Here is a 57,294-nt window from a genome sequence, read left to right as displayed (position 1 = left end):
ATTATTCCTTGCGGATTGGCTGCCAGAGATACTTTAAGATTAGAAAAAGGATTCTGCCTGTACGGAAATGATATAGATGATACAACGTCTCCGATTGAAGCCGGTTTAGGATGGATCACTAAGTTTGACAAAGACTTCGTTTCTAAAGATGTTTTCGCAAAACAAAAAGAAGAAGGAGTTACAAGAAAACTAGTAGGTTTCGAACTGACAGACAAAGGAGTTCCAAGACATGATTATCCTGTAGTGGATGCTGAAGGAAATGTAATCGGGAAAGTAACTTCCGGAACACAGTCTCCAATGAAAAAAGTAGGTTTAGGACTTGCTTATGTAGACAAACCTCACTTCAAATTAGGTTCTGAAATCTTCATTCAGGTAAGAAACAAGAACATTCCTGCAAAAGTGGTAAAAGCTCCTTTTGTATAATCTGTTCAAAAGATATAAGAAATAAATCAGCCCCGCAATTTTTGCGGGGCTGATTTTATAAAATTTTAGTCTGAAATATATTTTACCAAGGAAGCTCCATTTTCAAGATTCAAATTGAGCCTTTCAATGAAAAAGCGGACATCTTTTATAAAGTTGTCTTTCAGATATTCTTCTTCTATATCGTGCCCCCAGCTGATTCTTTTATAAAATTCAGGATTTTCTGCTAATGCATGTTCCAGTTCAATCAGTTTCACACGTAAAGGTTCTATACTTGTAAAACCTTCGTATTCTTCAGTATAATCCCAGAAATCCAACAAAGTAAGATCAACATTTAAAACTCTTTCGACTTGCCTTAACAGTCGATCTTCATCACCTGCATCAACATCTCCATCTCCTGTCATTATTAAGTTTAAGCCGTTTCTATGATCAAAATGGTAACGATCTCTAAGCTCCAAATACTTTTCAAATGGTTCTTTCACATCAAAAATGAGATAGATCTCTAATCCAAATCCCATATACGCTATATCACACCAAAGAACTTCTGCAATTCTTCAACGTTCTTCTTATCATTTCCTACGAAAATCTCCTTATCTGTCACAAAAACAGGTCTTTTAAGGAAAGTATAATGATCCAGCAGTAACTCTTTAAAATCTTTCTCTGTCAAAGACTTTACATCCAGCCCTCTCAATTTAATCTGAGTGGATTTTTTACTGAATAATGCTTCGTATGATTCTGTTTTCTTATGCATTTCCGCCAATTCCTCTTTTGTGATGGGCTCTTTTTTAATTTCGCGAAGTTCCCAGCCTGTAAGGTCAAATTGGGCTAAAATTTTTCTACATGTATCACAAGTGTTGAGATAAAATACTTTCTTCATTACGGGTTCTAAATCTGTTATGGGTTAAAATTCTCTTTCACTGAAAGTTTCGTCTTTCAAAAGTAGGATTTAATCTAAAACTTTGGAAATTATTAAATAACTTTATTCAAATTTTATAAAGATGCAGAACAAGCCTATTACTTTTCAGTTTATTTCGGAGCCTTCAGATGTTAATTACGGAGGAAATGTACATGGAGGAAGTGTTATGAAATGGATTGACCAGGCCGGTTATGCATGCGCGACAACCTGGAGTGGTAATTATTCTGTCACTGTTTATGTAGGCGGAATTCGTTTTTATGATCCTATTAAAATCGGGGAAGTAGTAAAAGTAGACGCTCAGGTGATCTATACCGGAACTTCAAGCATGCATATTGCCATCAATGTTTTTTCAAGAAATTTAAAACAGCCCAACTTTGAGAAGAAAACACATTGTATTATCGTATTTGTAGCTGTGGATGAAAATGGAAAAAAACTCCCTGTTCCCAAATGGACACCGGAAACAGAGGAAGAAAAACAGCTTGAAATGTATGCCAAACGCCTGATGGAGCTGAGAACGCAGATTGAAGATGAAATGAAACCTTTTTTGTAAGAGCGGGTTTCGGGATGCGAGATTGCAGGATTTGAGGTTTAAGGTTTTGGGAAACCAGTAACAAAAAACAACCAATCACATGATATGAAAAGTTTTTTTACTTTAACAGCATTGCTTGTAACAGCTTTGGTGCAGTCTCAGACACACCGGTTTATTTATGAACTTCAGTATAAAATGGATTCTACCGAGGCTGGATATGAAAAAGTAAATATGACCCTCGATATCACTCCGAAGGAAGTAAAATTCTATGGAAAAGATCTCGCCATCAGAGACTCTCTGAATAAAAAATTCGGAACGAACTTCAGCTATACTGATATGACCGGACAGGTAGTTAAAAGAAAGATCAATTCTTTTGATAATGAAAATTTCATCAATATTAAAAACGGATATTATACATTTAAAACTATAGATAAGATCAATTGGACGATTGCTGATGAGATAAAAAAGGTAGAAAACTATACTTTACAAAAAGCAACTACAAAATTTGGAGGGAGAAGCTGGACGGCCTGGTTCTGTAAAGATATTCCATTTAATGAAGGGCCATTTAAACTGCGTGGATTGCCCGGTTTAATCTTTGAGCTATCAGATGCTAAGAAAAATTTCCTTTATACGCTCGTTAAAAGCAGAGAACTTCCGGAAGTTTCCCCTACTTCAGATTTCCTGGAATCCAGCTTTGGTAATAAAGCAATTCCTATTAACGAAAAGCAAAAACATAAGCTGCTTATGGAGTTTTATAATGATCCTTTTGCTTTTGAAAGAAATAATATCAGCAAATCCAATAATGACCTTAGAATTAATATCAACGGAAAGGAAATTCATAATGTTGATGAACTGAATACGCAAACCAAAAGCATGCAGGAGGTTATCAGAAAATATAATAATCCGATTGAAATCAATAAGGCGATGCATTATCCGGTATATTAAAGCTATGGTTATTTTAAGTTTGGGCTAAAGCCAATGGGATTTAAAATTTATTTGGCTGGGCTAAAGCCCACCCCTATTGAATTTTAACAACAATATCTTTTATCTTTTATCTTTTATCTTTTATCTTTTATCTTTTATCTTTTATCTTTTATCTTTTTACCATAATTCATATATTTGCATCATCAAAAGGAAATGGTGTTCTTCCTTACCCAACCGCTTTACAAAAGCTGATGACGCCTGATTAAAAGATTATTAACAAATAACTAATCAGGATTACTATGTCAAAAAGTCAAAGAACACCAGGTAAAAAAGCAATTTTTCATACTCGTTTTTTCTTCAGAAAATTTCCGGCAGTTCCTTATATTTTAAAATGGCTGTGTATCAGTATCATCATTGGTATATTGGTAGGAACAGCTTCTGCAGGATTTCTTCAGTCTTTAGAATGGGCAACAAACTTCAGAGAAAATCATCTCTGGCTGATTGCTTTACTTCCTGCTGCAGGATTTCTGATAGGGCTTCTTTATTATTATTTCGGAAAAGATGTGGAGGCTGGAAATAACCTGTTGATTGATACCATCCATGAACCCAAGGGAATTATTCCTTTCAAAATGGCTCCTTTTGTCTATCTGGGAACAATTGCAACGCATTTTTTCGGAGGTTCTGCGGGCCGTGAAGGAACAGCTCTTCAGATGGCGGGTGCCATCGCGGATCAGCTCACCAGGCCTTTTAAACTTGACAGAAATGAAAGAAAAATATTAATTATTGCTGCTATTGCTGCCGGATTTGGCTCCGTTTTCGGAACACCACTGGCAGGAGCCGTTTTTGGTCTTGAAGTTTTTCTGATCGGAAGGATTCGTTACAATGCAATCTTTCCGGCATTTGCTTCCGCAATTCTGGCAGACTGGGCTACCAATCTATGGAATGTAAAACATACCCATTACCATATTGATTTTATTCCGAAACTTGAATTTTTACCAATTCTATACAGCATTCTGGCAGGAATAGCTTTTGGAATCTGCGCGGCCGCTTTCAGTAAAATCATCCACTGGATGGGCTCTGTCTTTAAATCAAATATCAAATACCCTCCGCTTCGTCCTGTAGTGGGAGGAATTATTATAGCACTTGCCGTTTTTGCGATGGGAACAACCCGTTATATAGGACTGGGAGTTCCTGTGATCATAGAATCTTTTGAAAAACAGCTTCCACTGTATGATTTTGCTTTAAAAATGATTTTTACCATTGTTACCCTTTCAGCCGGATTTAAAGGTGGAGAAGTGACACCCCTGTTCTTCATTGGTGCTACCTTAGGCAGTGCTTTATCACTTTTCATCCCATTACCGTTCGGATTATTGGCAGGAATGGGATTTGTAGCCGTATTTGCCGGAGCTACCAATACTCCTTTGGCCTGTATGCTGATGGGAATTGAATTATTCGGAGCAGAATGCGGTGTATATGTAGCTATTGCGTGTGTCGTTTCTTATCTTCTTTCCGGTCATAATAGTATTTATACAAAACAAAAGATTGGAGAGGCAAAAAACAGAAGATTTGAAAGTCAGCAGGACAAGTCTGTTTCGGATTTTTTATAAGGGATTTCGAGATGCAGGGTGCGGGATGTGGGATGCGAAGTGCGAGGAGCGGGGTCACAATTATTTGTTTATTTTGTTGCTGGATGCGGTATGCTGGTTTTTATTAGTTCTCAGTTCTTCATTTATAACATCTTAAACCTGAAATCCCGAAACTCGCACCACGAATCCCGCACCACGAAACCCGAATCCCGAATCCCCGATCTCTCAAATACTAAGACTCCGAAACTCGCAACACGCATCTCATTACCCTCAAACCCTCCCACTCTCAAACTCCCTTCATCATTTCCAACTATAATTCGTAATTTTACCCCATGTTCGATTACAGATTAAAAGTTTTCCATACGGTGGCTACCCGATTAAGTTTCACGAAGGCTTCAGAGGAGCTTCACATTTCCCAACCCGCTGTTACCAAGCATATTAAAGAGATTGAAAATCAGATAGGTGCTAAGCTATTTGACCGTAAAGGAACTTCTATCCAACTGACTCAAAGCGGAAAAATTCTGTTTGAACATGCCGAAAAGATCAGAAATATCTACCGTGACATGGAATTTGAGATCAGTCAGATCAGTCAGCAGCATAAAGGAAAACTGATTATCGGGGCGAGTACAACCGTTGCACAGTATATTTTACCGGAGATTTTAGCCAAATTCAATTCGTATTATACAGATATTAAGATTGAATTGCTGACAGGAAATACAGAAACAATCTCAACGCTTTTAAAAGAAGAAAAAATTGATCTCGGTATCATTGAAGGAGAATCACAGTCTTCTTATTTTGAATATAAAACGTTTAAGCCCGATGAAATTGTTCTGGCGGCAAAGTCAGACCATCCTCTTACTCATAAAACTTTAAACTTAAAAGATCTTTACCAACTGGATCTGGTCTTCAGAGAACAAGGTTCCGGGACGCTGGAATTCATCCAAAACAGGCTTAAAGAAAAGGAAATCAATATCCATGAATTGAATACTGTCATGCAGCTGGGAAGCAGTGAAAGTATCAAAAATTATCTTCTTCATTCGGAATGTATGGCGTTTCTTTCTATCAGTACTATCTTAAATGAACTGAAAAACAATATACTTACGGTCATTGACATTAAAAATTTCAGTATTGAAAGAGATTTTCATTTTATCCTGCCTAAAGGCGAACAATCTGAACTGATCAAACTTTTTTTGAGGTTTGCAGAATAAGCAATAAGCAATAAGCAATAAGCAAAGATATAACTTTTAGTTATCCAATATAACAAAATACGATTTACTTTGTAATACTATTTTCCGGACTTTTGATACTTATTTTAAAAGTTCGCATTATGAAAGATTTCATTCAAAATGAAATAACAAGGAAAGTATTTTTTATTGTTTTGGCTGTATTATGCCTTACACCTTTTATATCTTCTCCAATTGCTCTTGCTTTGGGATTTGCCCTGGCTGTTTTTATCGGAAACCCTTTTGAAAAACACCTTCATCAATATATTCATTTACTGCTGCAGATTTCAATAGTAGGTCTTGGATTCGGGCTGAAACTTGATGAAGCGCTTCATGCCGGAAAAACAGGCTTGATGCTGACTGTTGTAAGTATTGTCACCGTTATGGTTTTAGGATATTTTCTGGGAAAATTATTTAAACTGGAAAGACCTTTATCTTATCTTCTCTCCGCAGGAACTGCTATTTGTGGCGGGAGTGCTATTGCTGCTGTTTCCCCCATCATTAAACCTAATACAAAACAAATTTCTCTTGCACTGGCTATTGTTTTTACCTTAAATTCGGTTGCCTTGTTTGTATACCCTGCAATAGGACACCTGCTGAATCTTTCACAGGAGCAGTTTGGACTTTGGTGTGCTGTGGGAATTCACGATACGAGTTCTGTAGTAGGTGCTGCCAGCAAATATGGAGATGAAGCCTTGAAAATAGCAACTACTGTTAAATTGGCTCGTGCTTTATGGATTATACCTGTTTCACTGATTACCATGTTTATTTTTAAAAGTAAAGATTCCAAAATAAAGATTCCGTGGTTTATCGGGTATTTCATTGTGGCGATCCTTTTGAATACTTATTTCCCATTTCTTGACCGCTTCAGCACTTCAATTACTGTTCTGGCAAAATCCGGTCTGAATCTGACCTTATTTTTGATTGGTTCTACCCTTTCTATTCAAACGCTGAAATCAATCGGATTAAAACCTTTGGTTATGGCAATTATCCTATGGATCATCATAAGTGTTGGCAGTCTTCTTTACATTATCTATTAAAAAGAGCAGAACCCTTTTGGAATCAAAAGGGTTCTGCATATTAAATGTGGAAATGTTTATTTCTAATTGAAATAATTTCTTAGATCTCCCCACAAGTATAAACCTGTGGACAGCCCATATATATTGAGCAATAGTCAGGACCAGTTACAGCACCAGAGCAGCTACATCCGCAAAGAGATAAATCCGGCTTACCGCTTACTCCTCCAGTAATATTTTTTAAATCTTGTTTTCTCAGTTTTTTAGCATTTTTCATAATGTTCATGTAGTTTAGTTTTGATTAAAAATATAGTTTTAGTTACTTCTCAAAGTTAAACAAATATTAAACACTCGCAACAAAAATCAGAATAAAATTTAATAATTTATTGATTATAACTTCATTGTTATATTCAAAACAAGGATTACCAGCATCTTATTTATTAAACAAGTTAAATTATTCTGTAAATTCAAGATCTCTGTCGTGGGTTTCAGAAATGGTAAGTGAAGAGTAAAATGCAAGCCCGAATACCACTACTCCTACTATGGCAGCACTTTCTACAACAGGGAAATGCCCTTTAAGGGAATCAAAAGCGAATATCATTACCGGCACCAACCCTCTTACCATATTGGGAACAGTTGTGGTTGCAGTATTTCTTATATTCGTTCCAAACTGTTCTGCTGCCAGTGTCACAAACATGGCCCAATATCCTGTTCCAAATCCCAGCCATACACAAAACATGTAATATTTTGTTTCCGTATTTGTATTACCAAATAACATGATTGCCACCCCAACCAGAGTAAAGACCAGCATATAAAAGATGGCCATTTTTCGTGATTTTAAAGCATGAGAAATAAACCCGCTCAACAGGTCGCCGACAGAAATACCTACATAAGCCCACATAATTGCTTTTCCGGGGTTGATATCTTTTATGCCCAATTCAGGGGCAAACTGATTGGCTAAAACAGCCAGAATCCCTATGCAATACCAGGTAGGTAATCCCACTGCAATGCATTTTAAATACCTTATCAATCTGTCTTTATTGGTAAAAAAGGAGAGAAAGTTTCCTTTTGAGATGTTTTTATGCTCAAGATTCTTATAAATTCCGGATTCCGATACGCTTATTCTCAGTATCAATAACATAATTCCCATGATCCCACCGATAATGTAAGAAATATTCCATCCTCCGGCCAGCTCTACGGTAAGCTGAGCTACAACAGCACCCATTAATCCAAAACCTGCAACTACTGAGGTTCCGATAGCTCTTAAATTCTTCGGCAGACTTTCAGAAACCAGCGTAATTCCGGCTCCGAGCTCTCCGGCAAGTCCAATACCCGCAATAAATCTTAACCCGGCATATTGGTACACTAAATGCTCTTTCGGAAAATAAGGAAGAAAACCACAGGCAATATTGGCTAATGAATAAACCAAAATAGATCCAAACAGTACAGAAAGTCTTCCCTTTTTGTCTCCAAAAATTCCCCAGAATACCCCTCCTATGAGAAGTCCTACCATCTGGCAGTTCAGTATGAAAGTTCCGTCTGCATCCGGATTAAGCCCTAATGCTTTTAAACTTGGAATTCTAACGATACCGAATAAAAGAAGGTCATAGATATCTACAAAATAGCCTAGGGCAGAAATAATAACGGGAATAGAGAAAATGTACTTCAGTTTTGAAGACAGGGACAGTTCTTGCATTTTTAAGTTTTGATAAAAATAAAAAACCTTTCAATTTCTTGAAAGGTTTTTATCAAATATCTTTTTCTGATTATTATCTGGCAATATTCACAGCTCTTGTTTCTCTGATTACTGTTACTTTTACCTGTCCCGGATAAGTCAGTTCATTCTGGATTTTCTCAGAGATGTCATAAGAAAGCTGAGAAGCTACTTCGTCATTTACTTTTCCACTCTCTACCATTACTCTCAGTTCTCTACCTGCCTGAATTGCATAAGCACTGGATACTCCATCGAAGCTTAATGCTGCAGATTCAAGATCTTTTAATCTCTGAATATAAGATTCCAATACCTGTCTTCTTGCTCCCGGTCTAGCTCCAGAGATCGCATCGGCAACCTGAATGATCGGAGATAATAACGATTTCATTTCAATTTCGTCGTGGTGAGCTCCGATTGCGTTTACAACTTCAGGGTTTTCACCGTATTTCTCAGCCCATTGCATTCCTAAAAGGGCGTGTGGTAATTCTGATTCCTGCTCAGGAACTTTACCGATATCGTGTAAAAGACCTGCTCTTTTGGCTAATTTAACGTTTAATCCTAATTCAGCAGCCATGGTTGCAGCAATGTTGGCTACTTCTCTTGAGTGCTGCAGTAAGTTTTGTCCGTAAGAAGAACGGTATTTCATTCTACCTACAATTTTGATCAGTTCAGGGTGTAATCCGTGGATTCCTAAATCAATGATGGTTCTCTTCCCTACTTCAATGATTTCCTCTTCGATCTGTTTTCTAGTTTTTTCTACTACTTCTTCGATTCTTGCCGGGTGAATTCTACCATCGGTTACCAATCTGTGAAGGGATAGTCTTGCAATCTCTCTTCTTACAGGATCGAAACATGAAAGAAGGATAGCTTCAGGAGTATCATCAACGATAATTTCTACTCCGGTTACTGCTTCTAAAGCACGGATATTTCTACCTTCTCTACCGATAATTCTACCTTTTACTTCATCGGATTCAATGTTGAAAACGGATACTGAATTTTCGATAGCCTGCTCGGTTCCAATTCTCTGAATCGTTTGAATAACAATTTTTCTTGCTTCATTCTTGGCATTCAGCTGAGCTTCTTCCATGATGCTCTGAACATGTGCCTGCGCTCTTGTTTTTGCCTCAGCTCTCATAGTTTCCACCAATTCTGCTTTAGCTTCCTCTGCAGTATAATTAGAGATTTTTTCTAGTATTTCTACTTTTTTGGCAGTAGCTATATCTAATTCCTGCTGTTTTCTGTCCAGAATTTCGTTCTTCTTAGCATAATCTGCAATCTGCTTGTCCAAGTCTTTTTCAAGCTTTCCAGTCTTGCTAAGTTCATCATTCAGCTTATGCTCTTTGTCTTTTGTTCTCTTTTCAACTTCCTGCATTTTCTTTTCGCGGGATTGAATGTCAGCGTCATGCTGTGATTTCAATTCCAGGAATTTTTCTTTAGCCTGAAGATTCTTTTCTTTCTTTATGGATTCAGCCTGAACATTGGCTTTTTCTATAAGGTTTTCGGCATTTTTCTTGGCATCATCTATGATGAATTTTGCTTTAGTATTCAGAGAACTTCTGGAAAAAAATATTCCCACTACAGCTCCGATTACTAAACAAACAACACCTACTATAACTTCTATCATAATTTATATTGAGTTTTAATTGTATTCATATCCTTGTTCAATAAAAAAAGCCCACAATAATCCAGAGATTGAGAGTAAACTCCTAATCAACACGATTTGAACTGATTTCCACTGTCTGTAATCCGGAAGTCCGGCACGCCATTCGATGGACATTTGTTCGGTAATTGTTTAGCGTTGAGTTTACCTTTAATGTGTTAGAATTATTGTAGGCAGTACTTTTCAGGAAAAAAAATCTATTTCCCGATTTCATTCAACGACTGATTAATCTGCGTTAATCTTTCGTTGGTTGAATTAATATTTTTTTCGTAGTTCAGAGAAACTACTTCTGCATTGGTTCCCAGTTTAAGGGCACACATTGCCAAAGCATCCTGTTTATCTCTTACATCGAAATTCTGTTCAAAATCTTTAATCATATTCTCGATCTGCTTCCCTACTTTACGCAAAGTTTCTTCCTCTGCTGCCGGTACGTTCAGCGGATACACTCTTCCTGCAATGTTGACGGTTATTCTCCTTACCTCCATTATAATCCACTGTTTTGAAGCTGAGCAATACAGAAATCAATTTCTTTCACCAATCTGTTGATATGGTTTTTCATTAACCTATTGTGTTCAGGATTTCCTGATATTGCTGAATAAAGTTTTATATTTTTTTGTTCTTCTGCTAATACCTGATTCTTTCTTCTTTCCTCATCATATTTCTTCTTCAACTCTTCATGCTCAAAATTTAATTCTTTTAAATTTTCCGTAAGATTTTTATAGTTCTTTTGCAGAGTCGAAATCTTTCTCTCTAATTCTGAAAAATTGTTTTCTAAATCTTGAAGCATTTCAGGTTTGTATATTCTAACTAAAAGCAAAAATAAAAAAATAATAACACTAACAAAAATAAAACACTCTATATTTTGATATAACAATAAAAAAGGAGGCACCAGTGCACCTCCTGTGTATTTTTTGACACAATATTTTTATTCAAATTTCAGAACGAACATTACCGCTCTTGTCTGCAGTGTAGAGATCGCAGATGACCAGTAAGGAGGTGTAGTAGCATTATCCGCCACTTTCTCGTTGTTCATGAAGAATGTTCCTCTTACGGCAGGAGTCAGCTTAAACTTGTTGAAATAAAACTGAATTCCCATTTCTGCAGACCATGCAAAGTTGTGCGTTGTAGATCTGTAGATTCCCTGCATGTTGTCATCTGTGGAACTTGAGTTAGACTGAAGGTTTACAACATAGTTCACCCCTGCAGCAATGTAAGGCCTTGAATTGTACCATCTTTGACCATGAAGTTCCAGAAGTACCGGAATATCAATCAAGGTAGATTTAATTTCTCTTACTTTATCCTTTTCCTGTAAAGGGAATGGCATAAAAGGAGGATTGGTTAAAGATCCACCCGCATAAATGTCATTGGATTGAGTATTAAAAGTCAACTGTCTTTGTGCAAACTGTAACCCTGGTTCTACTCTTACATCAAGATAGTCATTCAGTCTCCATTTTGCAATAAGCCCGGCACCGAAACTATAACTTTCCTTAGAGGTAACAAGGTTTTCATTATCATTCATCCCATATTTCGGATGCAAAACAATGCGGTAATCCAGTCTGTTCCCGTTCAAATAAAACCCCCAACTGAATTTCTGTTCGTCGAAATCTTCCAACTTGTCCATTCTGTTTCGGGTTCTGAATTGCGCGTTTGCAAAAACGGCAACATTTACTGAGGTTAAAACCAGTGCTTTTAATAGAAATTTATTCATAGGTTACTTTGTTGCTTTATAAATTGTGGCTATACCTAAACTTAATTTTTTATATTCAACTTTCTTAAATCCCGTATCTAAAAGAATTTGCTTCATCTTCTCCCCGAAAGGAAAAGCATTTACAGAATCCGGAAGGTATGTATACGCCCTATTATCCTTAGAAACCAATCTGCCGATGGCAGGCAATATATTTTTGAAATAAAACATATAAAATGGCCCCATGAAACCCTCAACCTTTGAAAACTCCAGTATATAAACACTTTTGTTATCTTTAACTACTCTTCTTAACTCTGCCAAACCTTTGGTAAGGTTTTCAAAATTCCTTACTCCAAATGCAACGGAAACAGCATCAAATCTATTGTCCTCGAAAGGTAAATTTTCTGCATCTCCTTTTTGCATGGAAATTTTGCCGTCTAATTTAAGTTTTTTTATTTTAATAACGCCAACATTCAGCATTTGTTGTGATAAATCTAATCCAACTACTTTAGAACCGGTTCCTTTTTCAATAGTAATTGCCAGATCTCCCGTTCCTGTAGCCACATCCAGCACTTCCTGCGGATTATCATTTTTCATCCATCTTACCAGTTTATTTCTCCATAAAACATCAATTTTCATGGATAAAACATGGTTCAGAAGGTCATACTTCGGTGCAATGTTGTCGAACATATCCTCTACCTGGCTTTTTTTGGTAGCCTCTGAATTGTAGGGAGTAACTTTGGTGATATCTTTTGTCAAAACTTAAAACTTGTAATATTCTTTGTAATAATTTAGGTAATCCTGCTTTCTGAAGATTTTGGATCGTGATTCCACTTTCTGGATATTTTTGATCACTTTGTCATAGTCTTCATCTACATTGTAATAAAAATCTTCTGTGTAAAGCTTATTGAAGCGTCTTGCTCCTCCGTAATAATCCTTTCCGTCGATAACCGTTTTATCAAGTGCTGTCAGCAACGAATCTTTTTTAAGATTATATCCGTAATACTGATCATTTACGTAGTAATCCTGATGGGTAATATTAATCAGACCACGAAGTTTATTGACTTCAAATGCTGAATCGTAAAGCATTTTCTTGTTCTGATCAAAAACCTGAATAGAGTTTTTCCCTTTATTCAAATCCACATGCACATACTGCCCCGCTGAAATAATTCCTTCAGATCCGTTATTGATCTTAAAGTAATACGTATTCGGGGTAGGATTATCTACCACATAATAATTCTTCTTGGCTAAAAAAAGGAAGTAGATCCCAAAGGCAACGATAAACGCCACAGCTGCAATAAGTAAGCCTTTTAAGGACGAGTTGTTTTTCATAGATTGTAAAGTACAATTTTTGCAAATTTAATAATATTTTTAATTCTCCGTTATTAATATTAATTATTAACTTTGCATCTTTAAAAAAATCATATAAACGAATGCCGAATACGATCATTATTGGCTCTGGATCTTATATTCCGAACAGAGTTATTGGTAGAGATTACTTCATGAATTCCGAGTTTTATACTGAAGACGGAGTAAAGATTGAAAAGCCTGTGGAAGAGACCATTGCGAAATTTGTAGAGATTACAGAAATCGAAAACAGGAGATTCATTGAGGATGATCTTTCCAATTCACAAATCGGTTATGAAGCTGCAAAAATCGCCCTTGAGGATGCAAAAGTAGACGGCGAACAACTGGATTATATCATCTATGCAAGCAATTTCGGGGAAGTTACAGAACATGGATATGCTGATTTTATGCCTACAATGGCAGCGAGAGTAAAGAATAAACTGGGAATCAAAAACAGAAAATGCGTAACATATGATATGCTTTTCGGATGTCCGGGATGGGTGGAAGCTATGATTTTGGCGGATAACCTTATTAAAGCTAAAGTAGCTAAAACAATTCTTGTTATAGGAGGGGAAACTTTAAGCAGAGTAACAGATCCACATGACAGAAACAGAATGATCTTTGCAGACGGTGCAGGAGCTGTAGTAGTAAAAGCAACAGATGAAGAGAATGTAGGGATTATTGCCCACAACACGATTTGTGACAACGGACCTGAATTAAATTATCTTGAAAACCAACCTTCCATCAATAAACAAGTAGATCAAAAACGCCTATATGTAAGAATGTTAGGAAGAAAAATCTATGAATACGCTCTAAAAAATGTACCGGTTGCGATCAAGGATACCATTACTGATGCCGGTCTTTCTATTGAAGATATAGACAAAATCTTAATTCACCAGGCAAACGCTAAAATGGATTATGCTATGATTGAAAGACTTCACAGACTTTATGATGTAAAAGAATACGATCATGCCATCTCTCCTATGACGATCCAGGATCTTGGAAATACTTCTGTAGCAACAATTCCTACTATGTATGATTTAATAATTAAAGGAAAAATGGAAGGTCAATCGTTTAAAGATAATGGTAACATTGTAATGACTTCGGTAGGTGCCGGAATGAACATCAATGCTATCGTTTATAGATTTCCTAAAAAGTAATATTTAAACCATTAAAATATAAAAGCACAGGGAAGTTTATTCTTTGTGCTTTTTTTGATCAGACATGCAAAAGAATTTTTTAATCATCGCCGGAATCTTCCTTTTTTTGGAAGTGTATATTTATCAGGCCATCAGAACACTTACCGATAATTTCTGGATCAGAATCGGATATTGGATAATTTCTTTGGTTGTGTACGGGATTTTCGCTTACGAATTCACTCACTATCAGAGATCAGATAGAAGTATGGCAAGAACCCAGATCATGATTTCCTTATTTTTGATCTTTATCCTTCCTAAAATTTTCATAGTTCTGTTTTTATTAATTGATGATATTATCAGAACCGGAGGTTATTTAATCGGCTTCGCCAAACCCTCCGAGAATTTCTTCCCGGAAAGAAGAAAGTTCCTGAGTCTGGTTGGATTAGGAATGAGCGGAGTACTTTCTGCTCTTTTCATAGACGGAATTACGTTTGGAAAGTACAGACATAAAGTAAGAAGAGTAAGAGTAAATTTTGCTAACCTTCCGAAAAGCTTTAAAGGATATAAAATCATTCAGATTTCAGACGTTCACAGCGGGAGCTTCTCAGATCCGGACAAATTACAGCATGCGATTAACCTGATCAACGAACAGAAACCTGATCTGGTATTATTTACCGGAGACATGGTGAACAATGTTGCAGACGAGTTCAAACCTTTTATTCCCTTGTTTTCAAAAATTAAGGCCAAAGACGGAAAATTAGCCGTGCTAGGAAACCATGATTACGAAGATTACGTGACCTGGGAATCACCTGCAGCTAAAAAAGAAAACCTTGACACCTTAATCGGCTATGAAAAACAAGCTGGTTTCGACATGCTGAGAAACGAACACAGAGTCATTGAAAAAAACGGAGAAAAACTATACATTCTGGGAGTAGAAAACTGGGGATTAAAACCATTTCCTCAATTCGGAAGAATAGATGATGCTTTAAAAGGAGTGCCAGAATCCGCTACGAAGATTCTGATGAGCCACGACCCTACTCATTTTGATTATGTGGTTAAAAAGCACCCTTCAAATATCCACTTAACTCTTTCAGGGCATACCCACGGAATGCAGTTTGGTTTAGATCTTAAAAACGTAAAATGGTCACCCGTACAATACAAATATCCAAAATGGGCTGATTTATACGAAAGTGAAGGGAAACTATTATATGTAAACAGAGGTTTTGGTGTATTAGGATACCCAGGAAGAGTGGGTGTACTGCCGGAGATTACGCTTTTTGAGTTGAGCTAAAGGTCCGGGGTTCCGTATCCGGTACTGGTTATTGGTTGTCTGGTTGTGAGTTGTTTTTGTTTCTGGTTACCTAGTGCGTTAAACTCTCAAACTCAAAACCCCTGCTATCTGCGACCTAAAAAATATAATCTTTCATACGGGAAGTAGCCATTTCCCTGTCATTGAGAAAAGTAAGGAGGGCATCTAATTTGTCCTCCATTTTTTTGCCCGAAAATAAGCTCCGGTAAAAAGGAATATCAAAACGGTATTTTTTGAAATCTGTAAACTGCCATGTGTTCAGATAGATCAGTACAAATTCTTCATTCTGCAAAGTTTCCAGCACCATGTTCTGGTAATATTTCATCGGCAGGATCTGAAACACGAAATCATTATAAGGAAGCTGACTATACGGAGAAATACTTTCAGGGACAATACTCAAACCATCCTCTTCTGTAATTTCGGTATCTCTTTTGAGTCTTTTAAAAGGAAAAAGAATATTGGCATTATCGATATTGGAGACGTAATTAAATTCCATCAGCTTTAAAGTTTCCTGAGCAACTTTTACATCTTTCTGACGAATTCCTCTGATCTGTTTTTCCAAAAGATCCTGAATATTCTTCTTGGCATTTTCTATTTCTTCAGGATTTGATCCTTTATTATAAAAAGCAATTTCATGCCCTTTGGATGAAATTGCTTTTATTAAATTCTGAAGTTTTTCGGTAAGAGAAACCTCTACAAAAAAACTTGATTTGATATCATGAATATCTAAAACTCTAAGAATCGCTTTGGTATTATCTTCGGTGATTTTCAATCGCTCTTCATCAGTAATTTGAGAGCCGTTTTTTACTTCAGCCTCAATACAAGTGATGTTAAAAGTTAATAATACCATTTAAATTAAAGTTTATATAAATACTGTAATATATTAAAAATCAGATGTTAAAAGTAAAAACAATTAAAGTATTACTTTATATTATTAATCCTTTCCTAATTTTACTTTCAGATTTTTAATCATATCTTTTGTCATTTCCGAAATTCCGAAATCATAAGTCAGACCCCAGTCTTTTTTCGCTACTGAATCGTCAATAGATGCCGGCCATGAATCTGCAATTGCCTGTCTGAAATCCGGGTTATAATCAATCGTAAAATCCGGAATTTCTTTTGTGATTTCTTCTGCCAATTCTTTTGGAGTAAATGACATTCCACCTAAATTATAAGAAGAACGAACTGTCAAACTTTCTTTTGGAGCATCCATTAATTTCAAGGTTGCATTAATGGCATCATCCATATACAACATCGGCATTCCTGTATTTTCGGAAATGAAACTTGTATACTTTCCGTCTTCAATCGCTTTGTAGAAAATCTCAACAGCATAGTCGGTAGTTCCACCTCCCGCAGGAGTCTTCCATGAGATCAATCCAGGATATCTGATACTTCTTACATCCACACCATATTTGTCGAAATAGTATTCACACCACTTCTCCCCTGCCATTTTAGAGATCCCATAAACAGTTGTTGGATTCAATACCACATCCTGTCCTACCTCATGCTTTGGAATTCCTTTTCCAAATACCGCGATAGAACTTGGCCAGAAGATCTTTTTAAGAAGTCCTTCTTTAGCCATTTCACAAAAGTGAAGCAATGGTTCAAGATTCAGCTTCCACGCAAAAACAGGCTGCTTTTCCGAAGTTCCGGATAAAAGTGAAGCAAGGTGATACACTGTCGTTATCTCATAATCATGAATCACCTGTCTTACCAATTGAGTATTGGTAACGTCCATTCTTTCGTAGTGTCCGGCAGAAGTAATTCCTTCCTGCCATCTGTCCAATCCTGAAGCAACAACGTTTTCCGCTCCGTGAATTTCAACAAGTCTGTTCGTAAGTTCGGTACCAATTTGTCCCAAGGCACCTGTAATCAGTATTCTTTCCGTATAGGATTCCATTTTTCAGATTTTTTTTTAGAATTGTACAAAAGTAAAAAAAACATGCCAACCATAATAAAAAAGGTGTATTTAAAAAACATAGCCCTGATAAACTACAGATATTTCAATTAGATAATCTCAATGAAAGAAAAAATCAAATGCAATGATCATCAGGCTGTGATTAACTGAAAATTCAATAATTTTGTTGTAAAGAAAAAACAATCATATGAAGAAGATTTTAATTGCTTCGATGCTTTTGGCAGCTCAGCTAAGCTGGGCTCAGTTCACAGATATCAATATTATCAAAGAAGTACAGGTAAAGAAGAAAGGTGTTGTCGTCTCTGCACACCCGTTAGCCAGTGAAGCGGGAGCTAAAATCTTAAAAATGGGAGGAAATGCCTATGATGCCGTTACTGCAACACAATACGCCCTTGCTGTAGTTTATCCTCAGGCAGGAAATATCGGAGGTGGCGGATTTTTGGTAGGTGTAAAAAATAACGGTGAAAAATTTACGCTGGATTACAGGGAAACTGCTCCTAAAAAAGCCTCCAGAGACATGTATATTGATAAAAAAGGAAAAGCAGATACTGATCTTTCCCAGAACGGAAGACTGGCCGTAGGTATTCCCGGAAGTGTAGCAGGATTCTTTGCTACTCTGAAGTACTGTAAGCTTCCTATGGAAAAAATCATCCAGCCTGCTATTGATCTTGCCGAAAAAGGATTTGCCATTACCGACAAGGAAGCGGAAATGCTGAATAATCAAAGAGAAAAATTTCAGAAGCATAATAAATCTTCGATCATTTTTGTAAAAGAAACTCCGTGGAAAGCCGGAGATCTTTTGGTTCAGAAAGACTTAGCTGAGACATTGAAACTGATCCAGAAACAAGGTGCTAAAGGTTTTTATGAAGGAAAAACGGCTGATCTTTTAGTTGCCGAAATGAAAAGAGGAAACGGAATCATCACTCTTGAAGATCTTAAAAATTATAAAGTTGCTGAAAGAAAAGCGCTGGAATTTGATTATAAAGGAAGCAATGTTGTCACGATGCCTCTGCCTTCAAGCGGCGGAGTTCTTCTTGCCCAGATGCTCAGAATGGCTAGTTTTGAAAACCTTGAAAAGTATCAGCAAAACTCTACAAAAGCAGTTCAGATCATGACTGAAGCAGAAAGAAGGGCTTACGCCGACAGAGCAGAATATATGGGTGATCCGGATTTTATTCAGGATAAAACCTCTTATCTGATCTCGGATGAATATCTGAAAGGAAGATGGAAAAGCTTCAGTTTTGATAAGGCAACTCCAAGTGCAGAAGTTGGTAAGATTATAGAACAACCTAAAGAATCTATGCAGACTACTCATATTTCCGTATTGGATAAGGATGGAAATGCAGCTTCTGTAACCACCACACTTAATGGATACTATGGAAGTAAAGTTCTTGTTTCAGGAGCCGGATTCTTTTTAAATAATGAAATGGATGATTTCTCTATCAAACCCGGAGTCCCGAATATGTTTGGAGCAGTAGGTGGAGAAGCTAATTCAATACAACCTAACAAGAGAATGCTCTCTTCGATGACCCCAACCATCATCCTTAAAAACGGAAAACCTTATATGGTCGTGGGAACACCAGGAGGAACTACAATTCCTACTTCAGTGTATCAGTCTATCGTGAATGTAGTGGATTTTAAACTGAATGCGAATATTGCGGTGAATGCACCTAAATTCCACCATCAATGGTTACCAGAAACTATCACCGTGGAAAACAATTTCCCGGAAAGCACTATTTCTGAACTGAAAAGCAAGAATTACATCATTGAAAAGACAAAATATATTGGTAAAACAGAAATGATTGTCCTTGATGAAAACGGAAATATTCATGCTGTCGCTGATGGCCGTGGAGATGATTCTGTAGCAGTGGAATAATTTATATTTACAATTATACAAATAATATTAGCTAAAGCTTGATTTTTAAAAAGCAAATGCAGTTTCTAAAAATCAAGCCTTAGCTTTTATTTATAAAGCTACTACAAGAGATTCTTTTCAATTACCTTCGTTATGTTACTAAATAAATTTCCAGTTGATGTCTTTAATAAAAAAACTCTCATTGCTGAACGATCTTTAATTTTAAACATTTTCTGCTTTATCTAATTCTGCCAGGATTTTATCCATTATTTCTTGAGTGGTAAAATAAATTACATCATTTTTTGAATCATCATATTTTTCATTTTCGTTTTGAACTAGTAATTGGGTTATATCAGGCACTTTATCTTTGAATATTAAACGAACAATACCTCCATATCCTTTTGGAATGACACCAATATTATCTCCTTTTTTTAAAGAAACAAAGTCTAATTCTGCATCAATTTTTTGATAGCCTTTAACATCCTTCCTTCTAAAAATGATATTAAATTTTGTTCCAACAACAAAATCAAAATCACTTCTGTTATTATCTAAATAAAGTTGCTTTTCTTTATTTATGGTAGGTAAATCATAATACTTAATATCTAATTCTGAATGTGCTCTGTGAGAAAAAAGAAAGGGGTTACAAACTAATTCAGTTTCATTTAACTTTTCAAACATTTCATTAGTTAATATATTCATAATTTTATTTTTTAAATTTAATAATCTTTTTATAGAATTCCTGTGCTTCTTTAGGTGTTAATTTTTTTGTCTCTTCTAATAACATATTACTGCCAGGAATAGAGTTACTTGTAATTGTTTTAGGAATGTCAATCCCATATAACTCATTAACTAATTTCCTTGCGTCTTCTATAGGAATCTCCCTTACAACGAAATCAGATAATTTTTCAGGTGAAGTATTAATTATAACTTCTAATTCTTTACTAACTCGATAGTTAGCAGATTGTAAATTTAAACCTTTTAAATCTTTTGGAACATAAACTTGCAAAACACCTTTTGTTCCAGGCTTAGATGAAGATTCTATACCAAAGATGACAGCTCTTATCGGGTCTGTAGAAGTTGAAACGCCATACTCTATTGAATTACTATTACCTGTAAAGAGTTCTCCATTTATACTTCTTGTTGTTCCTCTGAAGAGAACTTGTATTCCTACTTTTTCTAAATTCTCAGCCATTACATTTTGGTCTACTTTCCCCAAAAAATCTATAAGTTCCTCTACAGTTTTTATTTTCCTACCGCTTAGAATCCTTGATAAAATAGCAGCACCTCTTGCAATTCCTGCTCCAAACTCGGGTAACAACCCTGCAGCAATATTATTCAGGATTATCCAAAACTCTTCATCTATTTTTTTATTAGTAAAATATTCAGCAACAAAACAAGGAATATATAATTCTTTACCCTCCTCAACTACAACTTTCATAGGACTAAAAGGGTTTTCACTCTTATTTCCAATTTCCTTTTCAGCATAATACATTGGAAAAGAATCTTGATTATGAGCAAATAATGCAGTACCTACCCTATATTTTTTTTCTCTTTCTAAGTAATAAGCAAAGCCGGTGTATCTTATAAATGGATCATTAACTTCACCAGAAGGTTTGTATTCCTCATAATCAACGTCAAATTTCCATGCCTGTTCGAGTTCTTTATTGGTCCAGTTTTTAAGACCAATTCTTGAAAAAATTGTAATTAATACTTCAATATGTTTATTGCTGAATTTTTCAAATATTTGACGGACAATTTCAGGGTTTTTATTGATTTGATTATACCACCAATTCGCATTTTTTACACCTTTCAGCAGATTAATAATTGAAATATTTTCATTGGTACCAGATGTATCAATAGCTTTTTCAGAAAGGGAAACAAAATCCTTCCAAAGCATTTCATCGGTAAGATCTTCCAAAACAAAATCAGGAATGTTTTCGTATAAGGCATCAATGAAATCAGGATTGTTTTTAGCAGCTGCAAAAAAATATTTATAATATCGGATAATATCATTTTTCATCTGCTCGGCTTGTGAATTACCTTTTATAATTCGCAAAAATTCAATAAAAGTTTCTTCATTCCCAGTATAAAGCTTTATGGCAATGTATTCATCATTCAGCTTAAAATCATAGAGAGTTTCAGTTGCATCCGTTTGTGCATCAGAAAACTTCTTATTCTCTCCATCTTTATAGATAAAGTTAAGATTATAGGTTACTTTATAATTGTCAAAATAAACTCCAAAATTATAAGAGTTGCTCAATAAGTTTTTTCTGGTATTCAGTTTGGATACGTCAAAAAAAGCCAGAGTTTCTTTATTGTTCTTTTTATATACAAAAGGTTTGTTATTTTTAATACTGCTGAATACAGGAATACCGAATGAAGAAGAGCCTGAATAAATAGTTTTATCTTCCAATAAATATTTTTCTGGCTCAAATAAAAAGCTTTTTATCAGTCCTAACTTTTCTTTTAAATCTTTTGCCAGAAGTTCATAGTTAATCCCTCCTGTATAAAAGTCTCCAGATAAAGCATCATAATCTTCGGAGGTAGGTTTATAAAAAAGACTATTTTTACCAAAAGGTGTGCTTAATGCAAGCTCATTGGAAATTTCATCAAATGTTTTGTTGGTTCTTATTCCCTCAAAAGGATCTTTACCACTTCCGTAAATTCCTTTTTCAAGTTCTGCCAATTGTATGATACGACTTCCTCGAAGTATTTGCTTACTTTCTTCGTCAAAATCATCAATGTCTTCTAAAATATTTTCCATAAAATCATGTTTTTATTATTTGTTTTTTCTGAAACGTTTCTAAAGCAAATGTAAATGGAAGTAGCGACAAGACTTGACGTGTTAAAATAATCTCCTATACTTTTTTAGTATTATAAGAAATCGCATATTTTTTAAAATTTTTCCGACTCTAATGTCTAGCTCAGTTTATCCATAGACAAAACTTCTCAACAGATTCTTTTCAATGACTTTTGTCATGTTTTTAGATAAATTTTCTTAATTTTCGCCTTTAAAAAAACAAAACGACTGTTCTTTGAAAGCAAAAAAAATACACAATCAGCTTTATTTCCAGGTGATTATCGCCATCATTGCAGGTATTCTTCTGGGAAAATTTTATCCTGAGTTAGGAGAAAAGATGAAACCTTTGGGAGATGGATTCATCAAATTGGTAAAAATGATTATCGCTCCGGTAATTTTCATTACGCTTACGTTAGGAATCGCCCACATGACCGATTTGAAAAAAGTTGGCAGAATTGCAATCAAAGCAATGATCTATTTTTTTACCTTTTCAACTCTGGCTCTTATCATAGGGTTATTAGTAGGAAATATTCTTCAACCGGGTCATGGTTTAAATATTGATCCTTCTACTCTTTCGGGTGATGTTTCACAGTATCAGGCAAAAGCTCATGAATCAACACTTACGGGATTCATTATGAATATTATTCCGGAGACATTATTCAGTCCGTTGGTGGGTGAAAATATTCTTCAGGTACTTTTGGTAGCAATTTTAATGGGAGTTGCTTTGGTTTTAACAAAAGAAAAGAGCCAGAAAGTAACCGATTTTTTACAGGATCTATCAACTCCGGTATTTAAGATCGTTCATATGTTGATGAAACTGGCCCCGATAGGTGCTTTCGGAGCAATGGCTTTTACGATCGGTAAATATGGACTACATTCTGTTCTGAATCTTATATTCCTCGTAGGTACATTTTATATTACATCAATCCTGTTTGTGATTCTGGTATTGGGAGCGGTAGCATGGTATAACGGATTTAATATTTTCAAACTCCTTTTCTATCTTAAAGAAGAACTACTTCTCGTTTTGGGTACAAGCTCATCAGAATCTGCTTTGCCCGGAATTATGGAAAAACTTGAAAAGGCAGGTTGTTCACGCGCCATTGTAGGCCTTGTGGTTCCTACCGGATATTCTTTCAATCTAGACGGAACTAATATTTATATGACCCTGGCCTCTCTCTTTATCGCGCAGGCCTTAAATATTCATCTTCCTATCGAAAAACAACTGATGCTTCTTTTGGTGGCTATGCTAAGTTCAAAAGGGGCAGCTGGCGTTACAGGCGCCGGATTCGTTACCCTTGCCGCAACATTGGCAGTAGTTCCTGAGATTCCGATTGCAGGAATGACTTTGATTCTTGGAATTGATAAGTTCATGAGCGAATGCAGAGCTCTGACCAACGTAATTGGGAATTCTGTAGCTACCGTAGTAGTTGCCAACTGGGAAAAACAGCTTGATAAAAAGCAACTTCAATACTGCCTGGATCATCCGGCTGAAGTGGAAAAGAAACTGGAAGTGTAAATAGATTGCAGATGGCAGGTTTAGGTTGCAGGAATTGGGAAATAATCAAGGTTCAAAGTTCAAGGTTGTGTGTAACACGTAACCCGAAACCCAATAAACAGCAACTAGTAAATCGGAAACAAAATTAACCTGCATCCAGTACCATAAAGCTTTAAATCAAAATACTTAAACTCGCGGGTTGAACTTTAACATGGATTGGTGATTTGATCTTATTGAATTCACCGTCCAGATGCCAGTTTTTGGTATTGACCTTAAATGATATTTCAGAGACTGGAAGATAGGTTACATATTCATCATCTTTCAGTCTTTTAGTAAACATTCGGAAAGCAAAAAGTGCTGAATAAGTAAGTGGAAACTTTTTTACCAAAACCATGTCAACCAGTCCATCACTTTTACTGGCTTTCGGAGCAATATAGGCATTGTTACCAAACTGACGGGTATTGGCAATGTTCATCATCAGATACCTTCCATTGTACTGTTGATATTCTTCATCAAAAAATTTCACCTTGATAGGTTTGTAATTGAAAAAGGTTTTCAGGGAAACTTTGATATAATTTTTGAATCCACGGCTTGTTTTTTCAAATTCCTTAACCACTTTACCGTCAAATCCTGTTCCCGAAACATTGATGGATAGCCTGTCGTTTACCGTAAAAGTATCAATCTTTCGGGAGTTTTTAGCTTTTATTTTTTCTAAAAGTTCATCCAGATTTTTACTGAATTGTGTTTCATTGGAAAATCCATTTCCTGAACCTGCGGGAAAAATTGCCAGAATTTTATCTGTGTAAATAAGATTTTTGGCTACTGTAGAAATAGTACCATCCCCTCCGATAGCCACAAAAATATCAACCTCTTCAAAATGGGACTGAATAAATTCATCTGTTCCTGGAATAGATTCTGACACATAGTACAATGGGTTATTAACCTTTGTTTTAAGTTCGTTTAAAAACGGCTGATAATTTTTTTTGGCCGAAAAAGGATTGATAATAAAAGCTACTTTGTCCATTACCACAAAATTAAAAAATGCTTCCAAAACTGGAAGCATTAATTTACTTAATTTTCATTCTTTCTTTAAATTCTGTATTTAATGTACCTTTCAGATCTTCCCATGAAACCGGAATTGTAATGTCTCCGGCAGCAAAAGCAGCAATTTCATACGGACTGTAGTGAAAATACAGGTTTTTATCATCAAAATAAAAGTTGTCTGATGCCGGAATTTTATCCACTAAAAGCATTTCTGAGTTCTTCACTTCTCCGTCACCATCCATTGTACCACTATTCATTTTATCAATATTTTTCATCAGAATGGCTTCAATTTTATTTTTAGGCATTGAAGTAATGTCTTTCAGTTCTAATTTTTTGTTGTTTTTAAGATCAAAAACCCTTTCGGAAAATCCGTAGTTATCATGTGCTCCTCCTTCATACCCGCTTCCCAGATACTGAATATGCATATAACCGTTAGAATTAGAAATAAGATTCATATGCGAGCTTGAATACCAGTTTTGAGCATAAGTAACATCTGAAACCCAGTCTTTATTATCATTTTTTACAGAATTGAAATAATTAGTTTTTTCATTATCCAGATAAGCCTGAAGACCAGCTTTGGAAAAATCTTTAATCTTTTCATTCTGGAAATAGATGCTGTCTAACAGTTTTTTATCTTTTAAAGTTGGAAAAACCAAAAGCTTTGAAGTAAAGCTCACTTTTAAAGAATCCGTAATTTTTGTAGAGTCATTGACTTTCACAGAGTCTACTACAAATTCTTCAGTGGCTTTGTTTTCTATTTTTTCTGCTGATCCTGCTGTTTCATTTTTTTTACAGGCAGTAACAGCTAAGAAAGAAGATAGTGCTATAACAGCAATCGTATTTTTCATAATTCTATTTTTGGGGTATCAAATACAAAAACCATTCAAAAGATGAATGGTTTTTGAAAAAAAAATATTTTTTTATTTAAATCCTGTTAACTATTACTTTTTTACAAGACTGATTACCTGATTTTCAAATTTAGAAGCAACGCCCCAGATTTGTTTGAATGCAGGGTAATATTCTTTCGGATAGTCTGAGCTGTTAATTTTTGTGGTGGTCGTTACCTCCAGCTTATTTCCTTTTTGTACGATAGAATAGGTGTATTCTATTTCTTTATCTTCTGTGACGATCTTTTTTTCTTTAGGCATTTCCTCAATCACGTATCCTTCCGGAATTTCAAGAGTTACTTTTTTTATTTTGGTAGAAGGTGATCCAAAATCGATGGGGTATTTTCTGGCTTCAGTCTGATCAAATTCATTGGAACTTTTACTTAAAAACAACATTGGATTAATAATCATTTTCTTCCCTACTCTGTCAATAAGGTTGGACGAAGAGAATTTCATAGTGCTTTCAAAGTCGCCATTTTCCAACACTTTCGAATTGATATCCGTGAAATCCATTGAGAAGTTTTCTTTATACTGCTTCTTGTATTTTTCTGCGTTATCATCGTAGTTGTCTTTAGCATACATCGCGTATGCACCTGTATCTTTATCCGAATAGGTACCGGAAATACTACCGTCATCATTGATTTTGGCATTCGCTGTAAGATAAGTATTGCTTGATTTTACATTGGACATCTGAATCTGCAAAGCCTTATCTTTAGTCACAAGGATTCCATATTGATTCCAGTTTTTTAGAGGTATTTCATCCAATGAAGATTGTTTGGAGGTAGCATCATAAATATGCAGCTGCTTATCTATATCAATTGCTGCCAAAACAAAGTTCATATTGGAAATATTAGGGGACACCATATTGATCAATCCGTTCTCTACCGTAGAAATAATCAACGGATCAGCTTTAAGACCTGCTTCGCGAAGCATCATAACAAGGAAAAGATTAATTTCTGCGGCGTTGCCGGTTTTAGTTTCCAAAAGTTTTTTGATACCGTCTTCTGTATAAACCCCTTTGTCCTTATTCCATGTAAAGGTTTTCTGAACGTATGAAAATATTGCATTGGCTTTTTCAAGATCTGTTTTCATTTCCGAAACTCCTGCCGGAATATTTTCTCTTGCCAGTTTTGTTCTTTTTATTTCACCTCCAAAATCATCACTATCATACAGTCTCTTTGCAATCTGATCCCATGAAGATGAATACAATTTAAGCTCGCCGAAATTAGTAGAATTTAGCTCAGCACTGATTTTTGTTCTGAAATTTCTATCGTTTCTTACAAATTTTTCAGTTTTAAAACCAGTCAAATTCTCATAAGCAAATCTATAGGTTTTATATTGAGCACCATACAGATATCTTTCTTCCATTTCTCTATACTTAGGACTGATTCCTCCCGTATAGTTTACATTATAAGACATATTGATGGGTGTATCAAAAACATATTCTGTATTCAGTGAAGGAGTATCAGATTCTATCAATACCTCTGGAATCATAAAGCGGAACGGAGATATAATTTCATATTGATATTCTATGACAGATCCATTTTTCACACTTGGAAAAGCAAATTTTGTTAAAGTAACATATTTATTCTCTTTACTCTTATATTGAGAACTTTTTTCCACTTTTACGGGAACTGTAACTCCATTTTCAAGATTATAGGTAAAAGCTTTGAACTTTCCCAGTGATTCTCTGTTGGTTCCAACATTATAAATAGGAATCTCAAGATTTAACCAGTCTTCAGCTTTATCTTTATTATAAATCTTCACTCTGTAAAAATATCTTTTGTGGAGATTTCCCGTATTGGAATCCACCATAAAATAAGCAGATTTGTATAAAATTTCGGCAGGAGCATTTTCATCTAATAAAGATTTTGCTTTCGACAGATCTGCCTCATTAAATTTGGGAGGGTTCAGAAATTCATATTTCTTCTGAGCACTGATCAATATGGTATTGGCAGAGCAAAAAAAGCAATACTATAATTTTTTTCATGGTTATATTTTTGTTATTAAAATTTTCGAATTATCCATATTCAGAATCTTTTTTCTGAAACTTATATAATCGTTATATTTTTCTTTTGGATATAATCCTTTATTGATCTGTACTTTTCTGACCACCTTTACCTGTCCTTCACTTTTAACAAAACTTAGTTTGTAAGATCCAAATTCAGAAGTGATGCTTGAATTATCAGGAGTTTCATCCACCTTATACCCCAAAGGAAGTACATAAGCAATTTCATATTCGTCCTCATAAGACATACCGACTTCAAAAGGAAGCTCGCGGGTTTCATCAGTTTTAAAGACAGCATCATTAAAAATAGGCACAGATCTGAACAGAAGGCTGTTTCCAGCTTTTTTGGAGAAATTATTGGTCTTAAAATCAAGGTCGTAGGTAATAACAGCATTATCTCTGTCATTGTTAAAATTTTTCATTTCAACCTTTTCAAAATTTAAAACATTAAACCTCTCTTTTACCGCATCATTTTTTTCAGTGGGATTAAGACTGGCAAACCTCAAATTATAATCATATTGATTTCCCGTATAGGAAAAATTTCCAGTCCCGATAATACTGTTGTCCTCATTAAGGTTAACTCGCAATATTTGTTTTTCTTTATTTTGTTCAGCTTTATAAACCGGTGTATTGATAAGTTCTATTCCCTTCGGAGTTACAGCAAGCACATTTCTGTCTGTGGTATTATAGCTTAAATGATTAAAGGCTATTTGTTGAGAAGTATTTTCAAGCCAGATATTTCCTTTTTCAGTCGGAATCATCAGAATAGCGTGATTTCCTCCCATAGAAGGAAATTCGGGATCAAAAGAAACCTGTGAGGAACTGGAATTGATCACACAGTATTTAGATGGAATTCCTGCTTCATTCAATAGAATTCTCATATAATTCGTTAATGCTTTACAATCTCCATATCCTTTTTTGTGGACTTCATCCGGCTGCATAGGAAGCCAGCCCCCAATTCCTAATCCTACAGCGATATATCGGGTTTTGTTCTGCATGTACTGATAAATTTTCTTTACTTTATCTTCTACAGATCCCTGTAATTGTAAAGATGCTACTTCAGCTTTAATAGCTGGAGTAGATACCGAAACTGGTTCTATTAGATCTTTATAGTACCAGGTTCCAAAATCCGTCCAGTTATTTAAAGTCCCTTGTTTTCCTGCAAGGTTAAATTTTGTTAAAGCAAAATTTACTGAAGGTAAGATTTTAACAGGCTCCGGAATCATAAAAGCATCATCAATGGCAGGTACATTTTTATAGGAATAGGTCTTATCATTTTCACTTCCGCTTTCTACAACAGACGCATAGTTATACTTTGAAGGGTATATCTTGGTACGCAGTTCAATTCCTGATGTATTAATGATTTTGAACTGAGCCTCTTCCAAAGACATTTTAATAGAGTGAAACGGTACAAAATCCTGAATAAAGATCGTATTCTTATCTTCGCTTTCATAAGAAAAATCAACAGTATAAGGATACTGAACTGATGTGTAAGAAAATACCAGAATTCTGTTATCAGAATAGAAAACTCCCTGAGGATTATTAGCAAAATCTTTAAAATCCGACTTTGAAAAGCTCTTAACCTTTTTTCCTGCTTCATCATAAATCGTAACTTTTATATTAGAAATACTTTTTGCTTTATCATAAGGTATATACGCTACAGCTCGTTCATCACCATCTTTATTTAAAACTGTAGTCACAGTATTATATTGGTATTTTATTTCATCAACTTTGTTGATCTGAACCGTTGTAAATTTTTTTCGTATAACAACGTTAGCATTTTTCTTTAAATTCTCAGGAATGGCAGAGGCAGGATAGCTCTGTGCGAAATACAATGAGGCGGTAGATAAAGCCCCCAAGACTAATATTTTCATCATAGTTATTAAGATGATACAAAAATAATAAAATCTTAATAACTGTTAAAAAAAATATAAAAGGCTTCAACATGTGAAGCCTTAACCTATTACTTAAAAAAGTACTATATTAAATGTACCTATAAGAAAATGAACACATTATCAACTTTTCATCATTAATTTTGAAAAGTTAAAAACAGAATATTTATACTCATTCTATATTGGGAGAAGGGTGTACCTATTCTGTGGCATGAAGGGATAAACTTCATATTATCTTCATTTCAAATTTAAAATAAATTACAATTCATGCAATTTAAATAATGTAGAATTAATAATAGGAAGAAGTACAATAAATTCTACAGCTTAAAATTATTTATAAAAAAAGACCTCAAAAATGAAGTCTTTTAATTTTTTGGTTTCTTTTTTAATCATTCGGGACCAGTTTACTATCAAACTGATCACTTCCGAGTCCCAATACAGGAATAAAAATAAATCCGAAAAGGAGAATGAGAATCGTGTAAAGAGGAGTTTCTTTGGCAAAGCCTTTGGCTAGCCTGTCATATACAACCCAGCATGCATAAATGTTTACCAGTGGAATAAAGAAAAGAATGATCCACCAAATTGGTTTTTTCACAATTTCCAGCAATACGATGGTGTTATAAATAGGAATAAAGGCAGCCCAGGCATCTTGTCGTCCTGCTTTCTGGAAGATTTTGTACATGCAATATCCATAGAAAATATAGCAAAGTAAGCCGAAGAACATCGTTCCGATCCCCAATCCTGCAGCTACTGCTCCAGAAGCCGCATCTGCCCCGTTGTAAGGGTCTGTTTGTAAAAGAGTTAACATATTATTGTTTTTTTGGTTTATCCAAATATAAAAAAAGCTTCTAAATAATTAGAAGCTTTTTTTGTTATATTTTTAAAAACGTTTATGCATCAATTTTGGCATATTTCGCATTTTTCTCGATAAACTCTCTTCTTGGTGGAACCTCATCCCCCATCAGCATAGAGAAAATACTGTCTGCTTCCACTGCATTATCAATGGTTACCTGTTTAAGAATTCTGTGTTCAGGATTCAATGTAGTTTCCCAAAGCTGTTCAGGGTTCATTTCTCCAAGACCTTTGTAACGTTGTACTTCTACTCCTTTACCATCCGGAGCCATGTCTAGAGTAAACTCTTCACGTTCTTTTTCGTTATATGCATATACTTTTTTGTTCCCTTTCTTTAATAGGTATAAAGGAGGTTGAGCAATATAGATATATCCATTCTCAATAAGTTCCTTCATATATCTGAAGAAGAAAGTAAGGATCAATGTAGAAATGTGAGATCCGTCAATATCGGCATCGGTCATGATAACGATCTTGTGGTATCTCAGCTTAGCCATATTCAATGCTTTGCTGTCTTCTTCTGTTCCTACAGAAACTCCAAGAGCTGTATAGATATTTCTGATCTCTTCATTATCATATACTTTATGAAGCATAGATTTCTCTACGTTCAGAATTTTACCTCTTAAAGGAAGGATAGCCTGGAAGTGTCTGTCTCTTCCCTGCTTAGCCGTACCCCCTGCGGAATCTCCCTCTACAAGGAAGATTTCAGATTCTGCCGGGTCTTTAGAAGAGCAATCAGATAATTTACCTGGAAGACCAGAACCTCCCATGGGAGATTTTCTCTGAACCATTTCACGGGCTTTCTTCGCTGCCTGTCTTGCTTTTGCTGCCAAAACAACTTTCTGAACGATCAGTTTTGCCTCAGAAGGGTTTTCTTCAAGGAAATTGGTAAGCATTTCCCCAACAATTTTATCAACAGCTCCGGAAACTTCAGAGTTTCCTAGTTTTGTTTTAGTCTGTCCTTCAAACTGAGGCTCCATTACTTTTACAGAAATCACAGCTGTTAATCCCTCACGGAAGTCATCACCTGTAACTTCTACTTTCTCTTTCTGTGGAATACCCAGATCATCAGCATATTTCTTAAGCGTTCTTGTTAAAGCACGTCTGAAACCTGCTAAGTGAGTTCCTCCTTCATGAGTATTGATATTGTTTACATAAGAGTGAAGATTTTCATTGAAAGATGTATTGTAACGCATTGCTACTTCTACAGGAATATCATCTCTTTCTCCTTCCATGAAGATTACATGTTCCATGATAGACTCACGGTTACCATCAATGTAAGCAACGAATTCTTTTAACCCACCTTCTGAATGGAAAACTTCCGAACGGAAAGATCCGTCTTCTAATTTCTCTCTTTCATCAGTTAATGTAATGGTAATTCCTTTGTTAAGGTAAGAAAGTTCTCTTAAACGGCTTGCTAATGTATCGTAATTGTAAATTAACTCTGTAAATATACTATCATCCGGCTGGAAAAACTGCTTGGTTCCTCTTTTTTCGCTGTGACCAATCTCCTCAACACCTGTCTGGGCTTTTCCTCTTGAATAGATCTGCTGGTAAACATTTCCATCTCTGTAAACAGTAGTGATCATCTCATTGGAAAGTGCATTCACACACGAAACCCCAACCCCGTGAAGACCTCCTGAAACCTTATAAGAGTCTTTGTCAAACTTACCTCCGGCTCCAATTTTTGTCATTACCACTTCAAGGGCAGATTTCTGCTCTTTTTCGTGGAAATCAACCGGGATACCTCTACCGTTATCACTTACCTCAATTCCGTTTCCTTCCTTGATGCTAACGAAGATCGTGTCGCAGTACCCTGCCAATGCCTCGTCAATAGAGTTATCTACTACTTCATAAACCAAGTGGTGAAGTCCTCTGACTCCTACATCACCAATGTACATTGAAGGACGCATACGAACGTGTTCCATTCCTTCCAATGCCTGAATACTACTAGCTGTATATTGTTTTTGACTCATATTAAAAATTAAAAATCCTGCTGTATGCAAAGACTCACAAATATCGTGATTTTTTTCGAGGTATGAAAGTTAAAAAGTGTCAAAAAAATGTAGAGTTTTCTTATTAAAAACATAAGAAAAAGGAAGTCAATAAAAGATTCAAAATTAAAAGGTATTGCTGAAATAGCAACTGTTGTAAATCATATTCAACATCAATAATTTATGCTTAAATTTATTAACTGAAAAGTTGAAATTATGGATGATTTTATAGCAGCACGCGCTCAGATGGCTCTCTCTCTGGGCTTTCATATCATATTCTCTTGTGTGGGTATGGTGATGCCTTTTTTGATGGCTTTTGCCCATTGGAAATACCTAAAGACCAATAATGAAGTATATAAAGGACTGACAAAAGCATGGAGCAAAGGGGTAGCTATCCTTTTTGCTACCGGAGCAGTTTCAGGAACCATGCTTTCCTTTGAACTTGGACTTCTATGGCCTGGATTTATGAAACATGCAGGTCCGATTTTCGGGATGCCGTTTTCTCTGGAAGGAACAGCCTTTTTCATTGAGGCTATTGCTATCGGTTTCTTTTTATATGGATGGGAAAGATTCAATAAATGGTTTCACTGGTTCTGCGGATTTCTTGTAGGAGTAAGCGGGCTGGCTTCCGGAATTCTGGTGGTAGCAGCCAACTCATGGATGAATTCTCCCACCGGTTTTGATTATATTAACGGACAGTACCTTAATATAGATCCTATCAAAGCAATGTTCAATGATGCGTGGTTTCCGCAGGCTCTTCACATGACGGTTGCGGCATTTTGTGCAACAGGATTTGCCGTAGCTGGAGTACATGCCTTTATGATTATGCGAAAAAGAAATGTTGAATTTCATACCAAAGCTTTTAGAATTGCCGTAGGATTTGCTTTGATTGGGGCATTCGGAGCACCTCTAAGCGGTGATGTTGCTGCAAAGTCAGTAGCAGAAAGACAGCCTATCAAACTGGCAGCTATGGAAGCTCATTTTGAAACGGAAAAAGGGGCTTCATTTGTGATTGGAGGAATTCCTGATGAGGAAAAAGAAGAAGTGAAATATGCAGTGAAAATTCCGAAAGTTTTAAGTTTTCTGGTGAGCAATGATTTCAATTCTGAAGTAAAAGGTCTTAAGGATTTCCCTAGAGATGAATGGCCTCCGATTGCTGTGGTTCATTATGCTTTTCAAATCATGATTTTCTTCGGAGTGATCATGATTGTTATTGGAGCTATTTATTTATATGCTTTCTTTTTCAAAAAAGAATGGCTGAATAAACACTGGCTATTGAAAACATTTTTAATAGCAACACCTTTTGGATATATTGCGTTGGAAGCCGGATGGACAGTAACGGAAGTAGGAAGACAGCCCTGGATTATTTATGGAATTATGAGAACAGTTGACGCTGTAACTCCTATGCCGGGAATACAGTATTCATTCTATTTTTTCACGGCTATTTTCGTATCATTATCATTGATCCTTGTTTTCCTTTTAAAGAGACAGATTCAAATGGTACCGAAGCTTTACGATCCTACCGATGCTCAGTTTAACGATAAAAACAAAAAATCATGATTTACATTGTAATAGGTTTTCTCTGGCTATCCATTTGTCTTTATATTATTCTGGGAGGAGCTGACTTTGGAGCAGGTATTGTAGAAATGTTCACCAATAAAAAAGCCCGCCATAAAACCCATGAGATTATGTATGAATCTATTGCTCCTGTTTGGGAAGCCAATCATATGTGGCTGATTATTGCCATCGTTATCCTTTTTGTTGGCTTTCCGGAGATTTATACCACTATGTCTACTTATCTTCACATTCCTTTAGTCTTAATGCTTTTAGGAATTATTGCAAGAGGAACAGCTTTTACGTTCAGGCATTATGATGCTGTAAAGGATAACTGGCAGGTTTTATATACCCAGATTTTTTATTATGCGAGTCTTTTAACTCCTTTCTTTTTGGGATTAATTGCTGCTGCTACGGTTTCACATTCTATCAATCCTGATGCTGTAGGTTTTCTGGATTTGTATGTATTCAGCTGGCTGAACTGGTTTGGGGTTTCTGTGGGCTTATTTACTGTAGCCCTTTGTGCTTATCTTGCTTCTATATTTTCATTAAGAGAAACACGTGATAAGGCCGATCTTTTGTTAATGATCAGAAAATCCAAGCAGACCATGATCTTTGTTGTGGTCACAGGAATATTGGTATTCGTAACTGCTTATATTTCAGATATTCCCCTTTTGATGTGGGTATTTTCAAAGCCTTTGGGGATTATGGCGATTGCTTTTGCCACCATTGCCTTGTTGCTTATTCTAAGGGCGATGAACCGTCAGAAGCTGCTTCCTGTACGTGCTTTGGCAGGATTCCAGATGGTGATGATTTTAGTAGCGGCAACGTATCAGCACAATCCGGATATTATTTTATTAGGAAACGGACAGCATCTTTCATTACTGGAACATATGGCTCCTGAAAAAACTATCGCCGCATTGGGATGGGCATTGATGCTGGGCTCATTGTTTATTCTTCCTTTCTTATTTTATCTGATGGCTTCTTTCAGTAAGTTGAGAAAATAAGATATGCAGACTTATAAAGACAAAACACAACTCATTGAAGAGCTAAAGAAAAGATATCTGCTCTATGATCAGGAATTTAATGATATCAAAGAAGAGGAAAAAGATCTTAGGCAGCCGGGAGTTGATAAAACTCCATCACAAAATATTTCCTATCAATTGGGTTGGACTCACCTGCTTTTACAGTGGGAATCTGATGAAAGCAAAGGAATTGAAGTGAAAACTCCCACTCCTGAATACAAATGGAATAACCTGGGAGGATTGTACCAGTCTTTTTATAATCAATATGGTTATCATACTTTACAAGAACAAAGAAAACTGCTTCGAAATCAGGTGGATGAAATTATCAACTGGATAGAAAGCCTTGATGATGATATACTATTTATTCCTGGCAAAAGAAAATGGGCAACGACTCCCGCCCAGTGGCCGGTTTGGAAATGGATTCATATCAATACCGTGGCTCCGTTTAAAAACTTCAGGGCACAGCTCCGGAAATGGAAAAAAGAAAAAGGTACAGCATAGCACTGTACCTTTTTTTTTATTTATGTTTTCTGAGAAATCTTAAGCCAGTTTCATCAAAAGATTTTCGTCAATTTTCTCTACTTTCACAATATTGTTTTTTGTCAAAGTCTTGGAAGCTTTATCCCATTTTTTACCGGATAACTGGCTTCTTTCTTTTACTTCAGCCAAAGCCATTGGCCCTTCCTGAGAATTAAGGATTTCAAGGATTACTTTTTCATCCTCGCCCAGTTCAATTTGTGGGACTGCTTTTTCAGGTCTCATCTGAGGGAAGAATAATACTTCCTGGATAGAGGCATTATTCGTTAAGAACATGATTAATCTGTCCATACCGATTCCTAATCCTGAAGTTGGCGGCATACCGTATTCCAGCGCTCTTAAGAAGTCCTGATCGATAAACATCGCTTCATCATCTCCTCTTTCAGATAACGCCATCTGAGCTTCAAAACGCTCTCTCTGATCGATCGGATCATTAAGCTCTGAGTAAGCGTTAGCGATTTCTTTACCGCATACCATTAATTCAAAACGCTCTGTTAAGCCTTCTTTGCTTCTGTGTTTCTTTGTCAGTGGAGACATTTCAATCGGATAATCCGTAATGAAAGTCGGCTGGATGAAGTTTCCTTCACATTTCTCACCAAAGATCTCATCGATTAATTTTCCTTTACCCATCGTCTCATTTACTTCGATACCGATAGACTTGGCAAAATCGTATAATTCCTTCTCAGTTTTTCCAGTGATATCGAACCCTGTAAATTTCAGGATTGCTTCTGTCATGGAAACTCTTGGATAAGGAGCTTTGAAATCTACTTCATGTTCCCCAAAGGTAGCTTTTGTAGTTCCGTTTACCTGGATAGCACAGAATTCCAGTAATTTCTCAGTGAAATCCATCATCCAGTTGTAATCTTTGTAAGCTACATAGATTTCCATAGCGGTAAACTCAGGGTTGTGAGTTCTGTCCATTCCTTCATTTCTGAAGTTTTTAGAGAACTCGTATACTCCGTCAAAACCACCTACGATCAGTCTTTTCAGATATAATTCGTTGGCAATTCTTAAATATAATGGAATATCTAATGCATTGTGATGCGTGATAAACGGTTTTGCTGCTGCTCCACCAGGAATTGACTGTAGGATTGGTGTTTCCACTTCAAAATATCCTGCATCATTAAAGAATGTTCTCATGGCATTGAACAATTTTGTTCTCTTCACGAAAATTTCTTTTACCTGTGGGTTTACCGTTAAATCTACATAACGCTGTCTGTATCTTAATTCAGGATCTGTAAAACCATCGTGTACTACTCCGTTTTCATCAGTTTTAGCCTGAGGCAGCGGACGTAAAGCTTTTGTAAGAAGCGTAAAGTTTTTCACTAAAACCGTCTTCTCTCCTACCTGAGTGGTAAACAATTCACCCTCAATACCGATAATATCACCGATATCCAGAAGGTGTTTGTACACTTCATTATAAAGTTCTTTATCTTCACCCGGACAGATCTCGTCTCTGTTGAAATAAACCTGGATTTTTCCTTTAGAATCCTGCAATTCTGCAAAAGAAGCTTTTCCTTGAATTCTGCGGGACATCAATCTACCAGCGATCTTCACCTGTTTACTTTCAGAAAAATCCTGTTTTATAGATTCTGTAGTATCTGTAATTATATACTCATCCGCAGGGAACGCATTAATCCCCATTTCAGTAAGCTTATTCAGCTTTTCTCTTCTAATGATTTCTTGTTCTGATAATTGCATTTCTTATTTTTCTAAAAGCGTACAAATTTAGGCATTTTTGACATGACCGTCAATGGGTTTTTGCAGAAATTTTAAAAAGTGGTAAAGATGCGGGGTATTGGGGTTCGGGATACGTGTTTAGAGATCAAAGATTTGAATGATTGTGCTATAACATTAAACTTTGAACTTTGAATTTTAAATCAACCAGCTTTTTCTGTCTTTTCGAGGAATAAACGTCCACGCCAGCATTCTGCTTACTTTTTGTCCCTGAGCCATATCGATGGTTTTCACCTCTACAGCATTTACTTTCTTTAAAAGATTGTTGAGTTTATTGAGATTGTCTTTTTTGGAAACCAGACATGTAAACCAAAGAATCTGTGATGAAAACAATGTACTTTCATTGATCATTTTAGTAATAAAAGCAAGTTCCCCACCTTCACACCAAAGTTCCGACTGCTGTCCACTAAAGTTAAGAAGAGGTTTCGTTTTCTTTGATTTACTAAGATTTTTTGTTTTTCTGATATTCCCTTTCATGGCAGATTCTTCAGAATCATGAAAAGGAGGATTGCACATGGTGAAAGTAAATCTGTCTTCCGGACCAATGATATTGGTAAAGATATGATCAGCATCAGGCTGGCTTTTTAACTGAATAACAGAAGAAAGATCTTCATTTTGATCCAGAATGTGTTGAGCATTTTTCAAAGAATCCTGATTGATATCCGTTCCCAGCATTGTCCAGCCGTAAGATCTGTGGCTGATTAAAGGATACACAAGATTAGCTCCTGCTCCTATATCCAGACCTTTTATAGAATTTCCTGTCGGGATTTTATTAAGTTGTTCACTTAATAAATCAGCAATATAATGGACGTAATCTGCTCTTCCCGGGATGGGTGGACAAAGATTGGTATCGGGAATATCCCAGCCTTTAATGTTGTAGAAATGTAAGAGTAAGGCTTTATTGAGCAGTTTAACTGCTTGAGGAATGCTGAAATTAATGGTTACCGTCTGATAAGCATTCACGAAAACATAGTGTTTCAGTTCCGGCACACAAGAAATAAGCTGATCAAAATCATAGGGATTACGATGCAGATTTCTTGTGTGCAGACTGGATTTTTCAGCGGACATATTTTATTTCTTCTGACTTAAAATATATTCCACCATTTTTTTTGCATCTTCTTTAGATACCTGTGGATGGGCAGCCATAGGCACACTTCCCCATACTCCACTTCCGCCCTCTATAATTTTGGAAGCCAGCAATTCCGTATCCTTTTCAGTATACTTTCCTGCAATTTCCTTATAAGAAGGTCCTATCATTCTCTCATTAACAGAGTGACATCCTGAACAGTCCAAGGTTTCGATGATCTGATCACCTGAAAGTTTAGATTGAACTGGTTCTGAAACAACTGCCGTTTCAGAAGAAGATGCCGCTTCTGCTGTATTTTCTTTTTTAGAACAGGAAATGATCATAAGACCTAAAGTTCCTGCTAAAAGTATTTTTTTCATTATTTCTTAGCTGTAGAATCTGTTTTAGCAGCTTCAGGTGCAGGAGCAGCCGGAGTTGCAGCAGCTGGAGCAGCAGTTTTAGCCGTAGAATCAACAGTAGCTACTTCTGGCTCTGGAAGCATCGTGTTTGTGTCCTGTAAAGAGTGATCTACTTTTTTAGAACAGCTTGCTAATAATAAACCTCCGATAAATGCGATTGCTAATACTTTTTTCATTTTTTTCTAATTTGGAAGCAAAAATATAAAAAATAACCTTTTAAACTTATGACAAATGTTTTCTTTGAGAAATATTTTTGGGATCGGAGCTTTAATTTAACAATAAAAAAATAATTCAATACATAGGGAGATTTAAAATAGGTTATTATTTTTGTATATCGGATAATCCGAGCCAAGACCAAAATATAAATATGAAGCTTATGGCTAAAAAAAAATTGTTGGCTACAACTTTCTTTGTTGTATCCTCATCCCTCTTCCTTTCGTGTGACAATTCATCTAACGAACCACAATCAGAATATTCTGATAAAATTGAATCGGTGACACTTTTAAAAACAACTAAATCATGGGATGGAACGGTATATCCGGCCTATCCTACCACACAGCCGGAAATCACGGTTCTTAAAATTGCCGTACCTCCGAATTCTGCATTGAGTTGGCATAAACATCCTGTGATCAATGCAGCTTATGTAGAAAAAGGTGAAATTCAGATTGAAAGAAAAAAGGATGGAAAAACGCAATGGATAAGAAAAGGTCAGGTGCTTCCTGAAATGGTTAATACCAGCCACAGAGGTAAAACCGGAGACCTCGGAGCAACGCTGATTGTTTTTTACAGCGGAACTCCTGACATTCCTTTATCTGAACCGGTACAGTAAATAGTTCAAACGCTATGTTCGCAAAGTAATTATCATCAAACTCTATTTTGGGTTCACAAGGGCACTTTCATTTAACTAATGATATTGTATTTTACTGAGTGTAAAGCCGTTGCGAACGTTTTGAAGTTATTTTAATAACATCTTTGCGAACATAGCGTTTAAATAAAAGATTATTATAGTTATCTTTAATCCATGGTTTTAATTTCAAAAATTCTGTTTTTCACCAGTCATCATGGTTTTTATACTGTGGTTCTGTTGCTGGTATTCTTTGTAGGGCTTTCGTATATGACCAAAAAAACCTGGCTTTTAATACCTATCATTCCACTGGCTATATTAAATGGTTTTGGCGGACAGTTTTTAAACGCATGGTTTTTAAATAAATATGGAGTGGAAAGCACAGCTATCATCACGTCTGATGTAGAAACCAATTCTACCCTGAATGATATGTACATCCACGATTATGAGGCTATTGTGAAGAAACAGGACGGAAAATATACCACTACTTTTTTCTCCACTACTACTGCAGCGATTTATCCCATCCGAAATTCAATCAGAATACCTGGTGACAAGGATATACCAGTAAAATACATCCCGGGATATGAAAAAAACATTGTTATCCTTTATGACCAATCCAGGGAAGGAAAAATTGTATTACAAAATGAAAAACTGGCTCCTGTGAATTCTGCAAAAACCAAGTATGAAGCAGACAAAACGAATAAGGAATTCATTGAGGAGTATATTACTACATTGGAAAACTACGTAAAATACTACAATGATGAAGCTTATAAAGAAAAAATCAAGGAATTAAAACAAGAGCTCAAGCAGCTTAAATAAAGGATTTTTATATTAAATTTTAGTATTTTCTGATATTTTTTAGTTTTTTTATTAAAAAAATTTCTACATTTGTCCCATGTTAAAAATGAACAACAATATTTGGTGGTGGCTTTCAAACTCTTCGTCGGGTCTGGAGGTATTGTCATGTTGTTAACTACAGCAGAAATAATCAAAAAACAATATATAGGCTTTGACGGATACCGTTAAAGCCTTTTTTTATTCCTTAATCTCACAAAAAACAATAAGATGTTGACCAACACAATTACAATAAAAACTGTTTCGAAAAAAACACTGGGAGACCTTCATACCCCCATGAATATTTACCTTAAGATCAGGGATAAATTCCGTGACACCATTCTTTTGGAAAGTTCGGACTCAAAAAGTATTGATAATAATTTTTCCTTCATTGCAGTGAATGCCATCGCCGGAATTGAAGTGAAAAACCTCAACGAATACGAAATCAAACTTCCTGCCTCTGCTCCCGTAAAACAATTTATTATGGAACGAAATATCACAGATATATTTGAAGAGTTCCGAAAAATTTTTAACTGCAAAGAGACCAATGATCCGATTGAACAAACTGCTCAGAGTCTTTTTGGATATACAAGTTTTGAAGCGGTACAGTTCTTTGAAAACATCAATCTTAAACCACAGAGCAAGGAAGTAGAAATCCCTGTGATGAGATACAGATTGTACCAATATGTAATTGCTATCAATCATTTCAATGATGAAATGCATATTATTGAAAACTTTATCGATGGAGTAAAATCTGAACTTCATCTGTTGGAAAATCTTATTAAAAATCAGAATACTCCGGTTTATCCTTTCGAGAAAACCAGTGAGGAAACCTCTAATATTACAGATGAAGATTATCTTGAACTCGTAAAAACAGCACAGAAACACTGTATGCGTGGAGATGTTTTCCAACTGGTTTTAAGCAGAAGGTTTGAACAAAAATTCAAGGGAGATGAGTTCAATGTATACCGTGCTTTGAGAAATATCAACCCTTCTCCTTACCTATTCTATTTTGATTACGGAAATTACAAACTATTTGGATCAAGTCCTGAAAGTCAGTTAATCATTAAAAATAATAAAGCAATTATTCACCCGATTGCCGGAACTTCGAAAAGAACCGGAAACTTTGAAGCGGATCTTGAGTCTATAGAAGTGCTAAAAGCTGATCCCAAAGAAAATGCAGAACATACCATGCTGGTAGATCTCGCTAGAAATGATCTTGGAAAGCTTGGGAAAAATGTAACGGTTACTAAGCTTAAAGAAATCCAGCTTTTCTCTCACGTTATTCATATGGTAAGTGAGGTGACTGCAGATGTTGCTGATGACATCAATCCTCTGGAAATGGTTTCCGCTACTTTCCCTCAGGGAACATTAAGCGGTGCTCCAAAACATAAAGCGCTTCAGCTGATCAACCAATACGAAAAAGATTCCCGTGGATATTATGGCGGCTGTATCGGAATTATCGGGTTGAACGGAACCTGCAATCAGGCCATCATGATCAGAACCTTCTTAAGCAAAAATAACACGTTATTTTATCAGGCTGGTGCCGGCCTTGTGGCAAAATCTGTTCCTGAAAGTGAACTGCAGGAAGTCAACAACAAACTGAATGCTCTTAAAAAAGCCGTAGAAAAAGCTGAAAAAATAGTTGAAAAATAAATCCGTCAACCAGCAAACAGCAACAAAAAAAATAGCAACTCTCTAACAAAAAAGCAATGAACAACAATATAAACACTCAACAACCACAGCTTAAAGTTCTCGTTTTCGATAACTATGACAGCTTTACCTATAACCTTGTCCAGATTATCGAAAGAATTCTGAATCAAAGAGTGGATGTGGTAAGAAATGATAAAATTACCCTTGAAGAGATTGGAAAATATGACAAAATCATCCTTTCTCCAGGTCCCGGAATTCCTGAAGAAGCCGGTATTTTATTAGACCTTATTAAAGAATACGCTCCTACAAAAAGTATCCTTGGAGTGTGCCTGGGTCAGCAGGCTATCGCTGAAGCTTTCGGAGGAAGTCTTATTAACCTTTCTGAAATTTTCCATGGAGTAGCCACCACTACTGAAATAGTAAAAGAAAATACTAAAGTTTTCAAAGATCTGCAATCAGGATTGGAAGTAGGAAGATACCACAGCTGGGCAGTCAATCCGGAAGGTTTTCCGGAAGAACTGGAAATCACAGCTGTAGATAAAGACGGAATGATCATGGCTTTGCAGCACAAAACATATGATGTACACGGAGTTCAGTTTCACCCTGAAAGTATTTTAACACCGGAAGGAGAAGTAATCATTAAAAACTTTCTGTTGTCATGAAAATCTTAGAAATCCCTTCAACAAACATAAAAACGCCACAAATGAAAGAAATACTGCAATATCTGTTCAATCATAACACACTCTCAAAATCAGAAGCAAAAGCGATGATGATTGAGATTGCACAGAATAAGTTTAATGCCGCAGAAATTACTGCTTTTATAAGTGTCTTCCTGATGCGGAATATCACCTTGAAAGAGTTGGAAGGCTTTAGAGAAGCACTATTACAGATGGCTGTTCCTGTAAAGATCGACACCAATGATGCCATTGATATTGTAGGAACCGGAGGTGACGGAAAAGACACCATCAATATCTCAACCCTGGCCAGCTTTGTAGTAGCCGGAGCCGGACAAAAGGTAACAAAGCATGGAAATTACGGAGCTTCCACCACTACTGGTTCATCGAATGTACTGGAAGAACTGGGATATCAGTTTAAAAACAGTTCAGAACAATTGAATGAAGATCTTGAAAGAGCCAACATTTGCTTTTTACATGCTCCTTATTTTCATCCTGCTCTGCAATCAGTTGGATTATTGAGAAAATCTTTGGGATTGAGGACATTCTTTAACCTTTTGGGTCCATTGGTAAATCCGGCAAAACCAAAATTTTCCATGATTGGAGTTTATAATCTGGAAATTGCAAGAATTTATCAGTATCTTCTTCAGAAAGAGGAACGTGACTTTACTCTGGTCCATGGTCTTGACGGATATGATGAAATAAGCCTTACTGACGATAGTAAAATCATTACAAAAAATGGTGAAGAAATCTATTCGGCAGAAGATTTGGGTTTCAATCCGGTAACACTGGAAGATATTAAAGCAGGAAGTTCTATTCAGGAAACCGCAAAAATATTTATGAATATTCTGGAAGGAAACGGTACGGAGCAGCAGAACTCAGTAATTCTTGCCAATGCTTCAGTAGCGCTGCACAACACCCATAAATTCGGAACGTACGATGACTGCCTTCTGCTTGCTCAGGAAAGCCTGCAAAGCGGAAAAGCATTAAACAGTTTTAATCTCCTGATTAATTAAATTCATTATTCACTTGCGAAGCAAAATTCAACATTGACCAAACTTAAACACAAAAATGACTATACTGGATCAAATTATTAAACGAAAAAAAGAGGAAGTTGCTGCTGCAAAATTGCGCATTTCTCTTGACCGATTAAAAAATACAGCCTTTTTTGGAAGACCAACCTATTCACTGAAAGAATCCATCAAAAATAAAAGCGGAATTATCGCTGAGTTTAAAAGACAATCTCCTTCAAAAGGAATCATCAACAATAGTGTACAGCCTTTGGAGGTAGTTTCTGCTTACGAAAATTTCGGAGCCAGCGGAATTTCAATCCTGACTGATCATGATTTTTTCGGAGGAAATTTAAATGATGTTCTGGATGTAAGAAATGAGATTACCATTCCGATTCTGCGAAAAGATTTTATGATTGATGAATATCAGTTTTATGAAGCCAAAAGTATTGGAGCTGATGTAGTATTACTGATTGCTTCATGTCTTTCACCAGCTCAGGTACAGGAATTTACCGAATTAGCTCACCAACTGAAATTGGAGGTTTTACTGGAAATTCATACAGAAGATGAACTGAAGCATTTCAATTCAGAAATTGATTTGGTAGGAATTAATAACAGAAACCTTAAAGATTTTAAAGTTGATCTTCAGCATTCCGTTCAGCTGAAAAACCAGCTTCCAAAAGAAGTTTTGTCTGTTGCTGAAAGCGGTATTTACAGCCTTGAAGATTTTCAGTTTTTAAAAGAAAAAGGATTTGACGGTTTCCTGATGGGTGAATATTTCATGAAAAATACAGATCCGGCCAAAGCTTTTGAAGAATTCGCTTCTCAAATTTTAACTCAATAATAATCAACAATGAACCTGCAACCTACAACCTCAAACCTGCCATCTCGCCTGAAAGTCTGTGGTCTTACAAAACCGGATCAGATTCAGGAATTGATTGCTATGAAAACAGATTTTCTCGGTTTTATCTTCTACGAAAAATCACCGAGATATGTGTTGAACCATCTGAGTCTGGAAGAGATCTCATCTATTAATCATCAGGGAAAAGTAGGTGTTTTTGTCAATGAAAAAGTAGAGATCATTGTAAAGATCGTTCAACATGCAGATTTGAATTTTGTACAGCTTCACGGTGATGAAAGTAATGATTTTATAATGGAGTTAAGACAAAAACTGAATCCTGAGGTTGGAATCATTAAAGTAATCAGAATAGGGAGTAATACGGAAGAAAATCAAAATAAAATAACACAAATTCCTGATCTGAAACCTATCGCCTACTACCTATTCGATACTGACAGCAAAGCATTTGGCGGAACGGGAAAACAATTCGACTGGAATATTCTGAATGAATTTGAGATTCCTCTGCCCTACTTTTTAAGCGGCGGTATTTCTGAGGAAAATATAGGGAATATGGATACATTGAAACAACAACCTTTTGCTTTGGATATCAATTCGAAATTTGAAACAGAGCCCGGAAATAAAAATATTGACAGCATAAAAAAGTTTAAAACTTTATATCAGCAAAATAAATAACACATAAAAACACACAAGGATGAATATACATTTGCTCAAAAAGACATTTTACAAAACCTTATTTCCCCCTAAATTCGGGAATGAAAAAATCCAGAATCTGTATCACTTTGTTTCACAGAACGACAGTAATACAGAACATTGGGAAGTGGGTGGATTATTGTCTGATTTCATTTGTATTATTAAAGATTTTGAAGAAACAGATATTCAGTATTTTTTTGAAAGAATCAGCTTATGGAACAGCTATTATCTGGTGATTATTTCAGATAAATTTCTGGAAACTCATGTCAGATCAAGTATAAAATATGACTTAGGATTAATTTATGCCAAAATATTTCTGTTATATGAGGATTCCGATCCTTATTTTATGATTGATAATCTGGAAATTGCCATTACCATGTATCAGTCTAAAATAGATAAAGCAACCTTAATTGATTTAATGCATAAAATAGAATTACTGTACTATAAAAAACTGATTACCAAACAGCAAAATGATTACCATCTCACATTTATTAATAGTTTAAACCCATGAAATATCAGGTAAAAGAAACGAAATATTTAACAGAAGCCGAAATAAAACACATCCTGGAACTTTGGGATATTTCTGCATGGAACACCATGAAATCATCCTACTTCCGCTCTTTTTTTAAAGACTCGGAATTTCATTTTCTGATGGATACGGATGAAAGCATATTGGCCATTATGAGAGTGAATTTTGATTTCACCTTACAAATAGCAGACACCGGTTATTCCTTTGCGGAAGCCGTAGGGCTTGTTTCTGCTCATAAAAAGAAAGGGTATGGAACCGCTTTGGTGAAACATTTCAAAGAAAATGTTACTCAGAGAAATCTTGAGACAATTGGTTTCTGCCACGCTGATCTTCGTTCCTTTTATGAAAAATGTGACATAGAAATCCTCCATGACAAGGCCAAAATGATCAAAGAAAGTATCGGCTCGGAGTGGGTAAATTCTGAAGATGATGATATTTTGATTTTTCATACCTCACAGAAAAGAAAAGAGCTGCTCAACCAGCTGAGTGTGCAAAACAACGCTTATTTAATGAATAAAGAATAAAAAATGAATTATAAAAACCCCGATGAAAACGGATATTATGGAGAGTTTGGAGGTGCTTTTATCCCCGAAATGCTCTATCCTAATGTAGAAGAACTGCAAAAAAACTATCTTGAAATCATAGAATCTGAAGATTTTCAGGCAGAATATCAGGATTTACTGAAAAATTATGTCGGAAGAGCTACGCCCCTCTATTTTGCTAAAAACTTAAGTCAAAAATACCAGACACAGATTTATTTGAAACGGGAAGACCTCAACCATACGGGAGCTCACAAGATCAATAATGCTCTGGGGCAGGTTCTGTTGGCAAAACGTCTTGGAAAAACCAGAATCATTGCTGAAACCGGAGCAGGACAACATGGTGTTGCCACAGCTACAGCGTGTGCTTTGCTTGGTCTTAAGTGCATTGTTTATATGGGAGAAATTGATATCCAGAGACAAGCCCCAAACGTCGCAAGAATGAAAATGCTTGGGGCAGAAGTTGTAGCAGCAACTTCAGGATCAAAAACTCTTAAAGATGCCGTAAATGAAGCGTTAAGAGACTGGATCAACAATCCTGTGACGACTCATTATGTGATTGGAAGTGTGGTAGGACCTCATCCTTTTCCTGATCTTGTGGCAAGATTTCAAAGTATTATTTCAAAAGAAATTAAAGAACAGCTGAAAGAGAAAATCGGAAGGGAAAATCCGGATTATGTGATTGCCTGTGTGGGCGGAGGAAGTAATGCTGCGGGAACTTTCTATCATTTTGTGGAGGAAAAAGAAGTAAAAATCATTGCTGCTGAAGCCGGAGGGATGGGTGTAGATTCAGGAAAATCGGCTGCGACTACATTTTTAGGAACCCTTGGAGTCCTTCACGGAAGCAAAAGCCTTGTGATGCAGACGGAAGACGGACAGGTTATTGAACCCCACTCTATTTCTGCCGGACTGGATTACCCGGGAATCGGGCCTTTTCATGCGCATTTATTTAAAGAAAAAAGAGCAGAATTCTTTAGTATTAATGATGACGAAGCTTTACAATGTGCTTTTGAACTTACCAAACTTGAAGGAATTATTCCTGCATTGGAAAGTTCTCATGCGCTGGCAGTTTTAGACAAGAAAAAATTTAATGAAGATGATGTTGTCGTTATTTGCCTGAGCGGACGTGGAGATAAGGATATGGAAACGTATCTGAAGAATTTGTAAAATGTCGGATGTAAAATGTACAATGTACTTTCTCACCTGAGTTTAATACTATTTTCTACATTGTACTTTGTACGTTATACTTTAATACAATAAAAAATGAAAAAACTAAATATATACTTCACAGCAGGAATTCCACAACTGGAAGATACCGCTGATATTATACAACTGATTCAGGATTCCGGAGCAGATATGATTGAAATCGGAATGCCTTATTCTGATCCTGTAGCAGACGGCCCTGTCATTCAGAAAGCTCACGAGGTGGCTTTACAAAACGGAATGACTATTGAAAAACTATTGTCTCAGCTGAAAGCGATCAAAGACGAAATCAGAATTCCGATTATTCTGATGGGTTACATTAATCCTGTTTTGAGCTTCGGATTTGAGAAATTCTGTTCGGCTTGTGCGGAAAGTGGTGTTTCAGGATTGATTCTTCCAGACCTTCCTCCTATTGATTTTGAGAAAAATTATCAGCATATCTTAAAACAATATAATCTTAATTTCACTTTCCTTGTAACACCGGAAACCTCCGATGAAAGAATGATCTATCTGGATTCATTAAGTTCAGGATTTCTGTACGCAGTAAGCTCTTCTTCCACTACCGGAAATGAAAATGCGGTTTTAAAGAATGAGGACTATCTTTCCAGGCTCGCTGCTCTTCCACTTAAAAATCCGGTGATGATTGGGTTTGGAATTAAATCGAAAGAAGACTTCGAAAATGTAACGGAAAAAGCAGATGGCGGTATCATCGGAACTGCTTTCGTAAATATTTTACTTCAGGATAGAGACTGGAAGAAGAATGCCATAGATTTTATCCATTCCATAAAAGGGTAAAATTCACTAAATTTGTATATCAAAAATTGAAATGAATACAAATCAAAATAAAGCAGTAGAATTTGAAGATTTAGGAATCAAAGAATATCAGCCAGCCTGGGATTATCAGGAACAGCTGATGAAAAACATCATTGATACCAAAATAAAAAACAGAGATCTTCCTGCAGAACAGCATAGTATTACTCCCAACCACCTTCTTTTCGTAGAGCATCCTCACGTGTACACGTTAGGAAAAAGCGGACATGAAGAAAATATGCTTGCCGGTATTGATAAGCTGAAAGAAATTGAGGCTACCTTCGTGAAAGTAAACAGGGGTGGAGATATTACTTATCATGGTTATGGACAAGTTGTAGGTTATCCTATTCTGGATCTTGAAAACTTTTTCACGGATATTCATTTATATATGAGGAATCTGGAAGAAGTGATCATCAGAACCATTGCCGAATATGGTATTAAAGGAGAACGCTCGCCGGGAGAGACCGGAGTATGGCTGGATGTGGGAAAACCATACGCCAGAAAAATGTGTGCCATGGGAGTGAAAGCTTCCCGTTGGGTAACTCTTCACGGCTTTGCACTGAATGTGAATACGGATATGCGTTATTTTGAATACATTATTCCATGTGGGATCAAAGATAAGCAGGTTACTTCTTTAAAAAGAGAGCTTGAAAGAGAACTGACACCAGAAGAAATGGAAGAACTGAAAGCAAAGATCAGAAAGCATTTCGCGGATGTTTTTCAGGCAGAATTGATTTATAAATAGTCAAGTTTACTTACAATAAAATGAGCCCGGCTTCAATCGTTGAAACCGGGCTTTTAGTTTTATGATAATGTTATTTTTATTCACCTTGACTATCCACAACGTTTGTTATTCAGTAGGAATCCAGACTGCAAGGTTAAAAAAACATTATTTTAATTTTTTTTATTTTTCTTGAATATTTCTATAAAAATGATCATTTTTTCATCTTTTTAAATATTATAAAATCAATAAAACAACAGAATAATGTATTTTTTTCAAAAAAAATATTGCATATATTTTAATTTTTATTACTTTTAATGTCACAAATAAGTGAACTATCATAATTAAAATGTTCACTGAAAATTAACCACAAAATATAAAAACTATGAAAAAATTTCTGTTATCCATGATGGTATTCGTGACGGTACTGTCAGTGAATTCCTGCTCAGATTCAGCTGCCAACCAGGATCCTAATCTTGTTGCCAAGGAGTCTAATGAAATCGCAATGAAAGATTTCGGCAAAACTGTTCCGGTAGGGATTGAAAAAGAAGATGGAAAATTTAAAGTTTCATTTATGGTTTCCGCACAGCCCTATCAAATTAAGGATACCAAAGAAAATGCAGGATTTATCTCCATGATCAAAGAAGCAGTAGAAAATGAAACGCCTGTTCAGGTTTTCCTAAAGGTCAATTCTAATGAAATTGCTAAGGTTGAAAAAGCAACTGCTGATGACATCCGTTATTTTAAAACTGTTTTCAACAAAGAAGAAAGAGGTGACAGCAAAAAAGCAGTAAGCGTTATTCCTAATCTTGCAACGCTGAACAGTTTATTCACTCAGATCAAAAATCAGGCTTGTGGAACTTCTACCGCATCTTCACCATGTATCACTTTCAGATATCCTGTGGATGGCTGCTATGCAAGAGCGCACAAAATGAGACAAATCCTTTTGAATGCAGGCTACGATTGTGAAAAGCAATTCGTGTATGGTAACCTTAGAGCATCTACAGGAACATGCTGTGTTTCATGGGTATATCACGTAGCCATTTTGGTAAGCTTCAAAAATGCTTCAGGAATTGTTGAAAAAAGAATCATTGATCCGTCATTATTCTCCAGCGGACCGGTAACCGATTCTGCATGGAGAGCTGCTTGCACCAATACAAGCTGTGGATCTGCTTCTGTTTCTTCTTATGCCAATACTGCAGGAAACGTATACTACAGAAGTCCATCAGGATCTCTGTTATATGATAACAATTATGTAAATACCAACTGTGTATTAAATATATTCTCATCCCTTTCAGGATGCTCTCCTTCCCCTGCACCTAGTGTAGCGAGCTGTGGATTTTAACTAATTTATATAGAGCTCCTGCCGATATTTTGATATATTGCAGGAGCTTTTTACTTAATCTTTTCTATTATGAAAGCCTGGTCCTATTTACTATTACTTTTTATTATGATTACATCCTGCTCCGGAAATTCCACTCCGCAGAATTTAACCTGGTATAATAATGCTACTATTTCCGATATTACCGAAGATCCGGACAAACCCAATGAAGTGGTACGTGTTGCTATAGGAATCAGTGCGCAGGTATTTTATCTTTCAAAAAAATCGCCGGAATATAAAAGCCTCATGGAAAAAGCAACCCAAAGTTTTAAAAAAGGTAAGGCCTATAATATTGGTATTGAAAATAAAACCAATATCATCAAAGAAATTAAAGAGGTCAAATAATCCGTATTATCTGATCACAGAAATTTCGGCATCCACTTTCACTTCTGCCCCATGAATATAGGAAGCTTCTTCTGAAGCAAGAAACAGAACTACACTGGCTATTTCTGAAGGTTCTCCCTGTCTTTTAAAAGGAATTGTCGGAATAATATCATCAATAGCACTTTCTATCTGCTCTCCAGTTAAACCTGTATTATTAAAAATATTGGTTTTGATATGTCCGGGACTTACTCCATTCACACGGATTCCACGTTCTGTAAGTTCTACAGCAAAAGTTTTGATCATTGACTGCACTGCAGATTTGGCTGCAGAATACACCGAAAAATTAGGCATCGCAATATCCGTTGCCACTGAAGTATTGAAAATAACAGAGCTTCCGCTTTTCATTAATGGCAACATCTGCTGTACCGTAAAAAACGGTCCTTTCACCAGCATATTAAATAATTCGTCAAACTGATTTTCATCCACATATTCCACAGATGCAAATCTTCCGTATCCTGCATTGGCAAAAACCAGATCAATATGTTCTGTATATTTTCTGACTTCCTGCTGAAGATTCATCAAATCTTTTATATTCCCAGCGTTAGATACGATTCCGAAGGCATTTTCTCCAAGCTTTTCCAAAGCATTATTCACGGTTTCTTCACTTCTGCCTGTAGTAATAACTTTCCCTCCTTCTTCTATAAATTTCTGAGCGGTAGCCAGACCCATTCCATTGGTTCCTCCCGTAATTAAGGCGGTTTTGTTTTTAAATCTCTGCATTGTTTTTAGTTTAAAATTCTATGACAAATATTGGAATTCCTAGGCTTTGAAAAAATCCGAATCATGCGGAAATGAATAAAATTGAAACTAAAATTTCTTACTGTCATCTTCATTATTTCACCTTTTTAAAGTTTATCAATAATTGCTATCAATAAAATCTTTTAAAATTAAATTGTACACAATTAAATTGACTGTATATTTGTACTGTTAATTTACTTCAACAATAAATAGAGGTGATAAAAAACAAAGTAGTTTAATTTAAAAACAAAATAAAAATGTCATTAATAGAAAATCTAAACTGGAGACACGCTGTAAAAGCTTATGATCCTACCAAAAAAGTTTCACAGGAAGACCTTAATACTATTTTAGAATCAGCAAGACTGGCTCCTACTTCGTCGGGCTTACAACCGTTCAGAATTATTGTAGTGGAAAATCAGGAACTGAAAGAAAAAATGGTAGCAGGTGCATTAAACCCTGAAGTAATGAGAGATTCTTCTCACGTTTTGGTCTTTGCAGCATGGGACAGTTATTCTAATGAAAAAATTGACAAAGTTTACGATTATCATACAGATGTAAGAGATCTTCCGAGAGGCCGCTTTGGAAGCTATACCGATAAAATTAAAGAAATATATGGCGCACAGACTCCTGAAGAGCATTTTGCACACACTGCCCGTCAGACTTATATTGCCTTAGGAATTGCCCTTGCACAAGCCGCAGAGCTTAAAATCGACAGTACTCCGGCAGAAGGATTCAGCAATGAGGTGGTAGATGAAGTATTGGGATTAAAAGAATTAGGACTGAAAAGTGTAAGTCTTTTATATCTTGGATACCGTGATGAAGCTAATGACTGGCTTTCTACTATGAAAAAAGTCAGAATTCCAATGGATGAATTTATCATAAAAAAGTAATACCTTCATCGAATCTTTCGTACTCAAAAATTATGGAAAATCCGAAAACACCCAAACTGGAAAACCAGATTTGTTTCCCATTGTATGTCATTGCCAAAGAGATTACAGGGCTTTACCGTCCTTTTCTTGATGAACTGGGCATTACCTATCCGCAATATCTTGTGATGATGATATTATGGGACGGTGACGGACTTACGGTAACCCATATCGGAGAAAAACTGTTTCTGGACAGTGGTACTTTGACCCCTCTTCTTAAAAGGCTGGAGTCTAAAGGATTTATTATCCGAAAAAGAAAAAAAGAGGACGAAAGAGTGGTTGAAGTATTTTTAGACGAAGCAGGAAAACAGCTTCAGCAGAAGGCATGTGAAATTCCGGGAAAAATTCAGGAAAAACTGGGAATACAACCGGAAGAGCTGTTGCACCTTAAAGACACCGTCTTAAAAATCTTAAACAAAATAGAAAATAAATGAAAACGTTATATACAACTCAGGTCACTGCTCAAGGAGGAAGAAACGGACATGTGAAGAGTGAAAACGGAGTTCTGGATCTTGATGTAAGAATGCCGAAAGCTTTAGGAGGAGCCAATGATGATTTTGCCAATCCTGAAATGCTTTTTGCAGCGGGATATTCTGCCTGTTTCGACAGCGCTCTGAACAGAGTGATCAGTCTTTCTAAAGTAAAAACAGGTGAAACAACAGTGACTGCTCAGGTGAGCATAGGTCAGCTTGAGAATGGAGGCTTCGGACTAGCAGCAGAACTGGATGTGAACATCCCTGGAGTTTCTATTGAGGAAGCACAGGCTTTGACAGAAAAAGCACACCAGATCTGCCCTTATTCTAATGCGACCAGAAATAATATGGAGGTGAAACTTTCAGTAACCAACAACGATTAATCCAATTTTTTTAAGCATAGTTATAACGAAAGGAGCTGTTTCCATGGAAACAGCTCCTTTTTATTTTCTATTTTCCCGCTGATTTCAATGATGGCGCAGATCATTGAGGCTATTTTTTATATATATAGTGTTTATGAATGTCATTCGTCATTTATAACTCAATATGATATTAAAATAGAGTAATTTTGTGTCATGGAAATCATTATAGATATTGTATGCCAGGTGTATGCAGGGCAAAAATCAAGAAAGACGATTGATCTTGTTCTAAACACATTCCTTCCCGGATATGAAAAATTAAATCTCGATTATACTTTCCCAAGGCACGACAAAGATTATATTTTTAAAACAGAAGACGAAATGATTGGTTATTTCATCGAAAGCCCTGCCCTTGACCAAACTTTTTACTGGAATAAATATCATGATAATCCGGACAAAATAATGGTGGGTGCCAATATTACAGATGATGACAGGCTTATTATGAGCCTAACAATGGACACTACGGAAGAGAAAAGAGATATGTACTTCAATAAGCTAAAAGAAGTTTTACAATCAGATATCGGGGTAATTACCTATGTATATCCCGCAGGTTATGAAGATGGAGAAGATTTCATTGTAAAATATGGTTAGAAACATACATTTACTTAGCCTTATAACAACTTCTCATCATTCATCATTCATCATTTATAATTCATCATTACCTCCTGTCTTTATTGACCTCACTTTTCTGATAGGCATCTACCTTTTTATAGGAATCATTTTTCTCTTTTTCCTTTTTATCAGAAATCAGGATGCCGAAAAGGTGGTCGATTTCATGCTGGAAAATCACCGCAGTAAAACCTTCTACGATTTCTGAATATTTCTGTCCTTTCAAATCCACATATTCCAGTTGGATAACTTTGCTTCTGTAAAACTGATCTCTGAAATCAGGAATAGATAAATCACCTTCGGGACCAAGATTCTGCAGATCGGAACGCCATACAATGACCGGGTTAATAAAATATTCCAGCGGTGTTCCTTCCTTATCAAAACGCTGTACCCAAATGATCTTTCTGTTGATTCCCACCTGAGGAGCAGCAATGCCTACTCCACCATCTGTTGAAAGAAGAGATTCTTTCATCCTTTTTACCAGAACAGCGGTGTTAGGATCAAGAGGATCAGCTTCTGAAGAAATATTCAGCAAGGTTTGATGCTGATTGGCATCTGTTGTCTGATAGATAGGCAACGCCCTATTAACATCTCCCTGATTGATGATGGAAAGCTCATTGGAAGTAAGTTTTTGTGCATTGAACAATCCGATAGAAAAGATCAGCAGGATAGGGATTTTTTTCATATGTTTTTGAATCTGATACAAATGTATATATTGTGGAGTAAAAATGATCAAAAGGTATTCAATAATTATGTTTAGGCTAAAGCCAATGGAAGTTGATATAAAAAATAAACGGGCTAAAGCCCGTTTCTATTGAATATTTTTTCACTCTAACTGTTGAAAGCTTAAAAAGTCTTTGTCATATCCGCAGGAATAATCAGATTGAAATCTGTCGGGATATAATCTTTGGCAGGTACTTTCAGTTCGGGATCGTCTGATTCAAAAACGGAGATAACTGCCATTTTCAGGTTTGGATTCTTCTGTTTGATATACCAATAGATTCCTCCGAATTCTTTGCTGTGATAGTTACCGTTGTAGTGGATAAAGGTCTTTCCGGCCTGATAATTTTTCAGGATAGATTCAGCCATCGTAGCGTCTTTTACAGCCTGTGCTGAAATGAAATTCATCACTTTGGTTCCTTCTGCATGATCTCCCATCATCTTTTTCATTTCCGGATATCCTGGAGTGTCTAACGTTACTTTAATCGGCAACCGGGCAATGTAGGCTTTCTCTTTTTCGCTTAATTTATTCAAGGATTCAAGACCTTCTTTGGCGGTTTGAGAGGCATATCTTCTCGGAATATTCGTGGCAATAAAATCCAGTTTTTTATCTTTGGCAAAATCTACCAAAGGCTTGTAATCGGTTGCATAATTGTTCCACAAACGGGCAGAATCTTTTAATGTTTTTGCATCAAATCTTCCGTTTAAATATTGATCCAACTGCGCCTGATTATCTCTCTCAAACATCTCTGCTCCTAAGATCAGCTGTCCGTTCTTTTTCACAAACAAAGCTTCCGTAATCTTCAGCTGAAGCCAGTGATTGATAGAACTGTTATGATTTTCGCCAAAAAAGACCACATCATAATCCGCCAGTTCTTTTACCAGCTTTTCTGTCTTTACTTCTTTTCCTTTTTTATCGTAAAACTGATATGCTTTTAAATCCTGTGCCTTCAATGCACAGAAACCAGCCAGCAGTATCGCTATGAAAATATTTTTCATTTTTTTATATTTAGTCACAAATTACACAAATATTCATGCATTTGCAGATTGTTTCAATAAAAAAGACCGCTTTGAATTTTACAAACAAAACGGCCTCATTCAAATCATCTAATTATTATTTCTCTAAAGCTGCTACAAGGTCCTTCCACTCCTGAAGCTCAGGAATTCCAGGTTTTCTTTTTCCGAAGAACTGAACGATAAAGTCTCCTTCTTTGTTGAATACTTCGATAGCGGTTACTTCTCCGTCTTCAGTCGGTTTTTTCACGATCCACGCTTCTGCAATTTTCGTTACGTCAAGATGTAAGTTGAAATCAGGATCCATCACATTGAACCATTGCTGGTGCCAAAGTGTTTTCTTCACATTTCCTGTGTGGATCTGGATGATGCCTCTGTTTCCAACGAAAACCATGATCGGAACGTTCTTTTCAGAAGCATCTTCAAGGATATTCACCACTTTCGCATTATCAATTTTCTTAGCAAATCCTTCCGGAGCCAATCTTAATGCCTGCGTTCTAGTTACTCCATATTTTCTGGTCATCATAAAGAAATCATGAGTATCTTTCAATTCTGTCCAGGCTTTTTTGAATCCCTCCACATCAATGTCTGAATCTGCTTTTTCAGCCTGTTTTGGAGCGATTGCTTCAAAAGCCAATGCCTGATTCTGATCTTCTGCTCTGAATTTTTCTACGATCACATCGAAAGCAGCTTCATTACTGTCTTTTGTTAAATAAATCTTGTGAAGTGCCAATCCGTCTTTTCCGAAAAACTGAAGACTTTTCTTCTCTCCTTCCAGTACTGCAAAAGCAAATTTCCAGTGGTTAAGGAAAATTCTGAGATCGATATCTTCACCCACAAAAAGCTGTGCATGAGGACTGCTGAAATCTCCGTTCAGATAAGTCCCTTTTCTTTCATGAACACATTCATCATTACGGGTAAGCGCCATTACTTTTCCCAACTGCTCAGCTTCTGTAAGGATTCCCTGGAAATCCGGGTTCAGGACAGTTACTCCTTCTCCAATGGTTGTTGCCAATAATTCTGCCTCACTTACTTCTAACTGTGCTGCTGCATTTCTTATTCTGATATGTGGATTTTCTGCTTTCAGAGCTTCCCATTTTTCCTTTAAATCATTAACTAATGTGCTCATTACTTTACTTTTTTATGGTTAAAATTGTATAAATTCTTCGTATGGTTTCGTTTCCTGTTTTACTTTTTATTTCTTCTTCTCTTTCAGAAGTTTTCATCCTTTTAAATTGGCTTTTGGAGACCAGCTCTTCCATTTCACTGTTGCTGTACAAAGTGAAATCATATTCCGTAAACGGCAGTTTTTCCATGAATTCTTTTTGTCCGAATGTAAGAACAAATGTTCCGTCATCTTTTAAAACTCTATAAATCTCGTTTAGAAATTCAACCGGATTTTCCCAGAAATAAACTGTGTTTACGGTAAATATTTTATCAAAAGTTTCATCTTTAAAAGGAAGTTTATTCCCTTCGTATAAAACAAATTCTGCCTGGCTTTCAAATTCTTTATTGAGCCTTTTGGCTTCATTGTGCATGGTTTCAGAAATGTCAATCCCTGTGTATTTCAGGTTTTTGGCAAGGCTCATGATACTTTTCAGGTGTGCGGCATTTCCGTGTCCTATTTCAAGGATTTGCTGGCCGTCATCAATCACAAGTGTTTTGATGCTCTCTAACGTCATGCTGATGTTAGTGGCATTCATCATTTCACCAATCTCGA

The 57,294-nt window shown here is 36.1% G+C and carries 60 protein-coding genes and 1 riboswitch (2 of these 61 running past the window's edge); of the genes, 31 read left to right on the top strand and 29 right to left on the bottom strand.

The features are described 5' to 3' along the window. Window positions 1–423: the final stretch of a glycine cleavage system aminomethyltransferase GcvT gene (gene gcvT, locus RHP76_RS23330; RefSeq protein WP_120230545.1), read on the top strand. 654 nt of this gene lie to the left of the window's left edge; 423 of the gene's 1,077 nt are visible here — the last part of the coding sequence; its start codon lies off the left edge, out of view; its stop codon occupies window positions 421–423. Window positions 424–488: 65 nt separating this feature from the next. Here gcvT and RHP76_RS23325 read toward each other — a convergent pair whose 3' ends face one another. After that, the gene (locus tag RHP76_RS23325) at window positions 489–938 is read right to left on the bottom strand and encodes a hypothetical protein (RefSeq protein ID WP_216444986.1); all 450 of its coding nucleotides are present in this window, start codon (window positions 936–938) and stop codon (window positions 489–491) included. A gap of 5 nt (window positions 939–943) precedes the next feature. Further along, window positions 944–1,297 carry an arsenate reductase family protein gene (locus RHP76_RS23320; RefSeq protein ID WP_120230543.1) on the bottom strand — a complete coding sequence of 118 codons (354 nt, stop codon included), beginning with the start codon at window positions 1,295–1,297 and terminating at the stop codon, window positions 944–946. A 121-nt stretch (window positions 1,298–1,418) separates the two neighbouring features. Between RHP76_RS23320 and RHP76_RS23315 the strand changes: the two genes are divergently transcribed. The 5 genes from RHP76_RS23315 (at window position 1,419) to RHP76_RS23295 (ending at window position 6,638) form a co-directional block, all read left to right on the top strand. Next, window positions 1,419–1,886: an acyl-CoA thioesterase gene (locus RHP76_RS23315; protein ID WP_002980508.1), complete on the top strand. Its 468-nt coding sequence runs from the start codon at window positions 1,419–1,421 to the stop codon at window positions 1,884–1,886. Window positions 1,887–1,970: 84 nt separating this feature from the next. Beyond that, the gene (locus tag RHP76_RS23310) at window positions 1,971–2,810 is read left to right on the top strand and encodes a GLPGLI family protein (protein ID WP_311229180.1); all 840 of its coding nucleotides are present in this window, start codon (window positions 1,971–1,973) and stop codon (window positions 2,808–2,810) included. A 179-nt stretch (window positions 2,811–2,989) separates the two neighbouring features. Next, window positions 2,990–3,057, top strand: a riboswitch (Fluoride riboswitch). 31 nt (window positions 3,058–3,088) lie between these two features. After that, window positions 3,089–4,396, top strand: coding sequence for a chloride channel protein (locus RHP76_RS23305; RefSeq protein ID WP_120230541.1), 1,308 nt, complete (start codon window positions 3,089–3,091; stop codon window positions 4,394–4,396). A 311-nt stretch (window positions 4,397–4,707) separates the two neighbouring features. Next, window positions 4,708–5,583, top strand: coding sequence for a LysR family transcriptional regulator (locus RHP76_RS23300; RefSeq protein WP_311229179.1), 876 nt, complete (start codon window positions 4,708–4,710; stop codon window positions 5,581–5,583). A 119-nt stretch (window positions 5,584–5,702) separates the two neighbouring features. Next, entirely contained in the window at window positions 5,703–6,638 is a 936-nt protein-coding gene (locus RHP76_RS23295) for a YeiH family protein (protein WP_288442357.1), read from the top strand. 79 nt (window positions 6,639–6,717) lie between these two features. Here the strand turns inward: RHP76_RS23295 and RHP76_RS23290 are convergent, their stop codons facing one another. From RHP76_RS23290 to RHP76_RS23255, 8 genes are all read right to left on the bottom strand, one after another. Further along, window positions 6,718–6,900 (bottom strand): hypothetical protein, encoded by a 183-nt coding sequence (locus RHP76_RS23290; RefSeq protein ID WP_062670895.1) that lies wholly within the window; start codon window positions 6,898–6,900, stop codon window positions 6,718–6,720. A gap of 168 nt (window positions 6,901–7,068) precedes the next feature. Beyond that, window positions 7,069–8,310 carry an MFS transporter gene (locus tag RHP76_RS23285; protein ID WP_123278000.1) on the bottom strand — a complete coding sequence of 414 codons (1,242 nt, stop codon included), beginning with the start codon at window positions 8,308–8,310 and terminating at the stop codon, window positions 7,069–7,071. A gap of 73 nt (window positions 8,311–8,383) precedes the next feature. Then, entirely contained in the window at window positions 8,384–9,949 is a 1,566-nt protein-coding gene (gene rny / locus RHP76_RS23280; protein ID WP_062670898.1) for a ribonuclease Y, read from the bottom strand. Window positions 9,950–10,182: 233 nt separating this feature from the next. Then, on the bottom strand, window positions 10,183–10,470 hold the full coding sequence (locus tag RHP76_RS23275) for a cell division protein ZapA (protein ID WP_034695967.1): 288 nt from the start codon (window positions 10,468–10,470) through the stop codon (window positions 10,183–10,185). After that, window positions 10,470–10,772 carry a hypothetical protein gene (locus tag RHP76_RS23270; RefSeq protein ID WP_034695970.1) on the bottom strand — a complete coding sequence of 101 codons (303 nt, stop codon included), beginning with the start codon at window positions 10,770–10,772 and terminating at the stop codon, window positions 10,470–10,472. The genes RHP76_RS23275 and RHP76_RS23270 overlap by 1 nt, the downstream gene beginning before the upstream one ends. A 138-nt stretch (window positions 10,773–10,910) precedes the next feature. Then, on the bottom strand, window positions 10,911–11,693 hold the full coding sequence (locus tag RHP76_RS23265; RefSeq protein WP_311229178.1) for a type IX secretion/gliding motility protein PorT/SprT: 783 nt from the start codon (window positions 11,691–11,693) through the stop codon (window positions 10,911–10,913). Window positions 11,694–11,696: 3 nt separating this feature from the next. Further along, entirely contained in the window at window positions 11,697–12,359 is a 663-nt protein-coding gene (ubiE, locus tag RHP76_RS23260) for a bifunctional demethylmenaquinone methyltransferase/2-methoxy-6-polyprenyl-1,4-benzoquinol methylase UbiE (protein ID WP_238590583.1), read from the bottom strand. Between the two features lie 72 nt (window positions 12,360–12,431). Next, window positions 12,432–13,001 (bottom strand): hypothetical protein, encoded by a 570-nt coding sequence (locus tag RHP76_RS23255; protein ID WP_062670900.1) that lies wholly within the window; start codon window positions 12,999–13,001, stop codon window positions 12,432–12,434. A 101-nt stretch (window positions 13,002–13,102) separates the two neighbouring features. Here RHP76_RS23255 and RHP76_RS23250 point away from each other — a divergent pair, with 101 nt between their 5' ends. Continuing rightward, complete coding sequence (locus tag RHP76_RS23250) at window positions 13,103–14,176, top strand: 3-oxoacyl-ACP synthase III family protein (RefSeq protein WP_311229177.1); 1,074 nt, start codon at window positions 13,103–13,105, stop codon at window positions 14,174–14,176. Window positions 14,177–14,240: 64 nt separating this feature from the next. Beyond that, complete coding sequence (locus tag RHP76_RS23245) at window positions 14,241–15,446, top strand: metallophosphoesterase (protein ID WP_311229176.1); 1,206 nt, start codon at window positions 14,241–14,243, stop codon at window positions 15,444–15,446. Between the two features lie 115 nt (window positions 15,447–15,561). Here the strand turns inward: RHP76_RS23245 and RHP76_RS23240 are convergent, their stop codons facing one another. Further along, window positions 15,562–16,314 carry a polysaccharide deacetylase family protein gene (locus RHP76_RS23240; protein ID WP_277694451.1) on the bottom strand — a complete coding sequence of 251 codons (753 nt, stop codon included), beginning with the start codon at window positions 16,312–16,314 and terminating at the stop codon, window positions 15,562–15,564. A gap of 84 nt (window positions 16,315–16,398) precedes the next feature. Beyond that, on the bottom strand, window positions 16,399–17,364 hold the full coding sequence (locus RHP76_RS23235; protein ID WP_062670908.1) for an NAD-dependent epimerase/dehydratase family protein: 966 nt from the start codon (window positions 17,362–17,364) through the stop codon (window positions 16,399–16,401). Between the two features lie 205 nt (window positions 17,365–17,569). Here RHP76_RS23235 and ggt point away from each other — a divergent pair, with 205 nt between their 5' ends. Then, window positions 17,570–19,258, top strand: a complete 1,689-nt coding sequence (gene ggt, locus RHP76_RS23230; RefSeq protein ID WP_216444993.1) for a gamma-glutamyltransferase — start codon at window positions 17,570–17,572, stop codon at window positions 19,256–19,258. A 201-nt stretch (window positions 19,259–19,459) separates the two neighbouring features. On the opposite strand, the gene RHP76_RS23225 is transcribed toward ggt, so the two are convergent. Both RHP76_RS23225 and RHP76_RS23220 read right to left on the bottom strand, forming a co-directional pair. After that, the gene (locus RHP76_RS23225) at window positions 19,460–19,936 is read right to left on the bottom strand and encodes a lysophospholipid acyltransferase family protein (protein WP_311229175.1); all 477 of its coding nucleotides are present in this window, start codon (window positions 19,934–19,936) and stop codon (window positions 19,460–19,462) included. Between the two features lie 4 nt (window positions 19,937–19,940). Beyond that, window positions 19,941–22,001 carry a hypothetical protein gene (locus RHP76_RS23220; protein WP_311229174.1) on the bottom strand — a complete coding sequence of 687 codons (2,061 nt, stop codon included), beginning with the start codon at window positions 21,999–22,001 and terminating at the stop codon, window positions 19,941–19,943. Window positions 22,002–22,272: 271 nt separating this feature from the next. Between RHP76_RS23220 and RHP76_RS23215 the strand changes: the two genes are divergently transcribed. Beyond that, complete coding sequence (locus RHP76_RS23215; RefSeq protein WP_062670912.1) at window positions 22,273–23,553, top strand: dicarboxylate/amino acid:cation symporter; 1,281 nt, start codon at window positions 22,273–22,275, stop codon at window positions 23,551–23,553. 151 nt (window positions 23,554–23,704) lie between these two features. Here the strand turns inward: RHP76_RS23215 and RHP76_RS23210 are convergent, their stop codons facing one another. The 6 genes from RHP76_RS23210 to gyrB form a co-directional block, all read right to left on the bottom strand. Further along, entirely contained in the window at window positions 23,705–24,556 is an 852-nt protein-coding gene (locus tag RHP76_RS23210; RefSeq protein WP_062671591.1) for a diacylglycerol/lipid kinase family protein, read from the bottom strand. A 43-nt stretch (window positions 24,557–24,599) separates the two neighbouring features. Beyond that, on the bottom strand, window positions 24,600–25,424 hold the full coding sequence (locus RHP76_RS23205; protein ID WP_288442345.1) for an RsiV family protein: 825 nt from the start codon (window positions 25,422–25,424) through the stop codon (window positions 24,600–24,602). Window positions 25,425–25,517: 93 nt separating this feature from the next. Continuing rightward, window positions 25,518–27,407 carry a transglutaminase-like domain-containing protein gene (locus tag RHP76_RS23200; RefSeq protein ID WP_311229173.1) on the bottom strand — a complete coding sequence of 630 codons (1,890 nt, stop codon included), beginning with the start codon at window positions 27,405–27,407 and terminating at the stop codon, window positions 25,518–25,520. A 48-nt stretch (window positions 27,408–27,455) separates the two neighbouring features. Continuing rightward, a complete protein-coding gene (locus RHP76_RS23195) occupies window positions 27,456–29,348 on the bottom strand; it encodes a DUF3858 domain-containing protein (protein ID WP_216444995.1) in 1,893 nt (630 codons plus the stop codon). Between the two features lie 400 nt (window positions 29,349–29,748). Continuing rightward, window positions 29,749–30,171, bottom strand: a complete 423-nt coding sequence (locus RHP76_RS23190; RefSeq protein WP_034695994.1) for a DUF5684 domain-containing protein — start codon at window positions 30,169–30,171, stop codon at window positions 29,749–29,751. An 82-nt stretch (window positions 30,172–30,253) separates the two neighbouring features. Beyond that, window positions 30,254–32,188 carry a DNA topoisomerase (ATP-hydrolyzing) subunit B gene (gyrB, locus tag RHP76_RS23185; RefSeq protein WP_062670921.1) on the bottom strand — a complete coding sequence of 645 codons (1,935 nt, stop codon included), beginning with the start codon at window positions 32,186–32,188 and terminating at the stop codon, window positions 30,254–30,256. Between the two features lie 234 nt (window positions 32,189–32,422). Here gyrB and RHP76_RS23180 point away from each other — a divergent pair, with 234 nt between their 5' ends. Genes RHP76_RS23180 through RHP76_RS23170 form a run of 3 tightly spaced genes read left to right on the top strand, consistent with a single transcriptional unit; the run spans window position 32,423 to window position 35,286 of the window. Continuing rightward, window positions 32,423–33,766 carry a cytochrome ubiquinol oxidase subunit I gene (locus RHP76_RS23180; RefSeq protein ID WP_062670923.1) on the top strand — a complete coding sequence of 448 codons (1,344 nt, stop codon included), beginning with the start codon at window positions 32,423–32,425 and terminating at the stop codon, window positions 33,764–33,766. After that, a complete protein-coding gene (locus RHP76_RS23175; protein ID WP_062670926.1) occupies window positions 33,763–34,767 on the top strand; it encodes a cytochrome d ubiquinol oxidase subunit II in 1,005 nt (334 codons plus the stop codon). Before RHP76_RS23180 ends, RHP76_RS23175 begins: the two co-directional genes overlap by 4 nt. Window positions 34,768–34,770: 3 nt before the next feature. After that, window positions 34,771–35,286, top strand: coding sequence for a ClbS/DfsB family four-helix bundle protein (locus tag RHP76_RS23170; protein ID WP_311229172.1), 516 nt, complete (start codon window positions 34,771–34,773; stop codon window positions 35,284–35,286). A 39-nt stretch (window positions 35,287–35,325) separates the two neighbouring features. On the opposite strand, the gene lysS is transcribed toward RHP76_RS23170, so the two are convergent. The 4 genes from lysS to RHP76_RS23150 form a co-directional block, all read right to left on the bottom strand. Then, window positions 35,326–37,023, bottom strand: a complete 1,698-nt coding sequence (gene lysS, locus RHP76_RS23165) for a lysine--tRNA ligase (RefSeq protein ID WP_311229171.1) — start codon at window positions 37,021–37,023, stop codon at window positions 35,326–35,328. Window positions 37,024–37,197: 174 nt separating this feature from the next. Beyond that, window positions 37,198–38,127, bottom strand: a complete 930-nt coding sequence (gene rlmF / locus RHP76_RS23160; protein WP_311229170.1) for a 23S rRNA (adenine(1618)-N(6))-methyltransferase RlmF — start codon at window positions 38,125–38,127, stop codon at window positions 37,198–37,200. Window positions 38,128–38,130: 3 nt separating this feature from the next. Next, window positions 38,131–38,505, bottom strand: a complete 375-nt coding sequence (locus RHP76_RS23155; protein WP_120230523.1) for a c-type cytochrome — start codon at window positions 38,503–38,505, stop codon at window positions 38,131–38,133. Then, window positions 38,505–38,720: a hypothetical protein gene (locus RHP76_RS23150; protein WP_034696013.1), complete on the bottom strand. Its 216-nt coding sequence runs from the start codon at window positions 38,718–38,720 to the stop codon at window positions 38,505–38,507. The genes RHP76_RS23155 and RHP76_RS23150 overlap by 1 nt, the downstream gene beginning before the upstream one ends. A gap of 200 nt (window positions 38,721–38,920) precedes the next feature. Here RHP76_RS23150 and RHP76_RS23145 point away from each other — a divergent pair, with 200 nt between their 5' ends. The 14 genes from RHP76_RS23145 (at window position 38,921) to RHP76_RS23080 (ending at window position 50,636) form a co-directional block, all read left to right on the top strand. Continuing rightward, a complete protein-coding gene (locus RHP76_RS23145) occupies window positions 38,921–39,373 on the top strand; it encodes a cupin domain-containing protein (protein WP_311229169.1) in 453 nt (150 codons plus the stop codon). Between the two features lie 192 nt (window positions 39,374–39,565). Beyond that, window positions 39,566–40,207, top strand: a complete 642-nt coding sequence (locus tag RHP76_RS23140) for a hypothetical protein (protein WP_288442331.1) — start codon at window positions 39,566–39,568, stop codon at window positions 40,205–40,207. Between the two features lie 246 nt (window positions 40,208–40,453). Beyond that, window positions 40,454–41,878, top strand: a complete 1,425-nt coding sequence (locus tag RHP76_RS23135) for an anthranilate synthase component I family protein (protein ID WP_120230521.1) — start codon at window positions 40,454–40,456, stop codon at window positions 41,876–41,878. A gap of 56 nt (window positions 41,879–41,934) precedes the next feature. Then, window positions 41,935–42,537, top strand: coding sequence for an anthranilate synthase component II (locus RHP76_RS23130; RefSeq protein WP_062670937.1), 603 nt, complete (start codon window positions 41,935–41,937; stop codon window positions 42,535–42,537). 41 nt (window positions 42,538–42,578) lie between these two features. Further along, window positions 42,579–43,565 carry an anthranilate phosphoribosyltransferase gene (gene trpD, locus RHP76_RS23125; protein WP_062671595.1) on the top strand — a complete coding sequence of 329 codons (987 nt, stop codon included), beginning with the start codon at window positions 42,579–42,581 and terminating at the stop codon, window positions 43,563–43,565. 55 nt (window positions 43,566–43,620) lie between these two features. Beyond that, window positions 43,621–44,403: an indole-3-glycerol phosphate synthase TrpC gene (gene trpC / locus RHP76_RS23120; protein WP_280212371.1), complete on the top strand. Its 783-nt coding sequence runs from the start codon at window positions 43,621–43,623 to the stop codon at window positions 44,401–44,403. 9 nt (window positions 44,404–44,412) lie between these two features. Continuing rightward, window positions 44,413–45,090 carry a phosphoribosylanthranilate isomerase gene (locus RHP76_RS23115; protein WP_311229168.1) on the top strand — a complete coding sequence of 226 codons (678 nt, stop codon included), beginning with the start codon at window positions 44,413–44,415 and terminating at the stop codon, window positions 45,088–45,090. Between the two features lie 19 nt (window positions 45,091–45,109). Then, the gene (locus tag RHP76_RS23110; RefSeq protein WP_062670941.1) at window positions 45,110–45,619 is read left to right on the top strand and encodes a hypothetical protein; all 510 of its coding nucleotides are present in this window, start codon (window positions 45,110–45,112) and stop codon (window positions 45,617–45,619) included. Next, window positions 45,616–46,161 (top strand): GNAT family N-acetyltransferase, encoded by a 546-nt coding sequence (locus RHP76_RS23105; protein WP_120230518.1) that lies wholly within the window; start codon window positions 45,616–45,618, stop codon window positions 46,159–46,161. Before RHP76_RS23110 ends, RHP76_RS23105 begins: the two co-directional genes overlap by 4 nt. Window positions 46,162–46,164: 3 nt before the next feature. Next, a complete protein-coding gene (trpB, locus tag RHP76_RS23100) occupies window positions 46,165–47,343 on the top strand; it encodes a tryptophan synthase subunit beta (RefSeq protein WP_120230517.1) in 1,179 nt (392 codons plus the stop codon). Between the two features lie 96 nt (window positions 47,344–47,439). Further along, window positions 47,440–48,174 (top strand): tryptophan synthase subunit alpha, encoded by a 735-nt coding sequence (trpA, locus tag RHP76_RS23095; protein ID WP_311229167.1) that lies wholly within the window; start codon window positions 47,440–47,442, stop codon window positions 48,172–48,174. 31 nt (window positions 48,175–48,205) lie between these two features. Beyond that, window positions 48,206–48,934, top strand: a complete 729-nt coding sequence (gene lipB, locus RHP76_RS23090) for a lipoyl(octanoyl) transferase LipB (protein WP_110009434.1) — start codon at window positions 48,206–48,208, stop codon at window positions 48,932–48,934. A gap of 361 nt (window positions 48,935–49,295) precedes the next feature. After that, entirely contained in the window at window positions 49,296–50,255 is a 960-nt protein-coding gene (locus RHP76_RS23085) for a protein-glutamine glutaminase (RefSeq protein WP_120230514.1), read from the top strand. A 105-nt stretch (window positions 50,256–50,360) separates the two neighbouring features. Continuing rightward, a complete protein-coding gene (locus tag RHP76_RS23080) occupies window positions 50,361–50,636 on the top strand; it encodes a hypothetical protein (protein ID WP_147367537.1) in 276 nt (91 codons plus the stop codon). Between the two features lie 6 nt (window positions 50,637–50,642). Here RHP76_RS23080 and RHP76_RS23075 read toward each other — a convergent pair whose 3' ends face one another. Continuing rightward, window positions 50,643–51,395 carry an SDR family oxidoreductase gene (locus tag RHP76_RS23075; protein ID WP_311229166.1) on the bottom strand — a complete coding sequence of 251 codons (753 nt, stop codon included), beginning with the start codon at window positions 51,393–51,395 and terminating at the stop codon, window positions 50,643–50,645. Window positions 51,396–51,670: 275 nt separating this feature from the next. On the opposite strand from RHP76_RS23075, the gene RHP76_RS23070 reads away from it, so the two are divergent. From RHP76_RS23070 to RHP76_RS23055, 4 genes are all read left to right on the top strand, one after another. After that, window positions 51,671–52,303: an NAD(P)H-dependent oxidoreductase gene (locus RHP76_RS23070; RefSeq protein ID WP_062670959.1), complete on the top strand. Its 633-nt coding sequence runs from the start codon at window positions 51,671–51,673 to the stop codon at window positions 52,301–52,303. 32 nt (window positions 52,304–52,335) lie between these two features. Continuing rightward, window positions 52,336–52,773, top strand: coding sequence for a MarR family winged helix-turn-helix transcriptional regulator (locus RHP76_RS23065; protein WP_062670961.1), 438 nt, complete (start codon window positions 52,336–52,338; stop codon window positions 52,771–52,773). Next, window positions 52,770–53,195, top strand: coding sequence for an organic hydroperoxide resistance protein (locus RHP76_RS23060; RefSeq protein WP_062670963.1), 426 nt, complete (start codon window positions 52,770–52,772; stop codon window positions 53,193–53,195). Before RHP76_RS23065 ends, RHP76_RS23060 begins: the two co-directional genes overlap by 4 nt. 192 nt (window positions 53,196–53,387) lie before the next feature. Continuing rightward, window positions 53,388–53,822: a hypothetical protein gene (locus RHP76_RS23055; protein WP_311229165.1), complete on the top strand. Its 435-nt coding sequence runs from the start codon at window positions 53,388–53,390 to the stop codon at window positions 53,820–53,822. Between the two features lie 67 nt (window positions 53,823–53,889). Here RHP76_RS23055 and RHP76_RS23050 read toward each other — a convergent pair whose 3' ends face one another. The 4 genes from RHP76_RS23050 to RHP76_RS23035 all read right to left on the bottom strand — a co-directional run. Continuing rightward, entirely contained in the window at window positions 53,890–54,525 is a 636-nt protein-coding gene (locus RHP76_RS23050) for a peptide deformylase (protein ID WP_288442317.1), read from the bottom strand. A 161-nt stretch (window positions 54,526–54,686) separates the two neighbouring features. Continuing rightward, a complete protein-coding gene (locus RHP76_RS23045) occupies window positions 54,687–55,559 on the bottom strand; it encodes a ChaN family lipoprotein (RefSeq protein ID WP_311229164.1) in 873 nt (290 codons plus the stop codon). A 115-nt stretch (window positions 55,560–55,674) separates the two neighbouring features. Continuing rightward, window positions 55,675–56,703 (bottom strand): hemin-degrading factor, encoded by a 1,029-nt coding sequence (locus RHP76_RS23040; RefSeq protein ID WP_311229163.1) that lies wholly within the window; start codon window positions 56,701–56,703, stop codon window positions 55,675–55,677. Between the two features lie 4 nt (window positions 56,704–56,707). Then, window positions 56,708–57,294, bottom strand: the 3' portion of a protein-coding gene (locus RHP76_RS23035) for a class I SAM-dependent methyltransferase (protein ID WP_216445007.1). Its footprint extends 64 nt past the window's final position; only the last 587 of its 651 coding nucleotides appear in the window; the start codon falls outside the window, past its right edge — the gene reads right to left on this strand; the stop codon is at window positions 56,708–56,710.

Origin of the sequence: Chryseobacterium sp. SG20098, from assembly GCF_031844745.1 — a bacterium.
Lineage (GTDB): Bacteria > Bacteroidota > Bacteroidia > Flavobacteriales > Weeksellaceae > Chryseobacterium > Chryseobacterium cucumeris.
Note: the sequence above shows the minus strand (reverse complement) of the source record. Positions and strands in the feature narration are given on the sequence as shown.

What these genes read in the sequence shown, in the direction of transcription:
- RHP76_RS23325 (WP_216444986.1), bottom strand. Translation starts at nt 938, where the DNA reads ATGGGATTTGGATTAGAGATCTATCTCATTTTTGATGTGAAAGAACCA.
- RHP76_RS23320 (WP_120230543.1), bottom strand. Translation starts at nt 1,297, where the DNA reads ATGAAGAAAGTATTTTATCTCAACACTTGTGATACATGTAGAAAAATT.
- RHP76_RS23315 (WP_002980508.1), top strand. Translation starts at nt 1,419, where the DNA reads ATGCAGAACAAGCCTATTACTTTTCAGTTTATTTCGGAGCCTTCAGAT.
- RHP76_RS23310 (WP_311229180.1), top strand. Translation starts at nt 1,971, where the DNA reads ATGAAAAGTTTTTTTACTTTAACAGCATTGCTTGTAACAGCTTTGGTG.
- RHP76_RS23305 (WP_120230541.1), top strand. Translation starts at nt 3,089, where the DNA reads ATGTCAAAAAGTCAAAGAACACCAGGTAAAAAAGCAATTTTTCATACT.
- RHP76_RS23300 (WP_311229179.1), top strand. Translation starts at nt 4,708, where the DNA reads ATGTTCGATTACAGATTAAAAGTTTTCCATACGGTGGCTACCCGATTA.
- RHP76_RS23295 (WP_288442357.1), top strand. Translation starts at nt 5,703, where the DNA reads ATGAAAGATTTCATTCAAAATGAAATAACAAGGAAAGTATTTTTTATT.
- RHP76_RS23290 (WP_062670895.1), bottom strand. Translation starts at nt 6,900, where the DNA reads ATGAACATTATGAAAAATGCTAAAAAACTGAGAAAACAAGATTTAAAA.
- RHP76_RS23285 (WP_123278000.1), bottom strand. Translation starts at nt 8,310, where the DNA reads ATGCAAGAACTGTCCCTGTCTTCAAAACTGAAGTACATTTTCTCTATT.
- rny (WP_062670898.1), bottom strand. Translation starts at nt 9,949, where the DNA reads ATGATAGAAGTTATAGTAGGTGTTGTTTGTTTAGTAATCGGAGCTGTA.
- RHP76_RS23275 (WP_034695967.1), bottom strand. Translation starts at nt 10,470, where the DNA reads ATGGAGGTAAGGAGAATAACCGTCAACATTGCAGGAAGAGTGTATCCG.
- RHP76_RS23270 (WP_034695970.1), bottom strand. Translation starts at nt 10,772, where the DNA reads ATGCTTCAAGATTTAGAAAACAATTTTTCAGAATTAGAGAGAAAGATT.
- RHP76_RS23265 (WP_311229178.1), bottom strand. Translation starts at nt 11,693, where the DNA reads ATGAATAAATTTCTATTAAAAGCACTGGTTTTAACCTCAGTAAATGTT.
- ubiE (WP_238590583.1), bottom strand. Translation starts at nt 12,359, where the DNA reads ATGTTCGACAACATTGCACCGAAGTATGACCTTCTGAACCATGTTTTA.
- RHP76_RS23255 (WP_062670900.1), bottom strand. Translation starts at nt 13,001, where the DNA reads ATGAAAAACAACTCGTCCTTAAAAGGCTTACTTATTGCAGCTGTGGCG.
- RHP76_RS23250 (WP_311229177.1), top strand. Translation starts at nt 13,103, where the DNA reads ATGCCGAATACGATCATTATTGGCTCTGGATCTTATATTCCGAACAGA.
- RHP76_RS23245 (WP_311229176.1), top strand. Translation starts at nt 14,241, where the DNA reads ATGCAAAAGAATTTTTTAATCATCGCCGGAATCTTCCTTTTTTTGGAA.
- RHP76_RS23240 (WP_277694451.1), bottom strand. Translation starts at nt 16,314, where the DNA reads ATGGTATTATTAACTTTTAACATCACTTGTATTGAGGCTGAAGTAAAA.
- RHP76_RS23235 (WP_062670908.1), bottom strand. Translation starts at nt 17,364, where the DNA reads ATGGAATCCTATACGGAAAGAATACTGATTACAGGTGCCTTGGGACAA.
- ggt (WP_216444993.1), top strand. Translation starts at nt 17,570, where the DNA reads ATGAAGAAGATTTTAATTGCTTCGATGCTTTTGGCAGCTCAGCTAAGC.
- RHP76_RS23225 (WP_311229175.1), bottom strand. Translation starts at nt 19,936, where the DNA reads ATGAATATATTAACTAATGAAATGTTTGAAAAGTTAAATGAAACTGAA.
- RHP76_RS23220 (WP_311229174.1), bottom strand. Translation starts at nt 22,001, where the DNA reads ATGGAAAATATTTTAGAAGACATTGATGATTTTGACGAAGAAAGTAAG.
- RHP76_RS23210 (WP_062671591.1), bottom strand. Translation starts at nt 24,556, where the DNA reads ATGGACAAAGTAGCTTTTATTATCAATCCTTTTTCGGCCAAAAAAAAT.
- RHP76_RS23205 (WP_288442345.1), bottom strand. Translation starts at nt 25,424, where the DNA reads ATGAAAAATACGATTGCTGTTATAGCACTATCTTCTTTCTTAGCTGTT.
- RHP76_RS23195 (WP_216444995.1), bottom strand. Translation starts at nt 29,348, where the DNA reads ATGATGAAAATATTAGTCTTGGGGGCTTTATCTACCGCCTCATTGTAT.
- RHP76_RS23190 (WP_034695994.1), bottom strand. Translation starts at nt 30,171, where the DNA reads ATGTTAACTCTTTTACAAACAGACCCTTACAACGGGGCAGATGCGGCT.
- gyrB (WP_062670921.1), bottom strand. Translation starts at nt 32,188, where the DNA reads ATGAGTCAAAAACAATATACAGCTAGTAGTATTCAGGCATTGGAAGGA.
- RHP76_RS23180 (WP_062670923.1), top strand. Translation starts at nt 32,423, where the DNA reads ATGGATGATTTTATAGCAGCACGCGCTCAGATGGCTCTCTCTCTGGGC.
- RHP76_RS23175 (WP_062670926.1), top strand. Translation starts at nt 33,763, where the DNA reads ATGATTTACATTGTAATAGGTTTTCTCTGGCTATCCATTTGTCTTTAT.
- RHP76_RS23170 (WP_311229172.1), top strand. Translation starts at nt 34,771, where the DNA reads ATGCAGACTTATAAAGACAAAACACAACTCATTGAAGAGCTAAAGAAA.
- lysS (WP_311229171.1), bottom strand. Translation starts at nt 37,023, where the DNA reads ATGCAATTATCAGAACAAGAAATCATTAGAAGAGAAAAGCTGAATAAG.
- rlmF (WP_311229170.1), bottom strand. Translation starts at nt 38,127, where the DNA reads ATGTCCGCTGAAAAATCCAGTCTGCACACAAGAAATCTGCATCGTAAT.
- RHP76_RS23155 (WP_120230523.1), bottom strand. Translation starts at nt 38,505, where the DNA reads ATGAAAAAAATACTTTTAGCAGGAACTTTAGGTCTTATGATCATTTCC.
- RHP76_RS23150 (WP_034696013.1), bottom strand. Translation starts at nt 38,720, where the DNA reads ATGAAAAAAGTATTAGCAATCGCATTTATCGGAGGTTTATTATTAGCA.
- RHP76_RS23145 (WP_311229169.1), top strand. Translation starts at nt 38,921, where the DNA reads ATGGCTAAAAAAAAATTGTTGGCTACAACTTTCTTTGTTGTATCCTCA.
- RHP76_RS23140 (WP_288442331.1), top strand. Translation starts at nt 39,566, where the DNA reads ATGGTTTTAATTTCAAAAATTCTGTTTTTCACCAGTCATCATGGTTTT.
- RHP76_RS23135 (WP_120230521.1), top strand. Translation starts at nt 40,454, where the DNA reads ATGTTGACCAACACAATTACAATAAAAACTGTTTCGAAAAAAACACTG.
- RHP76_RS23130 (WP_062670937.1), top strand. Translation starts at nt 41,935, where the DNA reads ATGAACAACAATATAAACACTCAACAACCACAGCTTAAAGTTCTCGTT.
- trpD (WP_062671595.1), top strand. Translation starts at nt 42,579, where the DNA reads ATGAAAGAAATACTGCAATATCTGTTCAATCATAACACACTCTCAAAA.
- trpC (WP_280212371.1), top strand. Translation starts at nt 43,621, where the DNA reads ATGACTATACTGGATCAAATTATTAAACGAAAAAAAGAGGAAGTTGCT.
- RHP76_RS23115 (WP_311229168.1), top strand. Translation starts at nt 44,413, where the DNA reads ATGAACCTGCAACCTACAACCTCAAACCTGCCATCTCGCCTGAAAGTC.
- RHP76_RS23110 (WP_062670941.1), top strand. Translation starts at nt 45,110, where the DNA reads ATGAATATACATTTGCTCAAAAAGACATTTTACAAAACCTTATTTCCC.
- RHP76_RS23105 (WP_120230518.1), top strand. Translation starts at nt 45,616, where the DNA reads ATGAAATATCAGGTAAAAGAAACGAAATATTTAACAGAAGCCGAAATA.
- trpB (WP_120230517.1), top strand. Translation starts at nt 46,165, where the DNA reads ATGAATTATAAAAACCCCGATGAAAACGGATATTATGGAGAGTTTGGA.
- trpA (WP_311229167.1), top strand. Translation starts at nt 47,440, where the DNA reads ATGAAAAAACTAAATATATACTTCACAGCAGGAATTCCACAACTGGAA.
- lipB (WP_110009434.1), top strand. Translation starts at nt 48,206, where the DNA reads ATGAATACAAATCAAAATAAAGCAGTAGAATTTGAAGATTTAGGAATC.
- RHP76_RS23085 (WP_120230514.1), top strand. Translation starts at nt 49,296, where the DNA reads ATGAAAAAATTTCTGTTATCCATGATGGTATTCGTGACGGTACTGTCA.
- RHP76_RS23080 (WP_147367537.1), top strand. Translation starts at nt 50,361, where the DNA reads ATGATTACATCCTGCTCCGGAAATTCCACTCCGCAGAATTTAACCTGG.
- RHP76_RS23075 (WP_311229166.1), bottom strand. Translation starts at nt 51,395, where the DNA reads ATGCAGAGATTTAAAAACAAAACCGCCTTAATTACGGGAGGAACCAAT.
- RHP76_RS23070 (WP_062670959.1), top strand. Translation starts at nt 51,671, where the DNA reads ATGTCATTAATAGAAAATCTAAACTGGAGACACGCTGTAAAAGCTTAT.
- RHP76_RS23065 (WP_062670961.1), top strand. Translation starts at nt 52,336, where the DNA reads ATGGAAAATCCGAAAACACCCAAACTGGAAAACCAGATTTGTTTCCCA.
- RHP76_RS23060 (WP_062670963.1), top strand. Translation starts at nt 52,770, where the DNA reads ATGAAAACGTTATATACAACTCAGGTCACTGCTCAAGGAGGAAGAAAC.
- RHP76_RS23055 (WP_311229165.1), top strand. Translation starts at nt 53,388, where the DNA reads ATGGAAATCATTATAGATATTGTATGCCAGGTGTATGCAGGGCAAAAA.
- RHP76_RS23050 (WP_288442317.1), bottom strand. Translation starts at nt 54,525, where the DNA reads ATGAAAAAAATCCCTATCCTGCTGATCTTTTCTATCGGATTGTTCAAT.
- RHP76_RS23045 (WP_311229164.1), bottom strand. Translation starts at nt 55,559, where the DNA reads ATGAAAAATATTTTCATAGCGATACTGCTGGCTGGTTTCTGTGCATTG.
- RHP76_RS23040 (WP_311229163.1), bottom strand. Translation starts at nt 56,703, where the DNA reads ATGAGCACATTAGTTAATGATTTAAAGGAAAAATGGGAAGCTCTGAAA.